This is a genomic window from Candidatus Dependentiae bacterium (assembly GCA_016871815.1).
Lineage (GTDB): Bacteria > Babelota > Babeliae > Babelales.
Genome location: VHBT01000005.1, coordinates 1 through 50,381, shown reverse-complemented (window position 1 = coordinate 50,381; position 50,381 = coordinate 1). Strand labels below are relative to the sequence as shown.

Here is a 50,381-nt window from a genome sequence, read left to right as displayed (position 1 = left end):
TTTTCATCAAGGCAAAAGTTAATAAATTTTTTAGCAAGACTTTGTTTTTTGCTATTCGCAATCATAACCCAATCGTTTGAAATGACAATTCCCCCTTCTTGGGGAACAACGAAAGAAATATTTTGATTGTATTGGTGAGCCATTTGAATTGTTTTGTATGATGCAAAAGCAAGAGGGACAACGTTGTTGAGAAAAAGAAGCGCGATATTGGTATCGGTGTAAATTTCTACAAATTGTTTTTGTGTTTCAAGAGCTGTTTTAATTTTTGTTAATTCAGCGGAGCCAATTTTTTGTAAATTAATGCCAGAACCAAGTGCTCCAAGGCTGGTAAGCGTTAAGGGTTCATCTGGAACACAAATTTTGATCTCAAGTGGTTGGAATAAATAATTCCAAGAAAGAGGAGTTGGAACGCTTACAACTTCTTTATTAATTCCGATTCCAAAAAAACTCCATGCATACGGGACAGAATTAAATACGAATTCTTTTTTTTGAAAAAAAGTATGCAATTGAGGGTACGTATGGATCTCTTCTTTGTTCATGGTGGTAATTAACTTTTTTTGCATAAGTTGAGGAACAAGGTAGTCCGAAACAAGTGCTAAATCGTACGGAGTGCTTTCATCTGCCATCAAAATACATGCTTCAGCGTCAGTTTCGATATTTTTTGCATTTATTTTGATCCCTGTTTTCTTTGTAAATTCATGTAAAATTTCAGTCGAAATCATCTCGGGAAAAATAATAACATTAAGCGCATCTTTAGCGGGAAAAATAAGCGAGTTTATTTTCGGAAGATACAAAAAAAATAGTAGTATGAGGGTGTAGCTCATAAATATCATGTATTGCAATTTGTTTTTCCAAAAAGCAGAAAATATTTTATTCATTTTTACTGACCACTTTCGGACTCATTCTTTTTAATGATGGTGTACGAGCAATATAATACAATAAAGCTAATAACAATCATTAAAGATGAAACAGCGCTGAGCACTGGTGAGCTTTGAGACCTGAGTCGAGAAAAAATATACAAAGAAAGCGTTTGAATTTCTGGGCCCGTGCAAAAAAAAGAAATAAAAAAATCGTCTAAAGATAACGTGAAAGCCATAAATGAAGCGGTTATTAGCGCTGGTTTTAGAAGAGGAAGAAGAATGTTTTTCGTGGTGTACCAGTAGTTGGCTCCTAGATCAAGTGAGGCTTCGATGAGATCTTTTCCGAGTTCATTAAATTTTGTTCGAATGATGGGAATAACAAAAATTAATCCAATTGCCGTGTGGCCAATAATAAGGCTTACAAATCCGCAGGGAATTTCTAAAAATTTAAAAAGATTAAAAAGAGCCATAGCAAGAACAATATCTGGTGTGAAAATGTTTGGATAAAAAATAGCATCTAAATTTTGTTGACGAGTTTTTATGGTACTTAAAACAAACATTGTGCCAAGTAAAACACTTAAAAAAGTTGATGAGAGCGCAATAAAAAGAGAATTAAAAAGTGCGCTTGAAATTTCGCTCGATGAAAATAACGAGAAGTACCACTTGAAGGTAAATCCGCCCCAACTGGCAGCAAGTGTTGATGCATTGAATGAATGAATGAACAAAGAAATTACGGGAAAATAGATAAAAACATACACCAGGCCAACGAAAAAAGATAAGACATAAAATTGAAGATTTCTATTCATGTTAATATTCCCCTTCTCGTTCTGGAGCAAGGACGTGCATCGTCGGCTTATAATTTTTGATATATCGGATGAGTTTGTAGGTTATGATGCACAGGAGGATAGAGAGTAAAAATGCAGTAATTCCAGCTACGGTAAGTGCTGCGCCTTGTGCATAATTGGATGCGACTAAGTAAGTATTTACGATGTTATTTCCCCATAATGCATAATTCGCTCCACCAAGAATTTCGATAACTGCGTATTCTCCAAAAGTCGGAACCGATACCAATAAAATTCCATTAATTAATCCGCCCTTAGAAAGAGGCAAAATAACTCTGTAAAATGTTTCAAAATTGGTTGCTCCAAGATCAGCAGATGCTTCTAGAAGATTTTTTTTGATACTTGAGAGCGACAAGTAGAGTGGTAAAATCATGAACGGCAGAAAGCAATAGGTAAGACCAACGATGATCACTGGTTTGTTGTTGAGCAGGTGCATACTATCTTTTGTGATATACAACATTTTGAGTAATGAACTAATAAGCCCATTTTTTTGTAACAGAACAAACCATGCGTACACTTGTGTCGCGATATTTGTCCATGATGGCATGATCAAAAGTAATAACAAAAAAAGTTTAAATTGTTTAATGCAAAAAGCGATGTAGTAAGCCACAGGGTATGCAATTACAATACATGCTGCGGTGGTGAGGGCAGAAAATAACAGTGAATTAAGAATTGCCCAGATATGAGTTGTTGTACAAATAGCTTTGTAGTGCGCGAGTGTTAACGTTATTGAGTTTGAAGAAAAGTCTAATAATGAGAAAATAAGAACGATACTTAGGGGAAGGAGCACGAAAAGAGACTGCCACAAGAGAGCAGGGGTAGAAAAAAACGTGAACCATTCAGCTTCAATAATTTTTTTAAATGACATCATTAATGCTCCAGGAGAACGACATCTTCTTTGTAAAAATGCAAGTTTACTTCATCGTCATAATTTAAAATTTCTTCAGGCACGTGGTCTTCGTTTTGCTTAAATACTTTGATGACACAGTTTTCGCTTATTTCAACGTCAAACAGCGTTGCTTGTCCTTGGTACAAAATGTTTTTAATTGTTCCTGTGATAATATTTTCGATATGCGGTAATCGCTTTTTTGTAATTTTGATTTTTTCTGGGCGTAGACTGATGTATGAGTGCGCGCCAGGGACGATCCAATTTCGTTCGTGATGTACATAGACTTTGATTGCTCCAAAATCTGTTGTTTCAAGCTCGTAGCAATGTGCGCCGTCGTCTTTGTGTAAGATTCCATGAATAATGTTGGTTGTTCCCACAAAGTTTGCAACAAAACGTGATGCTGGAAATTCATAAATATTTTTTGGTGTGCTGAGTTGCTCAACTCGACCTCTGACGTTTAAGATCGCCATGCGGTCGGCGACAGTAAGCGCTTCGCGCTGATCGTGTGTAATGTATACAAATGTCATACCGAGTTTTTCTTGTAAATCGATTAGTTCGATTAACATTTGCTCTTTGAGTCGTTGATCAAGCGCCGCAAGAGGTTCATCAAGCAGAAGGACTTCTGGTTCGGCAACAATTGAGCGCGCGAGTGCAACGCGTTGTTGTTGCCCGCCCGAAAGTTGCCCAATCATCTTTTGGTCGTGTCCGCTCAGGCAAACGGTTTTAAGTATTTTTAAGACTTTATCCTCGATTTCATCTTCAGATGTTCTGCGAACGCGCAATGGATAGGCAACGTTTTCAAAAACCGAAAGATGTGGAAACAGGGCATAGCTCTGAAAAACGGTGTTGATTTTCCGTTCGTGAATAGGGGTGGAGGTAATATTTTTTTTTCCAAGGAAAATGTTCCCGGAATTTACTGTTTCAAGTCCTGCGATAAGCCGTAAAATGGTTGTTTTGCCACACCCGCTTGGTCCAGCAAGGGCAAAAAATTGTCCTTGTGGAATTTCCAGGCTGAGGTTATCGATTACCAATTCTGAACCATAATATTTTGTTACATGTTCAAGTTTTAAGCCGCTCATCAGTCCTCAAAAACCTTTCTGATTAGTGTTTGCAATCGTGTTCACACGCCTTTGTGTCAAATGCGTTTGCGCAAAAAATAGGCACAATGACGTCGGATATTATACATGGAATTACCACCGATACGAGAAGAACTATAAAAATAATTCCCATGCCGTGCTTAAGATCGGCAAATCCATGGCTTAACAAGTACAAAAACGACGCAAGGGCGCTGATAAATGAGTGAGAGAAATGAGAGACCATCGCGCTTGACATCAGGTCGTCACAATTTTTTTTGTGGCTCAACAAGAGTCCGTTAACGATTCCGGCGATCAAGAATGGTAAAATGGAGGTCAAATGATGTTTAAAGCAAAGGTGCAGGGTTACATTTAGGCCAAAAAATTGACTTCCCCAGTATGGTAAAAAGACGTCAGAGAGGGTACAGAAAACCGCAGGAACAATCGCGCCCAGGGAAAGAGAGCCCCAAAAGCTGTTTGAATATTTACGAAATGCCAACACAACTGATGATGAGGCAAATAAAATATGAATAAAATGCAGTGTGTGAAAGAGGGTGTTTGCACTTTTTGCGCAAGCGGCAACGTCTGGGACGTTAAAAAGCATCAAGCAGACAACAAAAAGACTTGCTGCAACAGCCAAAATTCCATAGGGAACATGGCATAAAAGCTCAGATTTGAGCAGTTCAATTACCGACGTTTTAATATTTTGGGATTTTTCTGAAGAATTCATCGCAGGCTCCAAGATTGTTTTTTACGTTTTTTTACATTTAGAAAAGCAGTATTGGCAAATAAGTCAAATTTTATCACTTTTGCCCAGAAAATTGTTGATTATTCTAAACCATTTTAAATTGATAGAATAAAATTCATGCGTAATATTTTTATAAGGTTATTTTTCTATGAAACGTTGTTTTTTGTTATTTTTGGCTCTTTTTTCTTCTGTGCAGTCTGCTGCAGGTTCATTAGATTGGACTGCTGATTTTGTCTTTCGGCATGCAACGGGTATTCAGCTACGGGACTGGAAAGTAAAAGAAAATTGGAAAACGGTTTTTTTGCCACAGGCTGGTATTTCTGTTCTTGAGGGCCTGGTGTTAAAAAAAACTGATCTTTCAAGAGAAATTGTTGGTAGTGATAAGGATTTTAATACAAAAACAACTATCGCACTCTTTTTTTGCGTTAAATTATTATATCACGTTGTCCCCGTTTTCATGAGAGGCGGTTCTCTTGCGGATGGTTGTAAATCATTCTTTCAGAGCGGGCAATTTGCGTTGTGCTGTTTGCTTCTTTCGCAGATGATTCCTGGGGAAGGAAAGATCCCCAAAAAAGATGAGCGCGTTCGTATTGCGGTGCTTGTTGCTGGATTGGCGACAATTATTTGGCGAGCGTACGCTATTCAACGCGTTTTAACCAGATTGGATGAGGAAATAAAAACATTAAACAAAGAGTTACATTTACCCTTAAAACACCGATCATACGTATTTGACGGGTCTGATCGGGATCAAGATTTGGTTCTTGTTCCTCGACTTGAGCTTCAGTCGCTTTTTCATGGATGGTTTAATTTTTGGACGACCAGAGAATGTTATAAGAGGCATTTTGAAGAAGAAGTTTGTAAGTATGGTTTGTTGAATTGGTTATTGGATTATGAGAATTATAAGACTAGAGTTTTGAACGAAAATTTCTTTGAGCCTTTGAGTCGTATTTACTTAGAGGGTAAAGGGGCGGCTCTTTTACTCAGATCGCTTACTTCCTTATTTTTTACCGTTGTTTCAAAAATTACTGGTTCGCCTGCTATTTTTAAGCAAAAATTTATAAGAAGAGATCTTTTTGATCTGCTTTCTTGGGACTTGCAAGAACAAATTACGTTATTGAATGAACAGGATTTATTAATAAATGCGCATAATTTGTTTGGCGGATATTATTCTCAGGGGTTGGTTGATTATACGCAGGAATGGTATTATCAAGATAATCCAAAAGAAATTAATTCTTGCGCAAGATATTTTGCTGTAAACAGAGATGGTTCATATTCACCAGAAATTAAAACATTATCGAATAAAGAGCTGCTTGCACGGTTCAGAGATGGAGAAATTAAATATAAGGGCACAGTTGATCGAAGATATTGGAATACATTTTTTGATGTTGCGGGTTCATTTGTAAATATTAGTGATATTAACCCAAATGAGAATTACAACGTTATGGAGCAGTCACTACGAGCGTTTTTGGCATTTGCTGATGGGTATGACGCTCGTATGCGGAATACCGCACGGGTCTTTGCTCGAAAAGTTCTTCAGGTTAAGCCAAAAAGTTATTTAGCACACAAGACATTAAGTGTTGTTTCTCGCTTGGAAGCCCAAGAACCGGTTGCGGCGACTCCCGCTTTATAAGTATTGGCTCAGAATGATTAATCGATATTTTGTATTATTTTTAGCTTTTTTTTCTTCCGTGCTGTCTGCGGCTGGTTCAACAAAAGATTCGTTGCAAATAACAGCATACGCAAAAAATGCGGTGGAGTTTTGGGGGGGTTTTGCCACTGGAATTCAATCTGCTGATTGGAATCGCGAAAATACAAAAAAGATTTTTGCACCGATGGTTGGCCTTTCGATCCTCGAATCTTTATTGCTTCAACGATTGAATTTGGGTCGAAATATTGTTGGAGATCATCGTGATTTTAATACAAAAACTACGATCGCTTTGCTTTTTGCTTCTCGCATGATGTATCACGTGTTGCCATCGATTTTGGGTAAGCGAGGTTTTTTGCATGGGGTAAAATCGTTTGCGCAGGGCGGGCAGTTGGCGGTTGTCGCAGCGATGATGATGTTGCACTACCCAGATAATTCAGTAAAAAAAGCATTTTTGGCAATGGTTTTCTTGAGTCTTATGGCTTGGCAGTTCTATGAAGTCTATCAAGTTCACCAGCAGGTTAAAAAAGAGCTTTCAGTGCTGAAAAAAGCAGATAAAATATATCTGCAATTTCGCCCAAACGCAGAGCACGATGTAAAACTTCCTGCGTATTGCACTCAAAATGTATTATTACTTTGCGGAATGGGTGCCTCTATGAATGGGATAGCAAAGTCGACTTCAGAGTATTTTAGAAAAGAAGTTAGAAATCCAGATGAACCAAGATATCATTTTTTAAGGCAGAACAATGACATTCTTTTGCCGGGTGCTTTTTTTGCATCTGGGATTGATCGACTCATGTTTAATAGCATGGAGTCTTTTTTTAAATTGTTATTTATTCCTTTAGGACTTGTATCTTACTTTGCAACATCGATATACAAAATATATCGTTTTCACAAAAGCGGGCAATTTCAAATAAATCGCGCTTTTGAAAAGCTGCCAAAGGTATTTCAACCCGTCAAAGATGTTTTTTGTAAATATGAGGATTTTAGTTGGGGGTGGGATAAAAATCTAATGTTTTTCCCGGTTACAGGATTTATACCCAAACATCTTTTTGATCAACTTTCTTCTGGGTTGCGTCAAAAAATAGATCAACTTAATCATCATGATTTGTTATTAAAAGCATACAATTTGTTTGGAGGTGCTGAATGTGCGTACGATCTTTTTCGGTATACGCATCAACTTTGGGACGATGGTCCAGGACGTTTAGACAACCCTGTTGCTGCTCGTAAGCGGCAATTAAATTATATTCGACGAATGATTATTATTCCGCCTAATGTTATTAATGATCAACTGCAGGCAGCGCAGAATTTGATTAATCAACTTACGCCTCAACAATTGTTTAATTTAGCAGAGCAGGATCCGGATTTCTTAGGTCTGGGTGTTTGTAATTTTGGAACAAGAGGACTTAGAGAAATTGATGGGTATAAACAAGAAAATAATGGAGCAAGTCCGTGGAACTTCATGGAATATAGTTTGCAGCAATTTTTGGCTTTTAATCATGAATATCCTTTGACGGTTCGTCAGCGTGCGCGTGCGATGGCGCGAGAAATCATGAGAGACTATCGACCGCGAAGTTTTATTGCGCAACAAACGCTTGCGGCGACTGCCGACTTGGAAGCGCAAGAAGCACAGGTTTAAATTTTAGAACGATCCAGAGAATGAAAGATGCCAGTTGTAGGTGTTTTCTTCGGGAAAGCTTACGTTCAGTTTCCAGCCAACATCAAATTTTACAATTCCCAGGGGTGTATACAACTTTGTACCAAACCCAACTGTTCGGTAGGTGTCTTTGAGTAGTTGATTGATTGACGATTGCGAGAGAGCACCGCGATCATAAAAAAAGTGTAATTCTGCATTCTTGAGAATTAAAAATTTAATTTCAGTGTTGAGCTGGAGCATGCTGGTGCCCCCTTGTACGGTGTATCCCGTCTGTCCATTACTCATGACATACGTTCCAATCGGCGGGACTGTGTCTTTTGAATAGCCTCTCAGTGAATTTGTGCCACCAAGAAAAAATCTATCTTCGGGATGAATGTTGGAAAACGCAGAATCGGTAAAAATGTGGCCAGCGCGTAAAGTTAGCCGCATACCGATGTGTGTACCAAAGTTTTTGGCAAAAAGTTGTTTAAATTGGCAGCGAATCGCCGGAGAATTGCCATACGAGATGATAGGAAATGCGACTTTGCATTTTGCGATAGTTACCGAGCCTTCGCTCATTGGCTTGAGTTCATCAAGAGCTATTTTTTTGTAGGTTGGTTTGACATACACCGACAGTAAATTTTTATCCAAGAGATTATTGTTAAAGTTAAGATTTCCATGCAGCTGGGTGAGTCTTGAACTCTCTATGCCAGCTTTCCACCCAAATTGAGGCTCATACAAAATTGGTGGCGGGGTTGTTATGATTTTAAATTCAACTTTATGCTCATGAAGAGCTTTTTTTTGTTCGGTGAGGTTGAGAAGATAGTGATGCATTTTGCTGCGCAGCAAAAATGAATTGATTTGGTTTTCTCCCAAAAGATCGGGGATTCGATAGCCAAGGCAAATATGTTGATCTCGCCTATCGGCCTGACAGGCAATCGTGATAATATCAGCACGATTTGTTGGGTTTTTAATTAAATAAGTGCCAGCGATTTTAGAAGAATATTTTCGCTCAGTGAGCAACTCCTCGTTTGAAAGAAAAACACCAAATTTAAATCGAATTTCATATGGATCATCATCTAGAATCTGAGCGATGATATGTTTGGGATTTTTTGGATCGGTGATTTGGTTTGGAGAGAGTTTGATGTGTTCAAAGATTTCTAAACTGTGGAGTTGATTTCGTGCGGCGATAATTTTTTGCTGTTCCCAAACGCTTCCTTCTTTGATGTTGCAATTTTTAAGAATTTGCTTGAAGGGAAGTTTTGTAAATCCTTGCACGACAAGTTTTCCGCAGATCGATTGTTCTCCTGGATTGATCGTACAAACAGCTACAATGCCTTCGTCAGTATTTTCGTTAGAGATTGAGTTTTGGAGAGAGCAGTCTACCGTTGCATGCCAAAAACCAGCTTGGTATAAATCATTTAAAATCGTTATCCGTAAGTTAGAAATGACTTCTGGATCAAATGGGATATCTTTGAGTGTCTCTTCGATTTTTTTCTTGTGTTTAAAAATTGCTGGATCAGTGTTTATAACTTTTATTTCTTTGAGTATTCGTTGAGTTCCCGGCCTTACGATAATTTCTAGATTACAATGTCGCGGTTGTTCGTGATTAAAAATCATTCGAGTGTTAGTGATTTCAAAATCCCAGTATCCCCGTCGTTGAGCTAGAGAGTTAATTTTTTTGAGCGTATTTTTTATAAACGATGTTGAGCAGAGGGTTTTTTGTGTTGATGTGATTAGAGGCAGATAAAAGGGTTTAGCATCAATCGTTTTTATTCTTAGATCAGAAGATTTTATTTGGGGACCTTCGGCTATTGAGATTTTGAATAAATCAGATGTTTCATGAAATTTAATTTGAGGCTTCCAGCATCCTTTTGATTGATACAATAATTTTAGTTGATGTTTAGCTATCGATTCTTGCAGTACCCCCTTGGTTGAAATGTGAGAGCTTAATGAGTCGAAAATTTCTTTTGCAGAACAGATTTTGTTTCCATAAAGAGCTATTTTTTTTGACTCAATTGTTCCCGTGATTACGATATGAGCAGCATTTTTTTTATGATTAAATGAAACATGGGCAGTCACTGTTGTTTTTAAAAACCCAAGATCAAAAAGAACTTTTTTAATTCTCAGATTCCAAGATTTAATGGTTGGTTGATTGTATTGATATTTTTTTATAAGCGGGTTGAGAAGGTTTGAAAGTTTAGCGGCAATAACCCCCTGAAAAGCTTTTTGTTGCATTGGATTGAGAGGGAAAATGGATTTAAAATCTACTTTATTTATGTAATAACGCGGGCCTGGTTGAATATAAATATTTATGATGCAGGTGTGTGTTTTTTCATCGATGTTGATAGAATCAGAAATTGTTCCTTTGAGGTATCCATCAAACAGTAGTCGATTTTTGAGAGCATCAAGAGATTGCTTGTGCACTTCTGGTGAAAAAATTTCTCCCGGTTGAATTGTGTACAGTGCTTCATAAAAATGCCTCAAACTCATAGAGGAATGAATACGAATTTTTCTGAGGATTATTGCAGGTTCGATCGTGCATGTTAGGGTTACCCCTCCAGCAGTAGGAGTTGTTTTAAGAGAAATACTTTTGAAGCGTTTTTTTGCTTTTAAAATCTCGCGTGCATTTTCGATTTTTTCTTCTGAGATAATACTTCCCACGTTAAAATCTGTTAAATAGCAAAACTCATCTAATGAAATCGTATTTTTTGCATTCAAAACGATCGAATCTATTTTTTGTGAAAAATAACATGTGGTTGAAGAAATAAAAAAAATAAAAAGTAGGAAGAAAGGTATTTTTTTCAACAATACTCAACAATGTTTAAAATCAGAAAAATTTATTTTTTTTACTCTACTATTTTTATATGAATTTGAAAAAAGATTATTGCAAAAGGAGGGCTAAAAAAGCCCTCCTAATTTTTTTACTCGTTGTTGCTGATGATTCTAAAAACACCACGGTAGTTTCTTGGTGTTGTGTTTGATTCAACATCTACAAAATCAATCTTGGTTTTCAAGGTTCCTTCGTAAATGGTATCGATAAGATTATCAAGCATTTCGCTTTCTCCGTTTACCAGGATAATAAGTTTATCCTCATCAAGATTTTCACATATACCTTCGAGTTTGAATTTCTCAGCAGCATGCTGAATTTTTTCTTTGAATGACATATCCTGGACGTTTCCAGAAATAGTTATTCTTAGGCTCCTCTTCATGTTTCCCCCCCTGAAGAAGTTGTCCTTTTCAACAGTACGACTGTACCAGAGTTGTAATTTCTGAGTCAAAAGAGTCTTTATTCGGATAATTTTTTGTAGAGTTCTAGATGCTGGTTGACCATTGCCTCTACGGTAAAATTAGAAAGGTCGTCGTTGTTATTTGCGATTTGTTCGTAAAACGATTGATCGTTGTAGCATTTTAATAAAAATGATTCAAAAGACTTTGTATCAAACTGGGTAATTAAAGCCCCGTTTTTGTTGGTTTCTATTACATCTTTTATGCCACCAGTGTTGTAGCAGATGACGGGGAGTTTAAAAAGTCGAGCTTCGATGATGGCGCACGGAAGTCCTTCCCACAAAGATGTTAAGGCAAAAAGATCCCAACGAGCCAAAAATGGTGAGATGTTTGGTTGCCAGCCAACAAAAGAAACGAGATGAGAGATTTTTAGAGTGCCTGCAAGATCTTGAAGGTTTTTTTTAAGTTCTCCGTCGCCAATGATTTCAAGGCGAGCGTGTACGTTGTTTTTATGAACGAAATTACTAAAAATGGTAATAAGATCGTTTATATTTTTTTGGGGTTTAAAGCAACTTACGCTTCCGATTATTAATGGATTTTCTTCAGAGAATTGTTTCTTGCTTTTATGAACGTATTGCGGTGGGGAAATGAATGCTGCCGCTCTAATAATTGAATTTTTTGATTTAAAGAAAGGAAAAAACTTCATTCCGATAGACTGATCGTAGCTAGAAACGAGGACAAAGTGAGTGGTAATAAGTGAGGTAATCCATTCACATAAGAAAATAACTATCCATTTTGGGTATGATTGGTGTTCATGAAACGCAAATCCGTGAACGGTGTGAACCCTGATCGGGATTCTTGCAAAAAAAGCTGCCCAACGACCAAGAATTCCAGCTTTTGTGCTGTGGGTATGAATAATTGTTTTGCCTGCATATTTTTTTGATAGCTCTTTAAGTGTTTTTATAAGATCGAAAAAAGTCTTTATTTCATTCCAAATACCCGAAATCGAGAGTTCTCTTTTGAGCGTAGAAAGAAGAATTACAGAGGAATCATCTTTTGTTGCAGAAACAAGAACGCCTTCGTTTCCTGAAATAAGTGAGGTTTTGACGTTGTTTTTTGTTTTAAGGCCAGAGTGAAGCGCGAGGCAGACTTTTTGAGCTCCGCCAAGTTCAAGCTTTGTTATGAAATAAATAATATGCATGAGGTTTTTTTATCGGATTTAATTTTAAAGAATCATCGAGATAATAATCGAAAGAAGAAGAGAATAGATAGCTCCTGATTCTAATAAAAATTGAGCGAAAATCGTCGTTTTTCTGAGCTTTTCGTATTGGCTTGGATTCAAAGCTGCTTGAATTGCACTTTTTGACGATACAAGGGTTGCGCTGATCGCAGGTCCTGCAGAGCCAAGTCCACTTGCAAGGGTGATTGCGTAAAAAGAAAGACATTCAATTGCAGAAAGGTGAGCTGTTGAAGTGTAAAATAATTTGAATGATAAAAAGAATGCGAAAAAAATTGGGGTTTCGATAAATGCACTTGTGATGAATGTGAATGTGCTAATTTTCCCATACATGTACGGATTGAGTCCGATCGCAGAAATGTTTGATCGCGCAAGGGCTGCTTGTGCAATTCCTGTGCCAATTGTTGCAACGCTTAAAGTCAGGCACGCGGCAGATAATTTAATTCCTTCTTGTAGGGTCAAGTCGGGCGAGAGCTTAGAAAATGCTATTAATCCGATGATGAAGCTAAAGATTGTTGAGACTTCAGCAAAAGATTCTAGCAGCAACATGATTGTTGAAAGTTTTTTACCAATAAATGGTTGTCGTGCAGATGCGTGAGCAGCAGCATTAACCGCCTGTCCTGCTGCAATTCCCGAAAAAAGAGAACTTAGTCCAAATGAAAGTCCAATACTTGCTTTTACCAGACCAATTGGAAGTGTTGCAGGTAAGCTGCTACCAAATAAAAAAATAATAACAAAAATAAGACCCAGTGCTGGTCCGCTTTCGATTAGAAGAAGACCCAGAAATTGTAGCTGACGAATAACTTTGACGCTTTCTTGTTGACGAGCAAGAGCTTGTGCGGCTCCAGAAAAAGACATTCCTTGTCCAAGTGTTGCACCAATAGCGCTGAGAGAAATGGCTAAAAATGCACCAGCGTAGTGACCGAAATGTGCTAAAAAAGAGAGCATCGCATTCATATATCAATTCTCTTCAGATTCTTTTTGAGTTGCAAGACCAGTGTAGGTTAGCGTTAATAATGCAATCACGCCAGATTGTAACAAACCTTCAAACAATCCAAAGAATAATTGCAGTCCTGCGGGAATAAGAAAAACAACATATAACGCGCTGAGATATGGTTTTAGATGAGCAACAAACTCAATTCTGCTTTTAAGCATGGATATTGCCAGCGATAGGATCGTAAGAATTGCAAAGTATATAAATAAATAGGGAAAAAATAATGAGAGCACAAGGAACATGAGTTGTAAAATTACAGAACCAGCAAGAATGTTTCCAAATAATCGAAATGACATTGAGGTTATTTTTGCAATATCTCCGATGACGTGCATTGGAAGCATAAAGAAGAAGGGTTGTATGTATTCTTTGAGGCGATGCCATCCATGAGCTTTAAATCCTTTGTATTGAACAAAACAAAAGCTGATCAGGGCCAGAGCAAATGTTGTGTTTACATCTCTGGTTGCTTCTTCTACGTGAGGAATAAGGCTTACCAATGTGCATGAGAACGCGAAGAAGAAGAGACTAAATGAAGTATGGAACGACTCTTCGTCAAACTCGCCTAGAGTTTCGCTTGTTGTTGATACCAGCATATTAGTGATGCTTTTTGATATAAAGCTAACCATAGATTCTGGTTTGTGTTTTATAAAATAAATAATTGTGCTGCAGAGTATAAAAAGTACGAACATGGCAAACCATGTGCATATCACGGTATCAAGATGAAGCGTCCAAAAGGGATGAGTTAGATTTAACTGCTGAAAAAAATTTTTTGTGTGAAAGCTAAAAATATTTAGTTCCATTTGGATCCTTGCACGGCAAGTAGTGTGGTGAGTATTAAACTAAAAATGAATCCAGAAAAAAACAATAGATAGGATGGTTGTAAATATTTTTGAGCACATAAAAAAAGACTTCCGGTAACCAATAATCGCAAAACAAAGATTGTGAGATATCGATCTGGACTACTTTTTGTGTGTTGTAATAATTGAAGCATTCCGTGAATTGCGCCAATTATAATTCCAGCAATCAAATCTAAAAAAAACATTAAAATTTTCCGATTGCTATTTGTGGGCTTAGGTGAATAGCGTCTTCTACTTTTTCCCAATTAATAATGTTCCAAAACGCAGAAATGTAGGCATTTCTTTGGTTTTGGTACTTGAGATAATATGCATGTTCCCATACATCGATTCCAAGCACTGGGGTGAGGTTTTTTGAGTATGGGTTATCTTGGTTTGGTGTTGCCATGATAGAAAGTTTTTTTTCGTTATCGATGCATAACCAAGCCCAACCGCTTCCAAAAACAGAAAGAGCAGCTTTGTTAAATTGGGTAGTAAAAATTTCAAGCGATCCAAAATTAGTTGTAATCATTTTCTCAAGAGTTGGAGATGGGGTTTGCTTGTGCGGAGAGAGCATTTGCCAAAATAATGAATGATTTAAATGGCCGCCACCATGATTCCTGACGACCTTGGATAAATTTTCGGGAAGCTTTTCATAGTGAGAGACAAGCCAAAAAAGTGATTTTGACTGAAATTCGGAAAATTTTTCTAACTCAGCATTCAGGTTGTTGATGTATGCTTGATGATGTTTTTTGTGATGTATTTCCATCGTTTCTTTGTCGATGTGAGGCTCAAGGCTTTCTGCTGAGTATCCAAGAGCTGGAAGTGTGAAAGGGTAAGTTTCTTTTAAAATTGAGAGCATCCAGCTGTTCATAAAGATCTCCATAGTGGTTTAGTTAAAAATAACTGGCCACGCTTTTTCTTGTATCTTGAGAATACAGTTTTTCATTTGAAATACTAAAACTAGTTACACGGTAGTACAAATTCATTTAAAAGTCGAAATGCTATGAAAAAATATAATCCATTATTTTTGTTTTTAATTATTACTTTTATTGTCCAAAATGCTTGCTCGGCTCAAAATGAAACAGTGTCCAGCCCGCAAGAGGCTTCTTCTTCTGGAGTTATTTCATCTTTGATAAAAGATATAAAACAAGTGGCTATTCAGAAAGGAAAAACTGGCATTTCAGCACTTTCTGACATTGCATCTCAAACTATTGATGATTATTTGAGTGGTAAAGAAATAGATATCGCAGAAACGGCTGGTAAAGTTGTAGAGGCAGGTTTTGTAAAAGAACAGCGATATGAAATATCAACTGAAGTAAAGCATCTTGAATTGCAACGTGCGGGTGTTGTGATCTTAAAAAAAGGTGATTTAAATATTGTTTCTTTTAAATATTTACCCAAAAAAGAAACCATGCCAACGTGTGGAAGAAATGGAGACAAAATTATTTTGGGTTCAAATCAAGGATCATCTTCTTACAATACTGTCTTTAATGTTACCTACAAAGATCAGTTGCCTGATATAAAAATTACAGGAAATGGTATGGTTCGTGTTATGGGACCAGCAGAAGGACAAACGGTCTTTCTGGATCTTTCTGATGATTCAAAATGTGTTATTGAGTCTTTGCGAGCAAACTCTGTGAGAATAAAGCAATCAGGGATGTCGCAACTGCTTCTAAGTTCGTTAGTTACAACTGATCTTGATGTTTGGTTGGAAGAGGGGAGTGAAGCAAACCTTATGGGATTGAGCGTGGGCGATAAAATTGTTGCAAAATTGCAGGCTCCAGCTCGAGATGAAGACCGATATCCATTATTACGTATGGATGGTAGAACAAAACTTTTAGATGCATCCTTGGGATATCATGCAAAACTTGATGCATTAAATTGTTCTGCTGCAACGGTATATTTGGCTGTTCATCCCTATAGTTTTATAACACAGGTGTATGTGAAAGATTACTTGTTGGTAAAACCGTATCCAAAAATTCGCCAAAAAGTGTATGAGGCTTTAGATGTCTCTGCGCGCGTTGAGTATGCGGGGGTTCCTCGAAGGATCAAATCTCAATGTGATATTTCTATGGCTCCGTCGCGAACATCTTCTGTTCTTTCGTGGGTTGCTGGAAAGGTCGGTGATACTTTTGGTGTTCGAGTTGATCCGACTCAAGTGACAGATTTGATCTCAGATAAAATTAATCAAAAAATTGGCCAAAAACTTGGTATTTCAGCTCATTAAACGTGAATAAATGATAAAACGAATTTTGTTTATAATTGTTTTGATTTTAGGATGGTCTTTGGCTGACCTATCTTTCCCTTTTTTATATGAATCGGGTAAGGGAAAAAGAGCGATTGTTGTTGGGGCTACTGCAGGGATGGGGCGAGAAACAGCGCGGCGATTGATGGCTGACGGATATATTGTTGGTTGTGTTGGTCGTCGACAAGAAAGACTTGATGAACTTGCAAAAGAATTTAAAGATCAATGTCTGCCGTTCAAAATTGACATGAGTCATGATGATGCAATAGAAAAATTGAATACATTAATTGACCGGCTTGGTGGGTGTGATTTGATGGTGATCTCGATCAGTCAAACGGCTCAGGCGTACACCGCTGGCAACTACAAAAATCGATCAACTCGGAGCGATATTATTTCTCTTGAACGAGAAGAAATTAATCTTGATTGTTTGGGCTTTTGGCGAGCGGCTATTGTTGCATGGGAGCATTTTAAAAAACAAAAATCAGGGCACTTAGTGGGTGTTTCTTCAACCTCAGGGCTTATCGGCGCCGCTGATTCGCCTGGATATTGCGCATCAAAAGCATTTATGCAGCGCTACATGGAGAGTTTGCGAAACTTTGCTCTACAAAACAAATTACCAATTTATGTAACCGATATTATCCCTGGATATGTTGATGTTGATTGGGCAAAGCCTGGCGAAGATCCAAAAGAATATTGGTCAAGCAGTGTGGAGAAAGCTGGTCAGCAAATATTTGATGCGATTAAATCGCGTAAAAAAGTTGCATTTATTACCAAGCGGTGGCGAATTATTTCATGGCTTTACATAATTTGTCCGAATTGGATTTATAATTGGGGACTTTTTTAAGGGGTCAAGAATTTTTTATTTTTCGTTAATGATTGCGATTTGAAATTTTTATTTTGTACTATTTAATGGTACCCATTTTTATAAAGTAGCATTAAATTTGCGTTACTTCATGCGGTTTAATTATTGTTTTTTATGCCTAAAGAATTTATGTTTTTAAAAAAAATAACGTTATTTGGATTATTCTTTTCAGCGGCTTTTGTTTTTTCCCCTGATACTCCTGGGCGCAGAGGAGCTCCAAATCCGGCAACTCCTCCGGTAACTCCTCCTCGTGTAATCCGCCCGGATGAATTTGTATTTCAAACACCGGCGGGTCAGGTTCTTACGGAAGATGAAGTTGAGCGTCGTGGTCCACCACCAGTGAGATAACTATTTTTTATAAATGCATAAGATTTTGTCTAAGTCCAGAGAGAAATGCTTTTAATTCAGCGAGTTCTTCATCATTAAATGGAGTGCCATCTGCTGGTTTCATTAGTTGTTTTTTATCTTGATCTGCTTCTTCGATGCACCAGTTTATTCTGTTCATTTTGACGCTCTTAATAGATTTCCTATGGGAGTCTGATTAGCCTGTTATAGGTGTTAGCAAATATTTGTTTTGCGTGGGTGATTTGAAGCATTTTGTTTGTCGAAAATAAATAATCATCGTAGCATAGGCCTTTAAGTGTTTTGTATTCGGCAGTTGAAAGTTGTTCCTTGGCGTCATTCTTGAGAATAAAAAGTCTTTGCGTGACGGGAAGTGTCAATGGAATGTATGAAGTGGTAGTTGCCAGCGTTGTTGTTTTGTAATTACCATGCCAAGAATTCTTTTCATGACCTAGGAGGGTTTTTGCAATCAGATCGTTGTATGATGAAAAGCAATCAGTTTTGTTAGAAAATTTTTCGATGTAATTGTTAAGTTGGAATATTGAAAAATAGTAGTCATTAGGGAATCTTTCATTAAGTCTACCTAGAAATGTATGAATAACTTGAAGCAAAACGCGGTGTTTTTTTATACAATTATTTGTCTGAGAGTCGAGTATAAAGTATTTTTTGTCGACCATGTTTGGGGGGATTTGGCGGCTGTAGGTTCCAATTTCAAGTTCATTAATTATTTTGGTGATGCGATATCTGCTAATCATGTCTTGTAAAATAATGTAAAGGTTTAAAGATGTACAGAAAAATAAAAGCGCATTCTTAAGAGATTCGTTTTTAAGGTATTGGCAAAAAAGCAAGATTGGGGTTGGTTCTGCGAGCAGGGATATGAGTTTGGGGATTGCTGAGGGGCGGTTTATTTTTAGGAATTTTTTGGCAATAAAAAGACCACTTAGTATAGCGTAATGAGATTTTTCAAATCGACTAATTCTACTTAGATAGCTTGTTTCGATTCGATCAAGAAGGAGGGGAAGAGCAGCTATGCTTAAATTCTTGGGTGTTAGCTGATTTGTTGGTACGCCAAACCATGATGTAAGGCTTTTTTGAAGCTTATTTGGTGTGTGAATTGTTAGTAGTTCTTCATTGTCTTGAGGGTTTTTATTAATTGATGATTCTGCGACAAGAGCTAGGCAGTTCATCAGAAAGAGGGCTGCTATTTTAATATTCATAAATTTGGGTTTTCGTAATACTCGAATAAACATAGATACTATAATAGTATTCAAAAAAAGATTTTGTTAAAAAATTTAGCTTGTGAATCTACCAAAACGTTCAAAACGTTAAAAAATAGCTTCCCCCCCCCGCTTTTTGTTACAATGTGAAATCTTGTGGTTAAATTGGCCATTGGCCTTTTAGTTATTTAATTCTAAAGGAGTTGTTGTCAAATTCTATGAGGTTTTCATTAATGAGATCTTGGGTTATTGAGTCAATTTTGTCTTCTGTGGATGCGCAAACTCCAGCAAGTTCATGTGCTGTGCATTTCTTAAATAAGAGTAACTGTTCTAGTATTTTTCCACGTAGTTGTCTGTTTGATCCTTCGAATTTTGACTGTTTTACGTGGTGTTTGCTTTTACGGGATGGATTTTTGTGATTTTTTTTGAGAAATACACCGTAGTCCATCAAGGCGTAATACCAATCGCGTGGATTTTTGATATCAACAGTGCTTTGGATTAGGGGCATGAGTTGAGCGTCTGTAATATTTTCTTGTGAAGGGAAGTACTCATGAATGAATACCGCACGAATATTGGTTTCGATAAAAACGGTTGGTTTGTTGAATGCAAATGTGGGAATTGAACAGGCTGTTGCAGGACCAATTCCGGGTAATTTCACGAGCTCTTCAGGTAGGCTTGGAAGAACGCCATCGTGTTTTGTGCAAATAATTTGTGCTGCTTGTTGGATAAATTTTGCACGGCGGTTGTATCCAAGTCCTTTCCAACAACGTAGTACATCTACAAATGGTGCTTGGGCAAGGGTATTAAAATCGGGAAAGTGAGAAATAAAGAGCTCAAACTTATCTATGATTCGGAATGTTTGTGTTTGCTGGAGCATTACTTCAGAAACAAAAACGTAATATGGTGTTGGGTTATCGCGCCATGCAAAATGACGTTTGTTGGCGCGATAAAAATTCCAAATTTTAGAAATAAATTCTTGTTGATTCATCTATTTTAAATGTAGGTAAGACCAATTCTGGTTTTTACTTTTTTGATAGTTTGTTCGGCGATTGTTCTAACGTCTTGAGTTCCTTGTTTGAGTATTTGATGCAGGTAGTCTTGGTTGCCGTTGACTTCTGCGCGTCTAGCACGAATGGGCTCAAGGAAAGCTTGTAAAACTTCATTAAGATATTTTTTTACAATAACATCGCCCAATCCACCTCTAGTGTAGTGGTCCTTCATTTCTTGAATTTTTACAAGATCTGAACCAAAGACATCAAGGTAGGTAAAAACAGGGTTTCCTTCAACTTTTCCTGGATCACTCGCTCTAAGATGGTTAGGATCTGTGTACATTCCCATAACTTTTTTATACACCGTGTCTGCATCATCGGCAAGATAGATAGCATTTCCTAGTGATTTACCCATTTTTTCTTGTCCGTCGGTTCCCATAAGCCTGTTGCATTTTTCTGGAATTAAGGCTTCCACTTCGTTAAAAGTTTCTCCATAAATTCGGTTAAAAGATCGTACAATTTCATTGGTTTGTTCAATCATTGGGAGTTGGTCTGCACCCACTGGAACAAGTTGAGCATTTACGATGGTGATATCTGCGGCTTGGTGCACTGGATATACCAAAAAACCAGCAGGAATAGATTCTTCAAAGCCTCTTTGACGAATTTCATCTTTAATTGTTGGGTTTCTTGAAAGTCGAGCAACGGTTACAAGGTTGAGGTAGTAAAATGCGAGTTCTGATATCTGAGGAATGCCCGATTGCGCGAAAATGGTTGTTTGCTTGGGGTCAATCCCGACAGACAGGTAATCGAGTAAGACTTCAAAAATAGCATTTATAATTTTTTGAGGATTATCTGCATTGTCGGTGAGAGCTTGTTGGTCTGCAATCATAACAAATTGTTTATGAGTTGATTGTAGTTTTACTCGATTTTGCAAAGATCCTACAAAGTGTCCCAGGTGGAGTTTTCCTGTTGGACGGTCTCCCGTTAAAATTATTTTCTTTTCAGACATGGTTTTACAGGCTCATTCTAATAAAGCGACGTTCTTTTCGTTTAAAAGTGTACGGTAAAATTTCTTTTATGTAAGGTTCTGCCTTAGGATCCATTTCCCATTCAACAGATGCCCAATAAATAAGTTGCGATGTTTTGTAGTGGCAGTTTTGTCTAAACATTCTGATCAGTTCTTCTTCGTGAAGTGCGGCTTTTGTGACAAAAAGATCGACTTGTTCTTCAGTCGAACGAAGAAAAGAGCGCCAATCAAGGTCGATAATAATGACGTTTTCTAGCCCAAGTGTTTGTATAACATGTTCTAAAAAAGCTCTTTTTTTGCCATTTACTTCGATGAGAAATGTAGTTAGGTGTGGAAACATAATTTTTAACGGGAGACCTGGAAATCCTGCTCCTGAGCCAATATCGCAAATGCTTGAAATTGATGTTAAATCAAATTTTTTTCTAAGGCTCATTGAATCAATAAAATGTTGATTTACAACTCCTGAAAGGTCTTTTAAGGCGGTGAGGTTTGAAAGTTCATTCCATTCAAGCAAAAGACTTGCGTATGTTTGGAATTTTTCAAGTTGCTCTGGGGTAAGTTGCTCGTCCTTGGCAAAGTCTGCCCAAACGCGCTCTGCGGGTTTTTGTCTTATTTTTTGCATTTTTTTCCTGTTAAAAAACAAATTTATTTTGATCTCTGGATGAGATTCTGGTTTCAAAAGTATCGAACATTGTAAGATTAACGTATGTTTCTATTTCGGTAAAATCTGGGAGGGGTCTTGGGTGCAGAATTATGCAAAAAAGTTGTTTTACTTCCCCGTAGTGCTCTTTTTCGTGTCTTATTTTCTTGGGGCTGATGATACTCGTCTGTTGGTTCTTTCGATAATTGTTCCGGATCCGCAAGTCGTTTTGGGGGTTGATCCTGCTGAGGATGTGAACCAAAAAATTGCTAAAAAAATTGATAAATTTGGCAGTATGCCACCCGATAAATTTGCAAAAAAAATGGTTAAGGGCTTGGTGCCTATGGATAATTTCCCAAAATCATCTTCTGGATTAATGGCTTTGTACGGAGGTTATTCTGCTTTTTCTGATGAAAATGGTCTTATTAATTTTCCATTACGGCATGCAGGAGACCAAGTTACCGTTATTTTTACACCAAATATCGACTTAGAGCGTTTATATAAAGAAACGCTGTCGGGAATTTTTATTAGCCAAAAAGCTATGAATGAGCAGGCGTATCCCCAGGAAATGCTTCCTCAAAAATACATTTTTACCCAAAAACCGCTAGAAGAGGACAATGAAATAAAAACTTCGGATAAGACAGATAAAAAAGGGGATTCGGGTGGTGTTGTAATGGGACGATGGGAAGTTACTCCGTCTTCGGTTGGTATGGATTCAAGGCTTCCGACCGATGCGGTAATTGTCTTGGTTAATCCTAAAAATATCTACATTCCCAAAGGGCTATTTGTTGAAATGGTCAAACCTCACTTGTTGTTGCCTGATATGTATTTAATTGGGAAAAAGTTTAACGATGAAATCTTACTTAATAATCAGCATCAATTGAATTTTTTTGAACGCATCAATGTTCAATCTGTGGTTACAAAAGACAAGAAGGGAACTATTGAACAGGTTGGAATAACAAATCAGTAAATAACTTTTTTAAAAAGGGGTTTTTGTGAAATTTTGTATTTCTTACAACCTTGCAAGTCTGGACGAAGCATTAAAAATAGCAGAAAAAACAGTAGAATTTGTTGATGAGATTTATTTGGGGAATTTATTGCTTCTGAGTAATGGTAAAGAAGCGGTTTTTAAATTTAGAGAATTGTTTCCGGATAAGGATATTTCCTTAGATACCAAGTTGACTGATAGTTATAGCCAAAATATTGATTTTTTTGCCTCGCTGCGAGTGAAACAAATAAGTATTCTTGCTGGGATTAGCAATAAAATGATTCAGCAGTTTGCGTATGCTGCACATCAGAATAACCTTTTGGTTGCGCTTGACTTGAGCGCATGCACTTCTCCAGAGCAAGGAGTATTTGATGCAAAGATGCTTGATGTGGATTCAATTATATATAAAAATCCATTAGTAAAAGACGCAGCAGACAGTCCATCTGAGCGCTGGGAGAATGTCCAGGGAAATACATCGCTTCCCATTTACGTTTCGGGCAACTTAACCTTTGATTCTTTATCAAGAATCAAGAACATGAATCCTGCGGGCGTTATTGTAAGTAATTTGGTTTTGAATGCTACTGACGCTCGAGAAACAGTTAAAAAAATTAAAAATGAGCTGCAAGATTAGTTTTTTGCGGCTATTAATTTGTTTACCAGTTCAACTTCTGTCGCATCTGCAACAATGTGAGTAGTTGCTGGTACTGTGCTAAATTGTTGCAGTGGATTACTTTCTTCTGGCGAGCTTGGAGGTAAAAGGCTATGAGGAGTTGAGTTGTAAGACAAGCTGTTGTCGGTGACCGTATATACGCGATATTCGATACCAGTTTTTGTTGTAGCAATAACTTCTTGCTTCTCTCCCATGCTTGAAGGCGTTTGGTTCCAGGCTATAAATGAAAGAACTGATGGTGCGATATTTTGGATAATTCTTGGAAACTCAGGGTTTAATTCTGGAATGTTAATAACGATCATTTTTTTTCCCAGAATTGCAATTGATTGAGAGCTGCTCTTTCCCCATGCGATGTCTTTTATATCTCCAACAGATGCTTGAGATAAGGTTTGGTCTATTCTTTTATTGATGTAGGGGGTTAATTTAAGAATGCCAGATTGATTTCTGGTTTGCCATAACAACAACGTTTTTTTGTTGCCAAGGCTTAAATATAAATCGTTTGATGACCATCCTAAAAATTTAACGTTTGTAAGATCGTGTTTTTTTGAAAAAACACATCGAAGGGGTAATTCGCTTTCTTCGTCAAAAACATACATTTTAATGTGTGTACTTGTTGCAAGAGCAATAATGTCGTTGTTGTTGTTCCATGCGATTAACACTGCTTGTTCGCCTTGTTCCTCTTCGATGATTTTGATAGCGGTTGCCGAAGAGTTATCCTCTGTTGGTTCTATTTTGTAGATAGAGAATTTTCCACTATTGCTTGATGTTGCAAATAATAGTTTGCTGTGTGTCCAACCCCAATTAATTCCCTGTGCGGATTCATCTGGAACGCTGCATAATCTGTTCAGCACGGCAGATCGGCCTTCAGGTGTTGCTTGTTCATATTGAAAAAAAGTTAGTTGTGTACTGTCGCCAGCTATTTCTTGAGCGGCAATAACTTCGCCTGCTGGATGAACAATAAATCTAAGTGTCGAGGGTGATAGAGTCATGAGCTGGTCGCAAACGATTATAGGTGCAGATGAAGTGCAGAAAAAAAGAGATATGGTGAACAGAAAATATTTACAATGAAATTGCATAAAAAGACTCCGGAATTAAGAGGCAATCCTGGCGGTGTATTCGGAATCTGGTATACAACGAAAAAGTTTTTGTTTTCTAGGGTTTTATAAAAGTTTTTCGATTAACAGGCTGAGTTCTGACTCGTTTTTAAACCCAAGTGATTTACCGGTAAGTTTAGAGCGCTTAAAGCTGAGTAGTGTTGGAAGACTTTGCACGCCTAGTTCTTCGGCAATTTCCTGAGCTTCGTCAACATCTACGCAGGCAATATACACTTGAGGATACCTATTTTCGGCATATATTTTTTCGAGCAGTGGTTTAAGTCTTTTGCAGGGTGGACACCAATGAGCATAGCAATCGATAAAGACTGCATCATTTTCTTTTAGGATGGTGTTGAGTTCTTTAATTGTTTTTATATGGGGAATTGTTGCTGGTCGAGTTATTTTTTTAGGTTGTTCAACGTTGGTGGAAGTTTTTTCGAAAGTTTGGTTAGTAGGAATGATAGGGTATTCCTGAAGTTTTTCACTAATTTGTAATCCAATTCGTGCCCCAACGCCGCATAATTGAACTTCTTGGAGTCCTTCAGAATCAAAAGGCACTCCGTTTTCAGCGTCAATAAGACAATAACTTGTTACCATGCTACTTGTTTTTTTTAACTCTAAGGCATACGGATATGCGCTGTAGTCTTCATTAACAACTGTATCTTCTATAAGTTTAGATCCTGCTGAAAGCGCGTGTTTTTCTAACGAATTCAAAATAGTTTTTTGAGTTGCTGAATTATCTCCGGGCCAAATAATATTGTGGTTGGCTGGTTGCGATGTTTTAATGATTGCTGTTTTGTAACCTGCGTGTTGTAGGTAGATTGCTGCAGTGTATGAGGCTGCGTTTGCATTTACAAATACTACATGGTAATCGGCTTTAGCTGTTTGAGGCCCTATTTTTTGTGGCGCTAAAATAGTGGCATTATCTTCAGAATATGCATAAAAGCTTTTTGATTTATCGATTTGGGCCGCAAGAGCGTTTGCCGTTATTGCTGCATGTTCTGCAACCATAATAGCCTGTCGGTATTTTGAGTGGGTAACATCACCGATAGCAAAAATTCCATTGCAGGATGTTTTTCCATAACGACCTGTTTTGATAAATCCATTCAAGTCACATTCGACTAAATCTTTAAACAGGTTACTGTTGGGGGTTGAGCCAATCGCTAAAAAAAGACCATCAACTGCAAGCGTTGACTGTTCTTGTGTTTTTATATTCAAGGTAGTGATTGAGTTAAGTTTTGAGTCTATTCCTTGTGCACTGGTAACAATAGAATCGTATACAATCACAATATTCGGTTTGCTTTTTAGTGATGCAAGACGGGACGCTTCGTGAGACTTGAGCGCTGATTTTCTCACCACAATAATAACTTTTTTAGCGATCGTGCTGAGGTGTAAAGCCTCTTCAATTGCGGATTGCCCACCACCAACAACTACAACTGTTTTTTGGGGATATAATCCACCATCGCAGATAGCACAATCGCTGATGCCGTTACCCCAGAAGGTATCTTCTCCCGGAATATTTAATTTTTTTGGGGTTGTTCCGGTTGCGATAATAACATTAAATGCTTTATATATGCCTTGGGGTGAGCTGATATGAAAATAATCACCTTGGCGGGAAATTTCGGAGGCGTTTGTAGAAATTATTCTTACATTTAGCTTTTCTGCATGATTTCTTATTTGTTTTACAATTTCTTCGCCGGGAAGATCGGGTATGCTTGGCCAATTTCTCACAGAACTTGAAAGTGTAAGTTGACCTCCAGGCAGTTCTCCCTCTAGCACCAAAGAGGAAATATTTTTTGAGGCAAGAAAAATGCTTGCACTGAGTCCGCCAATTCCTCCCCCGATAATAACCACGGGGTAGATATCTCTAGAGGCGGTTTTATTTGTTATTGTTTTGTGATATCCAGCACAAAATAAAGTTGCAAGGCTGGCGATAATAAATAAAAATAGGTGTTTTTTTAAAATAAAAAAGCGGCGCATTTACTAGGCTCCAAGTACCATTTTTTGGTTGGTACAGTGTAGCAAGCAATGCGCCGCTTTAAAAGTTAATTACGCTTGTTCGCGACGACTTGAGGAAAAGTCTGATTGACGTCGTGATCCAAAACGAGGTTGTGAGCCATGGTCATCGTTCTTTTTCCAGTTGCTACGTCCTGAACCAAATGAGTCATTACCTTCAAATCGTGATCTACCTTCTCTACGAGGAGCAAATTCACGATTTCCAAATGAATTTCCTTTATCTTCAAAGGACTTTCTTGGTCGATCGCCAAAATCTGAACGTGGAGTGAATGGGCGACCTTCACCTCTGAATGGTCTGTCTTCACGTTTTCCAAACGATCTTTCTGGACGATCTTCACGGTTGCCGAATGAACGTTCTGGTCTGTCTTCGCGATTGCCAAATTCTCTTCTTCTGTTGAATGAACGCTCTGGTCTGTCTTCACGCGAGCCAAAAGATTTACGTCCACCTTCTCTGCGGAAGTCGTCTGAATGGCTGAAGTCTGTTTGAATTGGCTTGCCTTTATGGATGATGTTTTTCAGCAATGAAGCAGCTAATTTAACAGGATCGCCAACTTCACCAAGATTTGCCTTGATAAGAGCAATATATTTTTCAAGGTGAGATTCTGGTTTTGTGTCGGTTGCAATTTTAGTAAAGATTTTTTCTGCACGAGAAGATTCTACTGCTTCTTGCGATGGAACTTGACGAAGTTCAAGCGCGCCATTTGCATTGCGTGCAATAGTCTTAAGGAGCATTCTGTCTCGGCCACCAACAAAGCTGTACGCTTTTCCTGTTCTTCCTGCACGACCGGTTCTTCCGATACGGTGTACATAATTTTCTTGATCAAGAGGAAGGTCAACGTTAAAGACAACATCAATTCCTGCAACGTCAATTCCACGAGCAGCAACGTCTGTTGCAACAAGGATTTTGCAATCGCCGGTTCTGAATCTATCCATAACACGGTCTCTACGAGATTGTCTCATATCTCCATGAAGAGCATCAGCAGAGTAACCAGCTTCCTGGAGTTTTCTGGTCAATTCGTCTACGCGTTGAATTGTATTACAAAAAGCGATCGAAAGAGCAGGTTGATCGATATCAAGAAGGCTAGCAAGAAGGTCTGATTTTCTTGGATTTGGAATTTCGTAATAAATTTGTTCGATAAGCGGCTTTGCAACGTCTTTGACAACCAAGTTCACATGTTCAGGATTTTTTTGGTATTCCTTAGCAAGGTTTTTGATTTCTGTTGGCATTGTCGCCGAGAAAAGAGCGGTTTGACGAGTTGCAGGGGTCTTTTTCAAGATTGTTTCGATATCATCTCTAAAGCCCATATCAAGCATCTCATCAGCTTCGTCAAGCACAGCAAAATGTACTTGATCGAGTTGTAATGTTTTTCTATCAAGGTGATCGATAACACGACCAGGTGTTCCAACAACAATTTGTGCGCCAAATCGCAATGAACGCATTTGAGGTTCGATTGGCTGTCCACCGACAAGTGTTGCAACTTTAACGCCTGAGATAAATTGAGCAACGTCTTCAAGTTGTTTTGCGACTTGGAGGGCTAATTCTCTTGTTGGGCAAAGGATGATAGCTTGAGTAGCTTTGTTCTGAGCGTCGATCGATTCGACAACAGGAATACCAAAGGCAACTGTTTTTCCTGTTCCGGTACGAGCTTGACCGATAAAATCTTTTTTTTGGAGCAAAACCGGAATCGATTTTGCTTGAATTTCTGTAGGATTTTTATATCCCATAGCTGTAAGAGCTTTTAAAACTTGCTCTGAAATGCCTAATAAATTGAACAATAGTTCACTTTGGGTAGGTGTATCCATACCACTCCTTAAATGTTGCGAGAACCCGATCCGGGGCACTCAATTACAACAATTAAGGACGCCCCAGTAAAACACTCTATTTTTTTGAAACAATGATTTTCTATAATCACAGACTAATCTCAGAGTACCATCAGATGATTTTTTTGGCAAAGGCGTCATTTAAACATCTTTTTTTGCTTTTAATGTAGGTTTTTGCCTTGAAAATAAAAAAAATAGTCTAACGGCAGGTTAGGAAAGAAAAATGAAGTATTGGGTGTCTTTTGTGATAAAAAAACTATATTTTTTAAGCTTTTTTATAGGTTTTGCGTTTTCGCTTTCTTCTAAAATAATTGTAACCAGTGCCGAAAGTAAAATTGCTTTTTTAACTCCCTCTTCTGGGATCTTGATACATCAACCGTTATCTGTCTTGGGTGGATCTGTTGATGCAACGATTCCCGGCACTAATGCCTTGCGGGGTGGTGTTTTAACCTTGAAGGATGGGAAAATCGAAATTGGGGGCTTGAGTGGAACGTTTTCTGGTTCTTTTGATCCAAGTCTTCAGGGTGAGCTTTTTATGCAAAATGGAGACAGCCTGTCTGGCGATGCTGGTTGTTTATTAAAAAAAATCTCAATTTTGGGTGGGGGGGTTGTTCTTTCTGGTTGGATTGACGCGCGAGAGGGAATTTTTTTGCGCGATTCAGGATCTTCTCTGTCGTTATATCTTGAAAATAGACTTTTTTCGAGTATTTCACTTAATGGGGGGCGTTTGACCCTTCTGTCTTCTTTACGAATGGATAATGGAAAAACCATACAAGGGCCAGGGACGGTAATTTTAAATGGTGCATCATTGTTCCTCTCGTTGGGAGGGTCTGTTGGGCAAGGATCAGTAGTTTTTGTTCAATCAGGGGGGCTTGTGCTTGAGGATACGTTGTCTCTTTCTGGCAAAATTACTTTCTCCGCAGAGAATGGAGCGCGTGAAAGTTTTTTTATTGCCGGTCAGGGCTGCGATCTTGATCTGTCTTTAGGTGGAACAGTGTATATTGCTTCAGGTTGTTCATTGACTATGGAAAATGTAAATATTAAAAAATTGGGCAAGGGCGCAATTATTCTCCAGGATTCGACAGCTTCTCTGACTTTTATTGGGTGTACGCTTGAGTTGGCGACAGATTATTATTTTTCAAGGGGTAATCTTTCATTTATAGGTCGTAATTCTACAGTAATAGTGGGAGAAAGAGTTTGTTATTTTAACGAAGAATGTAAATTGTTAGTAGATGCGATTTCGCTTTTTTTTGATCCGTTATCATCGACTAACAATAACGGCATTCAATTGATAGAGCCTGCTGAGATAATTGTTAAAAATGGCGGAAAAGTTGTTTCGATTAGCAAGGTTTATGCTGATTTATCACTGACAATAGATAATTCATATTCTGTTCGGTCTGGAAGATTTGATTTAACAAAAGAAAGAAAGCTTTTTTATAGAGGCCTAAAATCTAATTCATTAATTCTTGATGGAACAAATTTAATACTTAATTTTGTTGATGTAGGGGTTGACTCTGGGTTGATTCATGTTCCTACTGGAAAATCTGCTGTGCTAAGAAATGTGGAGATTAATAATTTTTCTCCTGCGTCTATAAAATTGGATCCTAATTCAAATTTTGCTTTAGGTGATAATGCTTTATTAAATATAAGCCGTACCGTTGATTTGAATTATACTCTTACGATTGATGGAAATGTTACGATTTCAGGTTTTGGTGAAGCGTTAAATTTAGTTGGTTATGGAAAAATATTTGTTCGAAGTGGAGCAACTGTAACATTTCATAATATGACAATTGCGGGTCTTGGAAATAATTATGGACGATTTGTTTTTGAGTCGGATACATCCACAGCAATTTTTAAGAATGTAACGTTGTTGCTTTCTGATAACTATGACCATGAAAAGGGTGTTCTGAAATTTGTAGGGAGTGATTCTTTTGTTGTTACCGGAAAAAATACTTTTTCATGTATAAAAAAAGGTGTTTGTATTGTTGATGGCGTAAATCTTTTTTATGATCCATTGGCGTTTCCAGATACTGCTAATATTCAACCACGATCTCATGATGGGCTGAATATACAATGTTTACAAGAAGGTGCCGTTAGGGTTGTTGGGGATGTTCAAGAACAGGGAAGTCTTGAAATAACAACAAGTGAGTATGTGCTGCAACATGATGAGGCTATCTCAAGTCAGCGTCATTTAAGTATTCTTGGATCGGGAGATGAGTGCACTGTTACGGGAAATGGGTATTCACTTATCTTGCCGTATCTTCCTGAACCATCCATTTTTGTTTCAGCTAATAAAAACGTTCATTTTTGCAATATTGAATTTCGTGATTTTTCCTGTGAAATATTTAATTTGGAAAAAAATTCTTCAATTTCTTTGGGCGATGGGGTTGTTATAAAATTAAATAGAGATATTGTTTTGTCTCTTCCTATGAACATTACAGGAAACGTCATTTTTGACTTACAGGGACATGATCTTCGATTTGAGCCAGGAGTTAGCTGTTCTGTTGCTTCTGGGGCTACGGTGACATTTAAAAATGGTAAATTTGGAGGTCTTTCAAATGAATTAACTCCTGTAGATCTATCATTTGGAGCTAAATGTGTTTTACAGGATATGGAGTGTTTTTTGGATAAAGATTATTCCATCTTGAACGGTGATTTGATTTTTCAGGGTTCAAATTTTATAACAACATATAAAAATACCTTTGCTTTTTTATCGTCAGGCTTATGTACCATCAAGCGACAGTCCAGTGTCTCTTTTTATCAAGGATCAACTTTTTTATTTGCGCCTGAAGATCGAGGTAGAATTGTTTTTGAAGATAAGTCTTCGGTTTTGATTTTGTATGATGCAACTTTAGTCGTAAGAAAAAATATAATGAGACTTCATTCTGGACTGATGAAATTATTTGGGCATTGTGTGCTTGATGGCGGAAGTGCTGTTGAGTCTTCTGGCATTTTGATAAACGATAAAACATTTGATATTCAAGTTGATTATAAAGCTACATTAGAAGTTGTTGGTGAGGTTGTAAATTATTGAAAAAGATCAAGCCTTCGTAATTTACGGGTTATAATATCTTGCGTGATTCTTCCGGTCCTGGATACCATGCACTCGCATGTTGTTTGGGAAAAAAAATCGGTTGTAGTCTGTGCAAGATAGTAAAATTTTAGTCTGTTTTTTCTTGTTAATGTGCTCTTCTGTGCTTCATGCAGAACTTATTTTTGCAGGAAAAGAAGCTCGTTTAAAATTATTAGATCCGGCGACTCAATTTATTGTTAACACACCGATAGAAGGATTTAGTGGAACGCTGTGTCGCGGAAATTCTCGAGCTGATTTAATTCAGGGTTCTGCCACGATTATTTTTCAGAATGGCTGCATTGAGGGAATTGATGCATGTGGCGATTTTTCAGGTGTTTTTGATCCGCAGAGTAGTGATGTCTTAAGATTATCTGGAAATCATGTAATAAGTTTAAATGGTACTAGTGTTCTATTGCCCATCTATATTTCAGGACAGGGAAACGAAATTCAGGGTGCTTCTTTCTTTAATCATCCTATACGATTAGCTGATTTGAATACTTCTGTGAGGATATCACTTGTTAATCAGTTAAATCAGTCTGTTTTATTAAATGGAGGACAGGTTATTCTTGGGCAAGATTTACAATTTGCTCAGGCGGCTAGTTTGGTTGGTAGGGGTTCTGTCGATGGGCAATTTAATATTTTGACACTGCCTGAGCAAAAAACAGAATTGAGCACATTATTTTTGAAAGATCTTTCTATTTTGCAGTTGAGAGAATGTGTAGAGGTAAGTGGAACATTAACATTTAGTTCGTCTCAAGGAATGTCAATTATAGATGGTGCAGATAATGTTCTTGATATAACAAATGGATCATTGTTTGTTGCACCTGGAAATCAGCTTATCCTTAAGAATGTTACGTTGAGGGGTTTGGGGTCGGGTAAAATTATTTTAGGAAATGATGATTCGCGATTGGTCCTTGTTGGATCTTTGCTTGAGCTGAATTCTAGTTTTACTTTTTCCTATGGATCTGTTGAGGTTAGATCTGAATCATCTAGGGTCGTGGTTGGTGAAAATAGTTTAGGTTTTGTTAATAAAGCTGTATTGGTTTTAAATGGTGTTGATTTTATGTTTGATGCATTAATGGCATCTAATTTTGTGGGGATTGTTGCAGGGACTCAAAATATTCAATCTATTGCGGGTGCAAGGATTTTGGCAAAAGTACAAGACGCATCTGGACCTGCTCTCCTGTATTCAAATCGATCGAATATCTTGATCCAATCAGAATTTTTGACCGTGAATAGAACTATGAGTTTTTCCTTGCCTGGTCCGCAACCAATATCTCTTGATGGCAAAGGTTTTTCATTAAAATTTCCGCAAGTAAAAAGACCTGTTATTTCTGTGGCAGATGGTCAGACGGTGATTTTCAAGAATATTTCTTTTGAGGGTTTTTATCCTGAACATATTTCATTGGGTGTTGGAAGCCGTGTTTTATTTGATGATGATACCTATGTTATGTTTGGTGGAGATTCGGTGTTAACGTATCCTATTAAATGTATAGGCAATTGTACCTTTGGTGGTTCTGGATCTGTTGTTCAAATGAGCTCTTTGGGTGGATTTATTGTAAACAATGAAAAAACAGTTCGTTTAATAAATATGGTTTTAAAGGGGCTTGGTCAATCTTCGGGGCAATTGTCTTTTTTGGGAACGCAGGCGATGGCATCATTTATTGATGTTGATTTGTATTTAGATAGTAGTTATTCCTTTTCTACCGGAAAGATAAAATTTTCAAACGTGTCTTCAAAGGTTGTGACAGGTGCCAACATTTTATCGTTTGATAATGATGCTCAGTTAATTGTTGACGGCATTTCGGTGTTATACGATACGCAGTCATCTCCAGACGTTAGAAATATTCGTCCATCAATTGCAGATGACAATAATTATGTATCTTTAAATGGCGGCATCGTGAGATCTTTTTCTGCGTTGTATCGAGAGGGAGATATCATTTTGGATCAAAATAGAAATTCTTTAATTACTTCAGAGGTGCTTGGAACGAGCAGGCGAATGATTTTTAGAGGAAATAACTCTTTTGAATCAACGATCGTTTTGAATGGAAATGGCTATGTTTTACAGATGCCTGGAAAAGTCTCAGGGGTAATTGTTATTCCTGAGGGAAAAAGAGTGTTGATTGAAAATCTTGTTTTGCGTGATTTCTTGCCAGAGCATATCGAATTGGGCTTAGGAGCGTCGATTTCTTTTGGTGAAGGAGTTGTTTTGCAATTAGCGGATGATGCTTTTTTATCTAATACGTATGAAATTGTTGGAAATACAGTGATTGATGGGCGTTACAAGATGCTTGATATTGGAGCTATTTCTACTGCTGGCATACGCGTTTCTGGCGGTGCTGTGTTGCGTATTGTAAATACTTATTTGATGTCTGTTTCTGGTACAAGGCTCGCAAATCTTGATGCTCAATCAAGAATTCAATTTGCCTCGAGTTCGATCTTTATGACGGGAGACGTTGATTTTTTGCAGGGGCATTTAGATATTTTTGGTGATGTAACATTTACAGGAGCAAATAAAAAATTCAATTTCAAATCATCTGAAGGGTGTATCATTAGGCAAAATGCACAATTATATTTAGATAATTCTGTGTCGTTGGTGTATGACAATCCTTTTTCAGTTGGTAATGGTTTGGTGCTGGAAGATGTGACATCTCGATTGTTTTTGCATAGTGCAAATTTAATATCAAATTCCTCAAGGCTTATCTTGCGCAGGGGAATGGTTTTTATTGATGGCGATTCTGCATTCAAAACAGATTTAAGCAATTCGAACGCAAAAATAATTGTTGATGCCAGCGCAGATGTAAAGGTTCAGCTTGGCGGGGTTTTTGACATAGATGGTGATGTTGAAGCGTGAAAAATAATTCATTTTGTTTATATTCCTTTTTTGCTCTTATTGATTTTTTTTAAAGAGAATTGCTATTTTTTATACCACTCCAAGGAGGGTTGGCCGGGGGGCGCCTTGCGTGAGGCTTAGAGGTTCGACGTTTGATCGTTCCTGGTATTTATTTTTTTCATGATTATGAATGATTTTAATTCTTTTTTACTTCTCGAGATGTGTTGACTGTTTCATCTTGATCGCACTAGTTTCTCACAGGCTTTTTTATATTGAAAATGTGGAGCATTTAGGCATATGCGTAGTGCTTTAAGGTTCTTGCTTTTTGTGTGGTGTATTTTACAAGGTTTTTCTTGTGGGGCTGTTATTTCGTTTGCGGGTAAAGATTCTCGATTGCGAATCAAAAATCCAAATGCTCGATTGGTTCTTCGATCGGCTATTGAAAATTTTCAGGGTGTTTTGGAGATAAGTGATAATGCTCTCTCTCAATTGCAAGGGCTTCCTATTGTTTTTGCAGAAGGAACGATCGAAAAAAATGGGGTGAGTGCTCAGTGGTCAGGGCAGTTTAATACGGCAGCAATCGGAGGGCAGTTAGTTCTTTCAGGGGCTTCTCAGATGCGAGCGCAGCCAGGGATGTCATTTGTTGGGTTGGTTGTGTCTGGGCAAGATAATTTAATAGAAGGAACTCCTCGGTTCTTAGATCCAATCGTCATTCAAGATCAAGCCTCAGAACTCAAATTTTCGATTCAAAATAAATTAAATCACGATGTTTATTTGAATGGCGGTCGAGTTGTTTTAGAAGACACGCTTTCGATCGGGGATGATTGTATGTTGTGTGGTGATGGAATTGTTGATATCAATTCGCATACGTTGCAATTCCCCGGAAAATCATCTATTTGGGGTGGAAATTTATATTTCTTAAGTGCGACAGATATGACATTAAATGCGGCATTAACACTTACGGGAATGTGGTACTTCGGTCCAGATAATAGTGTTGCAGTTTTGCAGGGTAATGGAAATGTGCTGGATTTGAGTCTTGGCGGTTCGCTTGTTGTTCAGGCGGGCGTTGGCCTTGGCATCACAGATGTTGTTATTAAGGGTCTGTCTGAGATTCAAGGAACAATTGTGATGTGTGACTCAAACTCGACGCTTTCGCTTTCAAATACCGTCTTGCAGTTAAATGGAAATTATACATTCACCCAGGGAAATTTATATTTTTATGGCGCAAATTCAATGATTGTTACCGGAACTAATAAACTAACAGTTGCTGTTGGAGCGATAGCAACAATTGATGCAACGACTCTAGAGTACGATACGCTTTCTTTTCCAGATTTAAAACCAATAACCCCCGCGTCTCCAGATGGTGCACAGCTTATTGCGCTTAATGGTGGTCGATTAATGCTTCGACCAAGTGGTTTGACTTACGGTTCAAAATTTTATGTTGATAATTCTGTGTATATTCAACGTCAAAATGAAGGATTTAGTGTTCCAGATCGTGTTCTGAACTTTAGAGGAGCAAATGCTTCAAATATAACATGGGACGGTGGTGGTTATACCATGCAGTTTGCTCGAGGAGATGCTCAGGCGGGATCTATATCTGTTGCTGCAGGAAAAACGGTTACGTTGCAAAACATAGTGCTTAAAGATTTTAATTCACAAGCGGTTACATTACTGTCAAATGCATCGATTGTTTTTGGGAATAATGTCACTATTGAGCTTGGGGATAACGAAGATCTTTCTTATACCTGGTCGTTTACAGGACGCGAGGGTGTATCCACGATTCGAGGAAATGGTCGGAATCTTTCGTTTGCGGGGCTTGGGGGCAGTAATAAGGTTGGTATCATGTTGGGTACCGGTGCAGTTGGACAAAGTGTAACGGTTAACTTGCAAGATCTTCATGTTATGGGTCTGAGTGGTGGTGTTACACCAGATGTAATTACGGGTTTATATGATTCAACTAATTCCTATGTTGCTTCATCAAATTTAATTCGGTGTGCAGATCATTCAGGAGTAATTAATTTAAGAAATACGCATCTTAATTTATCTGGCAATTATACCCTGTCTGCAGGAAGCATTAATATTTACAATGATGTTTATTTGAAGGGGAAAGGGTATACATTTGCGTTTTCATCAAACGGCACAATGGCTATCCAATCGGCATCAACATTATTTGTTGATCGAAATGTTACCTTTAGTTACGATTCATCTGGTTTTTGTACTCCTGGGCCAGTAGCTCCTTCTAAGACGCAATTAACTTTTGCAAATCAAACTTCAAGATTGTATTTGAGTGGATGTACGTTGTATGCAACGATGACGGCGCCACGATTGCAAACGGGAGTTGTGGTTATTGATGATAAAGTTACAGTTGTCGCCGAGGGGGCTGTTAGGGCAGAGGCTCTCGTGTTCGACACAACTAGTGGTTTGTATGTTGAATTGCTGGCGGGTGGAATGATGGACGTGTATGGAGCAATAGCTTACAGCTAGGGGCTGTTTTTTGTGAAAGAAAATTGTTTATGAAAAATCGTATTTTGTTCGCAGTTGTTTTGTTAGGGTTAGGCTTGTTTCCCTGCTTTATGGGCGCAATTGTTTCAACGTATACAGAAAAAAAGAATCTTTGGGGACAGAGTATAATTACTTTTTACAGTCCGGATTGTGCTGATTTTGAATGGGATGGCAACGGGCAGGAATTCGATTTTTCTCATCTGTCGGTAATGGTAGGCACTGGCTTGTGGATAGAAGGAAAGGGTACTAATTCTGGGCATTATGCAACGCCGTCACTTTTGATAAAAAATATAACGCTTAAAAATTTTAATTCTTGGAAGATAAAATCAGGTACAGGGAGAATTAATTTAGAATTTGGGGACAATGTTACGTTTTTTTTAGGAAGTGATGAAAAACTTACTATGGACTGGTCTTTTGTTGGCGTCAAAAAACATGCGGTTATTCACGGCTGTGGATATGCGATGAAATTGCTTTTTGATAGTAATAAGGAAAAGGTCATTAGGATTGCAAATGGTGCTGAAGTTGAGTTTAAAGAGTTTTCAAATTTTTTTATCAAAAATACTCGCGCGGGAAGATTGCCAATTTCGTTGGGAGATGATTCGGTTGTTACGTTTAATAATTTAAAGCTGAGTCTTGAGGGCAATTGTTATGTAACTGCTGGAGCTGTAGCGATTGTTGGTGATGTATTGGTGCAAGGAGAAGAGCGTTCATTTGTTTTTTGCGATAAGGCACAATTAATTGTTATGCCAAATTCCAGTGTAATGTTTGATAAAAATTTGTTTCTTGAATATCGCAGCAGTCAAAAAAACAATTTTGTTCTTTTTGATAACACGTCAAGAATGTTTTTTAATGACTCATCTTTGTATGCTTGGAAAAATGGACCGTGTTTTGATTCCGGAATTATTGTTCCTACGGGAAATGTAACTTTTTCTTCTGACTCAGTTTGTGAAGAACAGGGTATTCAGTACGCTGGCGTTAGATTTGAGGTACCAGCTGGATCTGTTTTGGATTTATATGGTTGTCACTCATATTCAGATAATGAATCAAATAATGAAGATTCAGCAGCTGATGAGGCAGTTGTTTAAAAAGTGCGATAGCTTAGCGAGCTTAAATTTGAGTTTATTCATTCTCTCCATTTTCTGTGTCGCGGCGAGGCTTTGGTGTTGGAATTTCTTCGGTAATTTCTGTCCAGCCACATTCTCCGCAAGCAAGATATGTTTCGCATTTGAAGCAATAAGGATGATGGAATTTACCTTCTTTAAGAAAATCATGTGATATTGCCATTTCGAATGAGTGATCTTCTTGGCGCGTAAAAAGAAATTCATGACCATGGGGAGTCGATCTAAGTATAGCCCGAGAAGCTAAGGGGAGAGATCCTTGCGGAGGATAAAAAGATTGAAGAGCTGTTGTTGCGCACAACAAAATAGATGCAAGCGATAATATAAACGGTTTCATGGGACAAGAAGACCTTCACATCTTTTTGGAAATAAATATTAGTGACTCATTGTCAGGCGTGTCAACTTGTTTTTTGTATTAATTTAAATACGGCGTTTTTTATTTGAATGAATGATTTGTAAGGCTTTTTTATCAAGTATCATCGGGCTTCATTCTTGTCTTTAAGTTGCTCTCATTGTATTATTTATGCGTGTGTTTTTTATTCATAATTTCATGAAAATTATAAGATTTTTGAAGGGGTAGAGTGTGTCTGAGGAGCTGAAAAAGCCATCACAAGCAAGTCCTGCGTTATCTGTTCTTCCGTTATCAATTGAACGAGAGCTTAAAAGTTCATTTCTAGACTACGCAATGTCTGTGATTGTGAGTCGTGCGCTGCCTGATGTTCGTGATGGATTAAAGCCGGTTCATAGAAGAATTTTATATGCTATGTATACGTTGGGGTTATTCAATGAGCGAGCATATCGAAAATCTGCAACCGTTGTCGGGGAAGTTATTGGTTCGTACCATCCACATGGCAATGAGCCTATTTATCAGGCTATGGTTGGTTTGGCACAAGATTTTTCAAAACGATATCCATTGCTTGATGGTCAGGGAAACTGGGGTTCGATCGACGGTGATAATGCTGCTGCGTATCGATATACCGAAGTTCGGATGGCAAAAATTACTCGAGAATTGTTGTATGATATTGATAAGCAAACAGTTCAATTTCAATCTAACTTTGATGAATCAAAATTAGAGCCAACATTGTTGCCAAGCCGTTTACCAAATTTGTTGATCAATGGATCAAATGGTATTGCGGTTGGTATGGCAACATCTATTCCACCCCATAATTTGGGAGAAATTGTTGATGCGTGCTTAGCTTTGCTTAAAAACCCACATCTTACCGATGATGAGTTGTTTTCACTCGTTCCTGGTCCAGATTTTCCAACAGGCGGTATTATTTGTGGTCGATCTGGCATTGTAAAAGCCTATAAAACCGGTCATGGAAACGTAGTTACTCGTGCGGTGGTTGATATTGAAGAATCTTCATCAAAAAATTTATTGATCATTAAAGAAATTCCGTATCAGGTAAATAAAGCTGCGTTGATCGAAAAAATTGCAGATTTAGTAAAAGAAAAAGTTATTGAGGGTATTACTAATATCCGAGACGAATCTAACCGTGATGGTATTCGTGTCGTTATTGATATTCGCCGTGGAGATGTTCCACAGGTTGTTTTGAATCAATTATTCAAGCACACCTCATTGCAGGTTTCACATTCAATTATGTTGTTGGCGCTTCTGGATAATACGCCACACATTTTTACACTTCGTGAAATGTTGGAACAGTTTTTAGTGCATCGCCAAGAAGTTATTAGACGTCGTTCAGAATTTGATCTTGATAAAAATAAAGGTCGCGAGCATTTATTGATTGGCTTAATTAAAGCTCTTGAAAATATTGATGCAGTTGTTGCGCTTATCCGAGCTTCCAAATCTGGACAAGATGCGTCTGAAGGCTTGTGTAAAACATTTGCATTTTCAGAAGTTCAAGCTAAAGCAATTCTGGATATGCGTTTGCAACGTTTGACGGCGCTTGAGGTCGATAAAATTACTACAGAGATTGCCGAAGTTCGTAAAGTGATTGCGTACCTTGAGTTGCTTCTTTCTAACCATGAAGTCTTAATTAAAGAGGTTGTGGATGAATTGGAAGCAATTAAATCTTCATACGCAGATAAACGAAGAAGCAGAATCGAAGGTTCAATCGATCAGTTTGAGGATATTGATTTAATTCCTAACGATGAAGTTGTGGTAACGCTTACAAGTAAGGGTTACATTAAGCGTGTTGCTCTTGATGTCTACGCAGTGCAGCATCGTGGTGGAAAAGGCAAGCGCGCGGTTGCAGATCTTGGTGAAGCAGATGATGTCTTGAAAGACGTTTTTGTTGCAAAAAATCATGATGATCTTCTCTTCTTTACAAACCTTGGACGAGTGTACACATTGAGCGTGTATCAGGTTCCAGAGGCTTCCAGAACAGCTCGTGGACGTGCAATTGTCAACTTGATTCCATTAACTCCTGGTGAAGTGGTTGTAAAATTATTGTGTGCTGCTGAATTGCAATCAGGATATGTGGTTATGGTAACTTCTAAAGGGGTTATTAAGAAAACCGAAGCTGTTGCGTTCTCGAATGTTAGAAAAACAGGTATTCATGCGATTAATTTGAATGAAGGCGATGAACTTGCGTTTTGTGCTCAAAGTACCGGTTCGGATGATATTGTCTTGGCAACAAGCGCAGGTCAGGGTATTCGATTTAAAGAAACTGAAGTGCGACCAATGGGAAGACACTCTGCTGGTGTGAGAGGTGTTCGTATTCGAGGTAATTCTACGGTTGTTGGGCTTGAAGTTATTCAGCTCGCAGATGCAAAAGATTTACTTTTTGTGACATCGGCTGGTTATGGAAAACGTGTTCGTGTTGAAGACTTTAGAGTTGCTCACCGAGGTGGACTTGGTGTTCGAACAATTCCGGTTGGAAAACGAAACGGTGAAGTGATTGGTGTTGCCTTGGTTTCAGATCAATCGAGCATTTTGTTGATTGAAGAGTCGGGTAAAATTATTCGCTTGTCTCCACAAGAGGTTCGCACGATGAGACGTGGTGCTCAGGGTGTAAGATTGATTCGTCTTGATGAAGGGCAGCGTGTGTTTGCTGTTGCTTCTTTTGATGAGTCGCTCGAAGAAGAGAATGAAAATTCTCAAAATCCTGTAGAATCTGCTCCAAATTCGACATCCCCGGTTGTTGTGGGTACCATCGTAGAAGATGATGTTATGGACGAGGGAGATGAAGAGCTTTTTGAAGAAGACGAATTTCCTGAGGATGACACCGAAGAATTAGATGAAGAATAAAGTATATGCAAACATATAAGCGGTTACTGATTAAGTTACTGCTTGCAGAAAATGTGGGTCCTGTATTTGTGTACAGGGCCCTTTCTGTTATTTCTGGTATCTCAGATCAGTCAGAAGTTATTTCCTTTTATGCGCAGCGCAAGCACGACCTTGCATTGGCATTGCAGCAAATTATCGATGCGCCGATACGTTTTTTTTTGGATGCTGGGATTAGTTCGCAAAAAACAATAGAGAAAATTAAAAAATCATTGTTGGTAGTTGACCTAGAGCGCGAATTGCGACTGGTTGAAGCGGCTGGCGTGGTCGTTGACAGTTGTTTTGATGATGAATATCCACAGCTGCTTCAGCATATTTATGCGCCTCCAGTTGTTTTGTATCGGCTAGGTGCTCCTGTTGGCTCAGGAGAACAGTTATTGGCGGTGGTGGGTGCGCGTGACGCAACTGCGTATGGTCTTTCGTGTATTGAATATTTATTGCCTGCGCTGGTTGCTTGCGGGGTAAAAATTGTTAGTGGCGGAGCTTTGGGGGTTGATGCTGCTGCTCATCGCGTTTCAGTGACCCATAAAATGCCAACTATATCCGTCCTGGGGTCTGGCTTAAATTACTGGTATCCCTATGGAAATAAATCTTTGTTTAATGAGATTTTAAAGACGGGAGGAACGCTTCTTTCGCCTTTTTCTATGGAGCAGCGTCCTGAGCGCGGAACATTTCCTGCGCGAAATAGGGTTATTGCTGGAATTGCTCCTATGACGTTGGTTATTGAGGCGGGAGAAAAAAGCGGGGCGTTGATTTCTGCAGCGTATGCCTTAGATTCAGGGCGAACAGTTGGGGTTGTTCCTGGTTCGATTTTGTCACCGCAAAGTATCGGGTGCCATAAGCTCTTAAAGCAGGGAGCATTAATTGTTTCTGGTCCGGAGGATTTGTGTGCGGAGCTTGGGTTGGGAATAATTGCCGAAAGTGAGCAGGATTCGCCTGTGGTATCCACAATGGGTACAGATTTGGGCAAAGAGCAGGATTTATTTCACTTTATTGCAACAACCGCTCGGTCGGAAGAAGAAATAGCCGATTTTCTGAAAAAAGACCTTTCAAAAACACAGGAATTACTATTTGATTTGCAGCTTGATGGTAAAATTATGCAACAATTTACAGGATTATGGGGTATTTCGCGTTAGTCGAGATCTGCTTTTTACAAGTGTATATTTTTTTGGTTTACTGGGCTTAACAAAGAAATTTAGTGTGTTGCTAAGTTTTTTCGTAGAAAAATGATAGGAGTTGTTGAATGTTTAAGAACTTAAAATCAGGTTTGCTTGTATCGATGTTAACGCTTTCTTTTGCGGTTGTTGCAAATGAGCAAGTTGAAGATGTGGTAACGCAACAAGAAAATGCGGTAGATGCGTTGAATGTGGCTCAAGAAGAAGAGGCTCAAGATCAGGCCGCTCTTGAACAAGGTTCGATTGATACCTCAGCGCTTTCAATGAATGATTTTGATATGAATGAAATGAATCCAGAAAATTTTGATCCAGCAGCTTTTGAAGCCTTTTTGTCAAGCGATGAAGGTAAAAAACTTGCAGAAGAAGCTGAAAAATGGGTTCAAGATATGCAAAAAAACAACCCAAAAGAGTATGAAGAAATGATGGCTATGACCCAGCAAATGTTTGGCTATGCGATGATGGAACAAGAATCTACCGTTGCTCAAGCAGAAACTGAAGACGTTGTGGCTCCTGAAGTTTCAGGTTCAACCGAAATTCCAGCGGTAGCGTAAGCTAAAAAGTGGAAAAAACGTAAAAAATAATAAAAATTTCTTACGTGCATCTCAGAGAGATTGTAAAAAAAAAATAACGTGGTTATTGTACAAAGTGCAGTAGCCACGTTTTTTATGCATCGGGCGGTTTTTCCTTGACGTACTTTGAGTAGTCGTCAAACTAGTAGCAAGTAAGGAGCCATACGATGAGTACAAATCTATCAGTTTCATTTGAGTTAATCTGTCTTATGGGGTGGTTGTTAAAAAAAGACAAACATGCGCTGAGAGAGTTAATTCAGAAAGCGTTATCCGGTGGAGTTGCTGACGCAATTTATGATTTGCAAGCATCAAAACCGGCAGAGCTATCAGATACCATGGAAAAAACAGTATCAGAATTCTTTGAATATGTTGAATCGATTTTAGCAGAAGGCGTTCCGGTTAATAAGCCAAAAGGGGTCTTGTCTAGCCAAACTCGTGATGCAATCAAAAAGGTTGATCAGCATGTTATTGATCCCCATAGTTTTTGGAATTCGGTCAATCGAGCAGAAGAAGCAGTGGAAATGTTGGGTGGGGATTTGAACCAATCAGCAAGAGAAGCAATGTTTAAAAATGAGTTGTATAAAAACATTCTTTCGAACTGGACAGTTCCCTCTGAAGATGTTTTGAACTAGATAATTTTTCAAAAAGGGCCGTGATTTTTTAGTCACGGCCTTTTTTAATTTTTTACCTGTTTTTTTGAAGAGAATTTAAAACGTCATGTGCAACGACACTTTCTGGTTTTGCAGCAAGTACACGCTGCGCCAGTAAAATTGTTTCTTGCGCATCAAAGCTTTCTGGAACCGCTGGATACATTTTAAGGAGTTTTTCTTGCAATTCAATAGTTTCTGGCTCGAGTTCTGCCGCGCGTGAAATGTGGAAAAACATGAGCTCCTGCCAGCCTTTTTGAGCGCTAATAAAATCGCCAACCTCTTCCATGGTTTTTGGTTCGGGAATATCTGTTCGCCCAAAGATACTTTTTGTAAGATCTGCAAGAAGCAGGTGCCGAGCTGCGGTTTCGCTCTTTTTTTTCATAAGAAACCAAACATAATCGTAAGTTGTAATGCATTGCTCCTGAAGTGCAAGTTCGCGCAGAATCTCTGCCATTTTTTCTTCCGGAAATTGCCAAAAAAGTAATTGCGATTCGATAAAGCGGCCGTGCATAACAAATTCTTTGAACGCTGCAGCTTTGTCTTTTGATATCAGCTCTGCAGCGCGTTGTGCGTAAGTAGAGGGATTATTAAACCCTTCGTCCTTGAGCCATTCTATTAAACGAGTAGAACAGAGTTCTTCTGGTTGATATTCAAGTATTACTTGTGCAAATTCATATTGTTCTTGGCTTGTTAACTCTATCCATGCAACTGGATCATTTTCAAAGACTCCTCCAATTGATGCTGCTTGATCAGGAAATAATTCTGCATCCCGCAAAAAATAATAAAATGTTCCCGACGAGGAGTAGGGAAAGTGTGGAAATGAAATATCATGAGACATGCGTAAATTTTTAAGCGAAACAGGTGTTTCTTCTAAAAAATTGAGGAAATTTACAAGTCCATGCGCGCAGGAGGTGCTATTTCTAAGGTAAAAAGGTAGCGAATAAGGGACATTATAGCCAATATCATTTTTTGGCAACATAGCAGATGTCTCAAGATATTTTTTAAATAAGCCTTTTTCGATGTATGATCGACATAGAAGTTTGATATCCATTATTTTATTCCTCCCGAAGGGAAATATTTTGTTATATGAGATGCTTTTGCAATAAAAAAGCCACTAATTTCATATTGCTTTAAATCATTAACAATATATCTAACTAACACAGGAATATTATTGATATAGGCATATTTTGCAGAATGTCCATTTTTGGGCAGACAATCTTTACCTCCCTCGATAATTTCTCTGACAACGGCTTTTATTTGTTCCCAGTTTTTACCTGGAAAAATTTTATCAAGTCCATGGTCATGCCCAAGTTTATGTGATCCATTAATAAAATGCATAAGTTTGTCTCTCGTTTGTTCTACATTTTCAAAACTTATTGGTGTCATATCGCGATTGATGCTGCGCGTATCGATGTTTAAGATTAATGATTTTAATTTCTTGGCCTGCGAAATGATTTCTTCTTTGTTGGGGCTGTTTTCACGGATAAAAGCGATTGTGTTATCGGGAGAAAAACCGCTGACTTGCGAGCAGTACATGCCAACTTCGCTGGTGCCGTGCAGCAAGTCATCAACAATCGGCCTGAGATAGTGATAGGTCTTTGTGGCATAGTGGTCGATTATTGCTGTGACAATGGTTCCGCCGATTGTACTTCCGCCGAGAATGAGAGCTTTTTTTATGAAAGGAGAAGATAGTTTGTTTTTAAGAAAATTAAGTGGCTTGCGGAGGATTTTATCGAAAAATTTAGACTTATTTGGTGATGGTAAATCGATTATTGAAGTATCAGAATGTCTGTTTGGAGCATTATATTTTGAAAATTCATCAGCACCGGGAAATTTGCTGACAGCGCCACCAAAACCAGTTTTTGAGGGTAAAGATACGGTTGAATCGCTTTGCCCGAGTCCAGGTCCGGAAAGTGGAATATTTTTCTCCTTTTGTGGCGAAAGCCGAAACATGCTGGTGTCAGTTCCCTGCGGGATGGTAACCGATTTATAGAGTTCTGCAGGATCATTGTGTGTTGGTGTTGGACTTAAGCCCAAAAAAGTATCCGCAACAGTTAACAATCCATGCACAATCGATGTGGTCAAGTTGACGATCGCAAGCAGCCTAACTTGCACCACCACAGTCGAAAAGGCAGGGATTCCAACGAGAGGAACCAGGCTTCCGGCGGCAACCGCAGCCGCAATTTGGTTCACAATTAAGCTGGGCGCTAATTGAAGCACAAGCATCTGATAAATCGGTTGCGGCAGAAAGAAATAACCGCGAAAGTAAGCGGCGTAGCGATCGGTCTCGCCCGAAAGATTGGCAAGCGCTTTAGCGGTGCTGGCAAGATCCGCCGATTCTGACTGGCAAATAATTTGTTGTCTGATTTTGTCGGGAATGTTGTTAAATTTTTGTCGGCATTCGGCAAGCTCGTTTGCATAGTTCATATCTTGCTTGATCTTCATGCAGTAATAGCGCTCTTTCAGTGCATAGGCCAAAATTTGCGGGTGTGTTAGGTTCGTTGATTGCGGCGTATGATCAATAAATTCAACTGCTTTGTGCGCAGCACAATTCTCATCATGTAATGAAATATGCAGGTACGTTTTTCCAAGACACACTTCTGGTGTCTCTGTTTGCGCAGGCAACAGTTCTTCATGCGAAACAATGCGAGTTGCGTACAGCATGGGCCTAACATCATCGGGAGAGTGTGTTGGTGGATCGCGCAAAGATTTTGATCTGCAGGGGAAAATCGTGATAATTTTTTGTTCAGCTGGGAGTAGAATTGCTAAAAAATCTTCTGACAAATCGACACACAAAAAATTTTTCGATCCTGCAAGTGGAATGGCGCAATTTTGTGTTATGCGTTCTGCAATGAGCGCAGAAATATGTCGGGGATTAAGTCCATATTTTGCGATTACATATCGTGACCGACAGGAATAGCGAAACGAATCGTGCGGATATGTGTAGGGGCTCAAGCGAGTTGAAGTAGACAGAACATCGTGCAGTTTTTCTTCGTCCCAACTTGTTGGTAACGCATCCAACGATTGCAACTCTGCGTCAAGATCGTCACGCATCTCCGGCGAAAAACTATTAAATGTTGCGCGGCAAAAATTCTGATTTTTCAGGTCGATAATCGCATATTTTTCAGCTTCAAACGCTTGCTCGTTTTCAAAATTGTATGAACAGTAGGTGTCGTATCCTTTGATGACATAGAGCACACGGTTTGCCTGCGGATCGAAAATGGCACAAAAATCAGCTTTTTGATTGGCGATAAATCGCAGTGATGGCTTGCGATGAAAAACAGTATATTGTTTTGCGGCAACATCTTGAGCTACTGCTAACGGCGAGATGTTTTGGGTGTCTAGTTGATACACTGCATAGGGATGAAAATTGATTTCACGCATATGAGAAACGCCATCCCAATTATCAGGATCGTGCGTCCAGTGCTCAGGACTGAAGGGAAATAATAGTCTGTTTTTTGCAACCTGTGAGCGAACTGAGCTTTGCATGTTGCAAACGGCACGAGAGCACTGACTTTTAAGATCACAATCTTCATTTTCTGCGCGTTCCTGAGCGCTCAGTTGGCGATGGGCGGGAACAACCGTTGGCTGTGTGTAAAAAAATATTGGTTCGTGATAGATCTTTGATTGATATGTCTGAATTGAAAACTGACCACTCGAAAAAAACGATGGCGGTTGCGGCGGCGGCTGCAAAATAATGCGATGGCCAGGAGAAAGATAATCACGTGAATAGTTATGCGTCCATGAGTCGGCTGCGCACCATGAAATACTGCTCAAAAACAGGAATAGAAAAGAGACAAACATGCAAACACCTTCATGAATCATTCATGCTGTCAAAATCATGCTAGTTGCTTTTTGCGCCGCGCAGAACAGTTTGTGAAAAATAACTTTAGGTTTTTATGTATCCAAGTTCAATTAATGTTTCTTTAACTTCAAAGACAGGCAGTCCGAGCGCGCCCGAATATGAGCCTGAAAAAGATTTTAAAAATTGAGCACCATATCCTTCGATGATTCCTGATCCACAGGCGTGAAGAGAATATGGCATTTGTTCGAAATAGCTATCCACTTCATTTTCTGGGACGTAAAATTCGGCAACGCTTTCGTTGTATTTTTGTATTTGCTGCGCAAGAATCCAGGTATGAGAAGATCGCTTGAACTTTTGAACAATAAATGCTGTTCCGATAACGCAAGGTCCTGCGCGAAGTTTTTTGAGTTGTTCGTGGCCTTCGGCGAGATTTTTAGGTTTTTTGAGTATGTTTCCTTGTTGTTCGGCAATTAATGTGTCTGCAGAAATAACGAAAATTGTTTTTTCTTCTGTGCTAAAAAGAGATGGCAATTCTGTGGCAACAGCTTTGAATAAGGCTGCGGTTGAAACATTTTCTTTAAGGCTTTTTTCTGGATTAAACGGTTCTTCGTGTTGAAGATTGGTCGAAAGCAGCTCGAATGAAAAGTCAGCGTCTTTTAACAGTTGTTGTCGAGTGAGAGAGGATGAAGCAAGATACAGATTTAGCATAGATTTTAAGGATATAAAAATCGTGTTTGAAGGTTTATACCACGACTTTTATAAGATGTCTGTATTCTTTTGTGAAATTTTTTCGATAGCTTTGATTCGATCGGAAATTTTAGGGTGCGTTCCTATCCAAGAGGGCTGGTTTTCACGTATTTGTTCTGAGGCAGAATTTGCTTTTAAAAAGAGAAGGGCAGAAATCATTTCCTGTGGGGAGATGTGGCTAAGAGCTTGAGCATCAGCTTGGTATTCGTTGTGTTGCGTGTACCATGTTTGCAAAAAAGTGGTTATTCTAAAAATGATAAAATTAAAGAGCAAAAAATAGGTAGTTGTATCTTGCGTTGGTTCGATAAAAAGTGTTGAAAGATAGCAACAGGTTATTCCTGCGGTAAAAAGAAATGAATTTATTATAAATGCTTTTAAATTGTGGTGCTCTCGTGCATGTCCAAATTCGTGTTCAAGGATAGCATTTAAATATTGTTTTTTTTCATCAGACTCAAACCAATGGTGTGAAATAATAATTTTGCAATTATTCAGGTTTCTCGCGCAAAAAGCATTAATCGACGGATAATTTGTAACATACAATGAAGTGTGTTTTGTAATGCAATCACGTGAGGCTTTTTCGGTGATTGCAGAAATGATTTCTTCTGGCATGGTCCCAAATGTTGCGTTTAAAATAGGTTCTTGAGTCTGCAGTTGATACAAGTTAAGCGCAACATGGATTGCAACCAAAATGAGGATTGTTTGAAGATCTAGCGGAAAGAAGAATAAAAACATCCATAACCATTCACCATAAAAATTAAATAATTTGGGGTAATATGGTCCAATGATAAAAAGACCGAGTTTCTCAAAAAAGTTCATTTTAGTTTATGTTAAATGCCTGCTTGATACGAGAAATGCGATCAGAAAATTTGGGAGAAAAAAGTTCCCAAGATTTAAATTGTTTTAAATTAAGATCGTTTGATGTTGCTTGATTAAAGTTTTCAAGAGCGGTAATTGCTTCTTGAGCGCCTATTTCGCGTGCGGTTGCAATATCGCTTGAAAAAATAACTTGTTTGTTAAAAAATGCGATTACAAAGCGTCGAGTCATGACAGAACATTGAACTAACAAAAGGTACAAGGTCCAAAAAGCAACGGGGTGCAACGCTTGAGTGAGTAAAAAACTTTTTCCAACAAAAAAACTAACAACAAGGAAAAACAAAGAAATTGCATGAACAAGGCTTGTGAAAATTGTTTTTTGCATGACTTTTAAGTTTGTTTTTAAGAAGAATGGGATTAGTGCAAAAAGCTCTGGAGTTTCAAAATGGGACGAAAAATAGATTTCAAACGGTTCATGAAAACGTCCAACAATAAGTTCTGGACTATTGAAATTGGTCACATGAGTAACCGTAAATTTTGTGATTCCTTCGGAGCTAACTACTTTCGTGATAGCTTTTTGCATTTCTTCTGTTGGTTGTTCAAAAATGCCATTAGTTACCAGTGTTTGAGTAGAAATTTGATACACAAAGAGCGCAATACAAACTGCGGCACAGATAGCAGGGATTTTTAGAAGTGAATGATCGTAGCTGGAAATAATGCCGGGGCAAGAAAAAATGGCAAAAATGGAAATAAGGTCGCTATAAAAAAGCGGATAGAGCAGGGGCCCTTGGATAATTCGTTTTAAAAAATCGATTACATCAAAAAAAAGTAGTAAATTCATAAAAAAAGCCTTTAGAATAAATGTTTTTTATCTTTTTACTCTAAAGGCTTTTTTGAAAAGAGTCTATCCGACTATGACCGAGGGGCTCGTCTTACAGGCTGTATTCTTTTTGATTTATATGCGTTTAAACCAGTAGTATGTTTTCTTTCGACTGAAGTCCCTTCTGTGCTGAAAAGTGGGTTTGGTGTTGTTACTTCTACTTTCGGTTTTGCTAACTTTTGCGCTCTTGGGGTTATGGTTCTTCCAAATCGACGAGCTCGTTCAAGAACACTTAAGGACGATGATTTTTCGGCAGTTACATCAGCTGCAGGAGTAACGACTGGTGTTGCTCTTGCGCCAAGCATAGGATTACTGAATTGTATCGAGTCAGAACTCTTTAAGACTGGGTACGAACTAACATCTTGTAGTTTTTGTCTTCTTGGGCCTCTGCGTAATGGGTTCAATGTGGCCTTTTCTTGCATTTGTGTTGTGAGCGTTCTTCTGACCGGAGCTGGTTGCGGTGGCGGAGGTGGTAGAGCAGGCGCCAGAGGATATGGCACGCGAGGAGGTCTTGACTCTTTTCTTTCTGATGAAGGTGCGGGGAAAGATTGTTTTCCTGCGCTTATGTCTTTTTGAAGATTAGAATCGTTCATTTGAGTTTGCGCAAATCCGAATCGTTCTCGATCGCGTGGGAGTGCTGGAATAGTTAATCGTACTGAGTTTTTTACGGGAGGGGTTGTTCTTACGCTTGGTACGGGCGGTGGGGTTCTGCCTTCATCATCCACTACAGTTGAGGCAAGCCTTCTGTCGCTTGTTTGCAAATCATCATTAGTTGAACCACGTGATAACCAACGTGGTGAAGCATCTTCGTCTGAACTACTCGCAGATGTGCTTGTTGGGGATTCGGGTGCTACAGGGGCAATGACTGGTTTGGGTTTTGAGCCTTCAGTTATGCCATCGCGGACTACTTCTTCTGCAGCGTCTGCAGGAGCTACAGTTCGTCGCGCGGATCTAAATGAATCTGATTGGTCGCTAAAAATATCGGTCCGGCCATCTACAAATCGTTGTGTTGAGAATTCAGTAGCTGAGGTGCCAGTTGATGCATCTGTTGCTGGGCGTCGAGGTCGATCGGC

General features: G+C 38.5%; 41 protein-coding genes. 16 read left to right on the top strand and 25 right to left on the bottom strand.

All coding sequences use genetic code 11. The features are described from left to right. The 5 genes from FJ366_01940 to FJ366_01920 form a co-directional block, all read right to left on the bottom strand. Positions 1 to 878, bottom strand: an 878-nt coding sequence (locus FJ366_01940) for an extracellular solute-binding protein (GenBank protein MBM3894334.1), incomplete at its 3' end; no start/stop codon positions are given. 2 nt (positions 879 to 880) lie between these two features. Continuing rightward, complete coding sequence (locus tag FJ366_01935; GenBank protein ID MBM3894333.1) at positions 881 to 1,666, bottom strand: ABC transporter permease; 786 nt, start codon at positions 1,664 to 1,666, stop codon at positions 881 to 883. A gap of 1 nt (position 1,667) precedes the next feature. Then, on the bottom strand, positions 1,668 to 2,573 hold the full coding sequence (locus tag FJ366_01930) for an ABC transporter permease (GenBank protein MBM3894332.1): 906 nt from the start codon (positions 2,571 to 2,573) through the stop codon (positions 1,668 to 1,670). Beyond that, positions 2,573 to 3,670: an ABC transporter ATP-binding protein gene (locus FJ366_01925; protein MBM3894331.1), complete on the bottom strand. Its 1,098-nt coding sequence runs from the start codon at positions 3,668 to 3,670 to the stop codon at positions 2,573 to 2,575. Before FJ366_01925 ends, FJ366_01930 begins: the two co-directional genes overlap by 1 nt. Positions 3,671 to 3,692: 22 nt before the next feature. Beyond that, a complete protein-coding gene (locus FJ366_01920) occupies positions 3,693 to 4,394 on the bottom strand; it encodes a hypothetical protein (GenBank protein MBM3894330.1) in 702 nt (233 codons plus the stop codon). A gap of 166 nt (positions 4,395 to 4,560) precedes the next feature. Here FJ366_01920 and FJ366_01915 point away from each other — a divergent pair, with 166 nt between their 5' ends. Both FJ366_01915 and FJ366_01910 read left to right on the top strand, forming a co-directional pair. After that, positions 4,561 to 6,042 (top strand): hypothetical protein, encoded by a 1,482-nt coding sequence (locus FJ366_01915; protein MBM3894329.1) that lies wholly within the window; start codon positions 4,561 to 4,563, stop codon positions 6,040 to 6,042. A gap of 13 nt (positions 6,043 to 6,055) precedes the next feature. Further along, entirely contained in the window at positions 6,056 to 7,696 is a 1,641-nt protein-coding gene (locus tag FJ366_01910; GenBank protein MBM3894328.1) for a hypothetical protein, read from the top strand. A gap of 3 nt (positions 7,697 to 7,699) precedes the next feature. Here FJ366_01910 and FJ366_01905 read toward each other — a convergent pair whose 3' ends face one another. From FJ366_01905 to FJ366_01875, 7 genes are all read right to left on the bottom strand, one after another. After that, entirely contained in the window at positions 7,700 to 10,414 is a 2,715-nt protein-coding gene (locus FJ366_01905; GenBank protein ID MBM3894327.1) for a hypothetical protein, read from the bottom strand. A gap of 203 nt (positions 10,415 to 10,617) precedes the next feature. Then, entirely contained in the window at positions 10,618 to 10,905 is a 288-nt protein-coding gene (locus tag FJ366_01900) for a hypothetical protein (protein MBM3894326.1), read from the bottom strand. A 77-nt stretch (positions 10,906 to 10,982) separates the two neighbouring features. Then, positions 10,983 to 12,122 carry a glycosyltransferase family 4 protein gene (locus FJ366_01895; GenBank protein ID MBM3894325.1) on the bottom strand — a complete coding sequence of 380 codons (1,140 nt, stop codon included), beginning with the start codon at positions 12,120 to 12,122 and terminating at the stop codon, positions 10,983 to 10,985. Between the two features lie 24 nt (positions 12,123 to 12,146). Then, positions 12,147 to 13,115 carry an ATP synthase F0 subunit C gene (locus FJ366_01890; GenBank protein MBM3894324.1) on the bottom strand — a complete coding sequence of 323 codons (969 nt, stop codon included), beginning with the start codon at positions 13,113 to 13,115 and terminating at the stop codon, positions 12,147 to 12,149. A gap of 3 nt (positions 13,116 to 13,118) precedes the next feature. Next, positions 13,119 to 13,949 (bottom strand): hypothetical protein, encoded by an 831-nt coding sequence (locus FJ366_01885; protein ID MBM3894323.1) that lies wholly within the window; start codon positions 13,947 to 13,949, stop codon positions 13,119 to 13,121. Next, entirely contained in the window at positions 13,940 to 14,191 is a 252-nt protein-coding gene (locus FJ366_01880) for a hypothetical protein (GenBank protein MBM3894322.1), read from the bottom strand. The genes FJ366_01885 and FJ366_01880 overlap by 10 nt, the downstream gene beginning before the upstream one ends. Next, positions 14,191 to 14,844, bottom strand: a complete 654-nt coding sequence (locus tag FJ366_01875; protein MBM3894321.1) for a superoxide dismutase — start codon at positions 14,842 to 14,844, stop codon at positions 14,191 to 14,193. The genes FJ366_01880 and FJ366_01875 overlap by 1 nt, the downstream gene beginning before the upstream one ends. A gap of 144 nt (positions 14,845 to 14,988) precedes the next feature. On the opposite strand from FJ366_01875, the gene FJ366_01870 reads away from it, so the two are divergent. The 3 genes from FJ366_01870 (at position 14,989) to FJ366_01860 (ending at position 17,440) form a co-directional block, all read left to right on the top strand. Continuing rightward, the gene (locus tag FJ366_01870; protein ID MBM3894320.1) at positions 14,989 to 16,212 is read left to right on the top strand and encodes a hypothetical protein; all 1,224 of its coding nucleotides are present in this window, start codon (positions 14,989 to 14,991) and stop codon (positions 16,210 to 16,212) included. 10 nt (positions 16,213 to 16,222) lie between these two features. Beyond that, positions 16,223 to 17,074, top strand: coding sequence for an SDR family NAD(P)-dependent oxidoreductase (locus FJ366_01865; GenBank protein ID MBM3894319.1), 852 nt, complete (start codon positions 16,223 to 16,225; stop codon positions 17,072 to 17,074). 147 nt (positions 17,075 to 17,221) lie between these two features. Further along, entirely contained in the window at positions 17,222 to 17,440 is a 219-nt protein-coding gene (locus FJ366_01860; GenBank protein ID MBM3894318.1) for a hypothetical protein, read from the top strand. 179 nt (positions 17,441 to 17,619) lie between these two features. On the opposite strand, the gene FJ366_01855 is transcribed toward FJ366_01860, so the two are convergent. From FJ366_01855 to rsmG, 4 genes are all read right to left on the bottom strand, one after another. Then, complete coding sequence (locus FJ366_01855; protein ID MBM3894317.1) at positions 17,620 to 18,651, bottom strand: hypothetical protein; 1,032 nt, start codon at positions 18,649 to 18,651, stop codon at positions 17,620 to 17,622. 184 nt (positions 18,652 to 18,835) lie between these two features. Then, positions 18,836 to 19,639 carry an A/G-specific adenine glycosylase gene (locus FJ366_01850; GenBank protein MBM3894316.1) on the bottom strand — a complete coding sequence of 268 codons (804 nt, stop codon included), beginning with the start codon at positions 19,637 to 19,639 and terminating at the stop codon, positions 18,836 to 18,838. Between the two features lie 5 nt (positions 19,640 to 19,644). After that, positions 19,645 to 20,649, bottom strand: coding sequence for a tryptophan--tRNA ligase (gene trpS / locus FJ366_01845; protein ID MBM3894315.1), 1,005 nt, complete (start codon positions 20,647 to 20,649; stop codon positions 19,645 to 19,647). A gap of 4 nt (positions 20,650 to 20,653) precedes the next feature. Beyond that, the gene (gene rsmG, locus FJ366_01840; protein ID MBM3894314.1) at positions 20,654 to 21,289 is read right to left on the bottom strand and encodes a 16S rRNA (guanine(527)-N(7))-methyltransferase RsmG; all 636 of its coding nucleotides are present in this window, start codon (positions 21,287 to 21,289) and stop codon (positions 20,654 to 20,656) included. A 172-nt stretch (positions 21,290 to 21,461) separates the two neighbouring features. Here rsmG and FJ366_01835 point away from each other — a divergent pair, with 172 nt between their 5' ends. Both FJ366_01835 and FJ366_01830 read left to right on the top strand, forming a co-directional pair. Beyond that, positions 21,462 to 22,277 carry a hypothetical protein gene (locus tag FJ366_01835; GenBank protein ID MBM3894313.1) on the top strand — a complete coding sequence of 272 codons (816 nt, stop codon included), beginning with the start codon at positions 21,462 to 21,464 and terminating at the stop codon, positions 22,275 to 22,277. A gap of 25 nt (positions 22,278 to 22,302) precedes the next feature. Further along, complete coding sequence (locus FJ366_01830) at positions 22,303 to 22,926, top strand: hypothetical protein (GenBank protein ID MBM3894312.1); 624 nt, start codon at positions 22,303 to 22,305, stop codon at positions 22,924 to 22,926. Here FJ366_01830 and FJ366_01825 read toward each other — a convergent pair. The 3 genes from FJ366_01825 to FJ366_01815 all read right to left on the bottom strand — a co-directional run bounded on the left by FJ366_01825 (position 22,923) and on the right by FJ366_01815 (position 27,878). After that, a complete protein-coding gene (locus FJ366_01825) occupies positions 22,923 to 23,954 on the bottom strand; it encodes a hypothetical protein (GenBank protein ID MBM3894311.1) in 1,032 nt (343 codons plus the stop codon). The two genes, FJ366_01830 and FJ366_01825, sit on opposite strands and share 4 nt — an antisense overlap. Before the next feature lie 171 nt (positions 23,955 to 24,125). Beyond that, entirely contained in the window at positions 24,126 to 26,039 is a 1,914-nt protein-coding gene (locus tag FJ366_01820; GenBank protein MBM3894310.1) for an FAD-binding protein, read from the bottom strand. Between the two features lie 69 nt (positions 26,040 to 26,108). After that, positions 26,109 to 27,878, bottom strand: coding sequence for a DEAD/DEAH box helicase (locus FJ366_01815; GenBank protein MBM3894309.1), 1,770 nt, complete (start codon positions 27,876 to 27,878; stop codon positions 26,109 to 26,111). Positions 27,879 to 28,119: 241 nt separating this feature from the next. Between FJ366_01815 and FJ366_01810 the strand changes: the two genes are divergently transcribed. From FJ366_01810 to FJ366_01795, 4 genes are all read left to right on the top strand, one after another. Beyond that, positions 28,120 to 30,930: a hypothetical protein gene (locus tag FJ366_01810; GenBank protein MBM3894308.1), complete on the top strand. Its 2,811-nt coding sequence runs from the start codon at positions 28,120 to 28,122 to the stop codon at positions 30,928 to 30,930. A 148-nt stretch (positions 30,931 to 31,078) separates the two neighbouring features. Beyond that, a complete protein-coding gene (locus FJ366_01805) occupies positions 31,079 to 33,823 on the top strand; it encodes a hypothetical protein (GenBank protein MBM3894307.1) in 2,745 nt (914 codons plus the stop codon). Positions 33,824 to 34,099: 276 nt separating this feature from the next. Next, a complete protein-coding gene (locus tag FJ366_01800) occupies positions 34,100 to 36,286 on the top strand; it encodes a hypothetical protein (protein MBM3894306.1) in 2,187 nt (728 codons plus the stop codon). A gap of 29 nt (positions 36,287 to 36,315) precedes the next feature. Further along, the gene (locus FJ366_01795; protein ID MBM3894305.1) at positions 36,316 to 37,389 is read left to right on the top strand and encodes a hypothetical protein; all 1,074 of its coding nucleotides are present in this window, start codon (positions 36,316 to 36,318) and stop codon (positions 37,387 to 37,389) included. 34 nt (positions 37,390 to 37,423) lie between these two features. Here the strand turns inward: FJ366_01795 and FJ366_01790 are convergent, their stop codons facing one another. Continuing rightward, the gene (locus FJ366_01790) at positions 37,424 to 37,759 is read right to left on the bottom strand and encodes a hypothetical protein (protein ID MBM3894304.1); all 336 of its coding nucleotides are present in this window, start codon (positions 37,757 to 37,759) and stop codon (positions 37,424 to 37,426) included. A 258-nt stretch (positions 37,760 to 38,017) separates the two neighbouring features. Here FJ366_01790 and gyrA point away from each other — a divergent pair, with 258 nt between their 5' ends. From gyrA to FJ366_01770, 4 genes are all read left to right on the top strand, one after another. Beyond that, positions 38,018 to 40,633, top strand: coding sequence for a DNA gyrase subunit A (gene gyrA, locus FJ366_01785; GenBank protein ID MBM3894303.1), 2,616 nt, complete (start codon positions 38,018 to 38,020; stop codon positions 40,631 to 40,633). A 5-nt stretch (positions 40,634 to 40,638) separates the two neighbouring features. Then, on the top strand, positions 40,639 to 41,805 hold the full coding sequence (gene dprA, locus FJ366_01780) for a DNA-protecting protein DprA (protein MBM3894302.1): 1,167 nt from the start codon (positions 40,639 to 40,641) through the stop codon (positions 41,803 to 41,805). A 107-nt stretch (positions 41,806 to 41,912) separates the two neighbouring features. Then, positions 41,913 to 42,395, top strand: a complete 483-nt coding sequence (locus tag FJ366_01775) for a hypothetical protein (protein ID MBM3894301.1) — start codon at positions 41,913 to 41,915, stop codon at positions 42,393 to 42,395. Between the two features lie 185 nt (positions 42,396 to 42,580). Then, positions 42,581 to 43,045: a hypothetical protein gene (locus FJ366_01770; protein MBM3894300.1), complete on the top strand. Its 465-nt coding sequence runs from the start codon at positions 42,581 to 42,583 to the stop codon at positions 43,043 to 43,045. A 52-nt stretch (positions 43,046 to 43,097) separates the two neighbouring features. On the opposite strand, the gene FJ366_01765 is transcribed toward FJ366_01770, so the two are convergent. From FJ366_01765 to FJ366_01750, 4 genes are all read right to left on the bottom strand, one after another. Next, a complete protein-coding gene (locus FJ366_01765; protein ID MBM3894299.1) occupies positions 43,098 to 44,114 on the bottom strand; it encodes a hypothetical protein in 1,017 nt (338 codons plus the stop codon). Further along, entirely contained in the window at positions 44,114 to 46,867 is a 2,754-nt protein-coding gene (locus FJ366_01760) for a hypothetical protein (GenBank protein ID MBM3894298.1), read from the bottom strand. Before FJ366_01760 ends, FJ366_01765 begins: the two co-directional genes overlap by 1 nt. An 85-nt stretch (positions 46,868 to 46,952) precedes the next feature. After that, the gene (locus FJ366_01755; GenBank protein MBM3894297.1) at positions 46,953 to 47,576 is read right to left on the bottom strand and encodes a hypothetical protein; all 624 of its coding nucleotides are present in this window, start codon (positions 47,574 to 47,576) and stop codon (positions 46,953 to 46,955) included. Positions 47,577 to 47,624: 48 nt separating this feature from the next. Continuing rightward, the gene (locus FJ366_01750; protein ID MBM3894296.1) at positions 47,625 to 48,224 is read right to left on the bottom strand and encodes a hypothetical protein; all 600 of its coding nucleotides are present in this window, start codon (positions 48,222 to 48,224) and stop codon (positions 47,625 to 47,627) included. Here FJ366_01750 and FJ366_01745 point away from each other — a divergent pair. Next, a complete protein-coding gene (locus FJ366_01745) occupies positions 48,160 to 48,258 on the top strand; it encodes a hypothetical protein (GenBank protein MBM3894295.1) in 99 nt (32 codons plus the stop codon). The two genes, FJ366_01750 and FJ366_01745, sit on opposite strands and share 65 nt — an antisense overlap. A 174-nt stretch (positions 48,259 to 48,432) precedes the next feature. Here the strand turns inward: FJ366_01745 and FJ366_01740 are convergent, their stop codons facing one another. After that, positions 48,433 to 49,269 carry a hypothetical protein gene (locus FJ366_01740; protein MBM3894294.1) on the bottom strand — a complete coding sequence of 279 codons (837 nt, stop codon included), beginning with the start codon at positions 49,267 to 49,269 and terminating at the stop codon, positions 48,433 to 48,435. Positions 49,270 to 50,381: the final 1,112 nt, after the last annotated feature.

Bases quoted from the DNA above. Each gene is read 5' to 3' on its own strand.
- dprA (MBM3894302.1), top strand. From the start codon at position 40,639: ATGCAAACATATAAGCGGTTACTGATTAAGTTACTGCTTGCAGAAAAT.
- FJ366_01800 (MBM3894306.1), top strand. From the start codon at position 34,100: ATGCGTAGTGCTTTAAGGTTCTTGCTTTTTGTGTGGTGTATTTTACAA.
- FJ366_01885 (MBM3894323.1), bottom strand. From the start codon at position 13,949: ATGGAACTAAATATTTTTAGCTTTCACACAAAAAATTTTTTTCAGCAG.
- FJ366_01805 (MBM3894307.1), top strand. From the start codon at position 31,079: ATGTGCTCTTCTGTGCTTCATGCAGAACTTATTTTTGCAGGAAAAGAA.
- FJ366_01760 (MBM3894298.1), bottom strand. From the start codon at position 46,867: ATGTTTGTCTCTTTTCTATTCCTGTTTTTGAGCAGTATTTCATGGTGC.
- FJ366_01850 (MBM3894316.1), bottom strand. From the start codon at position 19,639: ATGAATCAACAAGAATTTATTTCTAAAATTTGGAATTTTTATCGCGCC.
- FJ366_01825 (MBM3894311.1), bottom strand. From the start codon at position 23,954: ATGACTCTATCACCCTCGACACTTAGATTTATTGTTCATCCAGCAGGC.
- FJ366_01935 (MBM3894333.1), bottom strand. From the start codon at position 1,666: ATGAATAGAAATCTTCAATTTTATGTCTTATCTTTTTTCGTTGGCCTG.
- FJ366_01930 (MBM3894332.1), bottom strand. From the start codon at position 2,573: ATGATGTCATTTAAAAAAATTATTGAAGCTGAATGGTTCACGTTTTTT.
- FJ366_01755 (MBM3894297.1), bottom strand. From the start codon at position 47,576: ATGCTAAATCTGTATCTTGCTTCATCCTCTCTCACTCGACAACAACTG.
- FJ366_01920 (MBM3894330.1), bottom strand. From the start codon at position 4,394: ATGAATTCTTCAGAAAAATCCCAAAATATTAAAACGTCGGTAATTGAA.
- FJ366_01865 (MBM3894319.1), top strand. From the start codon at position 16,223: ATGATAAAACGAATTTTGTTTATAATTGTTTTGATTTTAGGATGGTCT.
- FJ366_01790 (MBM3894304.1), bottom strand. From the start codon at position 37,759: ATGAAACCGTTTATATTATCGCTTGCATCTATTTTGTTGTGCGCAACA.
- FJ366_01765 (MBM3894299.1), bottom strand. From the start codon at position 44,114: ATGGATATCAAACTTCTATGTCGATCATACATCGAAAAAGGCTTATTT.
- FJ366_01750 (MBM3894296.1), bottom strand. From the start codon at position 48,224: ATGCCAGAAGAAATCATTTCTGCAATCACCGAAAAAGCCTCACGTGAT.
- FJ366_01855 (MBM3894317.1), bottom strand. From the start codon at position 18,651: ATGAATATTAAAATAGCAGCCCTCTTTCTGATGAACTGCCTAGCTCTT.
- rsmG (MBM3894314.1), bottom strand. From the start codon at position 21,289: ATGCAAAAAATAAGACAAAAACCCGCAGAGCGCGTTTGGGCAGACTTT.
- FJ366_01925 (MBM3894331.1), bottom strand. From the start codon at position 3,670: ATGAGCGGCTTAAAACTTGAACATGTAACAAAATATTATGGTTCAGAA.
- FJ366_01860 (MBM3894318.1), top strand. From the start codon at position 17,222: ATGTTTTTAAAAAAAATAACGTTATTTGGATTATTCTTTTCAGCGGCT.
- FJ366_01775 (MBM3894301.1), top strand. From the start codon at position 41,913: ATGTTTAAGAACTTAAAATCAGGTTTGCTTGTATCGATGTTAACGCTT.
- FJ366_01740 (MBM3894294.1), bottom strand. From the start codon at position 49,269: ATGAATTTACTACTTTTTTTTGATGTAATCGATTTTTTAAAACGAATT.
- FJ366_01875 (MBM3894321.1), bottom strand. From the start codon at position 14,844: ATGCTCTCAATTTTAAAAGAAACTTACCCTTTCACACTTCCAGCTCTT.
- FJ366_01890 (MBM3894324.1), bottom strand. From the start codon at position 13,115: ATGAATGCGATGCTCTCTTTTTTAGCACATTTCGGTCACTACGCTGGT.
- FJ366_01915 (MBM3894329.1), top strand. From the start codon at position 4,561: ATGAAACGTTGTTTTTTGTTATTTTTGGCTCTTTTTTCTTCTGTGCAG.
- FJ366_01910 (MBM3894328.1), top strand. From the start codon at position 6,056: ATGATTAATCGATATTTTGTATTATTTTTAGCTTTTTTTTCTTCCGTG.
- trpS (MBM3894315.1), bottom strand. From the start codon at position 20,649: ATGTCTGAAAAGAAAATAATTTTAACGGGAGACCGTCCAACAGGAAAA.
- FJ366_01880 (MBM3894322.1), bottom strand. From the start codon at position 14,191: ATGTTTTTTTTAGATTTGATTGCTGGAATTATAATTGGCGCAATTCAC.
- FJ366_01815 (MBM3894309.1), bottom strand. From the start codon at position 27,878: ATGGATACACCTACCCAAAGTGAACTATTGTTCAATTTATTAGGCATT.
- FJ366_01895 (MBM3894325.1), bottom strand. From the start codon at position 12,122: ATGCATATTATTTATTTCATAACAAAGCTTGAACTTGGCGGAGCTCAA.
- FJ366_01870 (MBM3894320.1), top strand. From the start codon at position 14,989: ATGAAAAAATATAATCCATTATTTTTGTTTTTAATTATTACTTTTATT.
- FJ366_01900 (MBM3894326.1), bottom strand. From the start codon at position 10,905: ATGAAGAGGAGCCTAAGAATAACTATTTCTGGAAACGTCCAGGATATG.
- FJ366_01795 (MBM3894305.1), top strand. From the start codon at position 36,316: ATGAAAAATCGTATTTTGTTCGCAGTTGTTTTGTTAGGGTTAGGCTTG.
- FJ366_01770 (MBM3894300.1), top strand. From the start codon at position 42,581: ATGAGTACAAATCTATCAGTTTCATTTGAGTTAATCTGTCTTATGGGG.
- FJ366_01820 (MBM3894310.1), bottom strand. From the start codon at position 26,039: ATGCGCCGCTTTTTTATTTTAAAAAAACACCTATTTTTATTTATTATC.
- FJ366_01810 (MBM3894308.1), top strand. From the start codon at position 28,120: ATGAAGTATTGGGTGTCTTTTGTGATAAAAAAACTATATTTTTTAAGC.